Origin of the sequence: Streptomyces sp. VNUA24 (assembly GCF_029167005.1) — a bacterium.
Taxonomy (GTDB): domain Bacteria; phylum Actinomycetota; class Actinomycetes; order Streptomycetales; family Streptomycetaceae; genus Streptomyces; species Streptomyces scabiei.
Genome location: NZ_CP119143.1, coordinates 5,166,685 through 5,223,203, shown reverse-complemented (window position 1 = coordinate 5,223,203; position 56,519 = coordinate 5,166,685). Strand labels below are relative to the sequence as shown.

Genomic DNA, 56,519 nt, shown 5'->3' with positions numbered 1-56,519 from the left:
AGGCGGTCAGGGCGCCGAGGGAGTCGTCGAAGACGGGTCCGACCAAGGCGCGCAGGGACGCGTTGGTGGTCATCTGGCGCATGAGGTCGGCGCGTTCGGCGGCGGTGCCGTACAGGCCGCGCAGGCTGTTCGGCATGGACAGGACCATCAGTCCGGTCACCGCGACCCAGACCGGAACCATCACGCGGTCCCGGCGCAGGGCGAACCGCAACAGGGTCCCCGTGCCGGCCAGTTGGCGGGCACCGCCGGACCGGACGGCGAACGGACCGGCCGATCCGGTGGCGGAGACGACGGTCATCGGGTGACCGCCTCTTCCCGGGAGTCCCGGGCGTCCCGGGCGTCTCGCACGACGTCGTCCTGGTAATGCCGCAGGAACAGCTCCTCCAGGGTCGGGGGAGTGGACGTCAGGGACCGTACGCCGGAGTCGGTGAGGGAGCGGAGTACGGCGTTGAGCTTGTCGGTGTCGACCTGGAGGTGGACGCGGTTTCCCCGGACGTCGAGGTCGTGGACGCCGGGGAGGCCGCTCAGGCCGTCGGGCGGGCCGGCGAGTTCGGCGGTGACGGTGGTACGGGTGAGGTGGCGCAGTTCGGCGAGGGAGCCGCTCTCGACGGTCACGCCCTTGCGGATGATGCTCACCCGGTCACACAACTCCTCGACCTCGCTGAGGATGTGGGACGACAGCAGGACCGTGCGGCCCCGGTCGCGCTCCTCCCGTACGCACCGCTGGAAGACCTCCTCCATCAGCGGGTCCAGACCCGAGGTCGGCTCGTCCAGGATGAGGAGGTCCACGTCGGAGGCGAAGGCGGCGACAAGGGCGACCTTCTGGCGGTTGCCCTTGGAGTAGGTGCGGCCCTTCTTGGTCGGGTCCAGTTCGAACCGCTCGACCAGCTCCGCGCGGCGCCCCGCGTCCAGCCCGCCCCGGAGCCGTCCGTAGAGGTCGATGACCTCGCCGCCGGAGAGGTTCCGCCACAGGGTCACGTCGCCGGGGACGTACGCGATGCGGCGGTGCACCTCGACCGCGTCCGTCCACGGGTCGTGGCCCAGGACCTGCGCGGCGCCCGAGTCGGCGCGCAGCAGGCCGAGCAGGACACGGATCGCGGTGGACTTTCCGGCACCGTTGGGGCCGAGGAAGCCGTGGACCTCGCCGGAGGCGACCGTCAGGTCGAGGCCGTCCAGCGCGTGGGTGCGTCCGAAGGACTTGTGGAGCCCGGAGACGGTGATGGCCTGCGTCATGTTCAGAACGTACGCTTAATTCAGAAATTTGTGAAGTTAAGGAAGGGTGTGAACTGCCGGTAGGGTGGCCATGGAGCCTGACCAGGGGGTATGCGGACCGGCAGACGGGCCTCACGACGACGGCGGGCGAGGGAGTGATCAGGGATGACGGATCCGGAGACCGGGGCCGGGGCGGAGACCGACGCCGGGGCGGAGACCGACGCCGGGGCGGAGACCGGGGGGCGTGACGCCGAGTCGGTCTCCCGTTTCGTCGAGAACTTCGCGGCCCAGCTCGTCGAGGCCGGGGTCCCGCGCATGCCGGCCCGGGTCTTCGCCGCGCTCCTCGCCTCCGACACCGGCGCGCTGACCTCCGTCGAGCTGGGCGAACAGCTGCGGATCAGCCCGGCGGCCGTCTCCGGCGCCGTCCGCTATCTCGCCCAGGTGCACCTGGTGTCACGGGAGCGCGAGCCCGGTTCGCGCCGCGAGCGCTACCGCGTCCACAGCGACCAGTGGTACGAGGCCCTCACCAACCGCGAGGCCATCATCAAGCGCTGGGAGGAGTCCCTGCGCGAGGGGGTGGCCGGCCTGGGCGCCGACACCCCGGCGGGGCGCCGGCTGGCCGAGACCCTCGCGTTCTTCGAGTTCGTCGAGGTCGAGGTCGAGGCCGTGATGCGACGCTGGCGCACCCGCCGCGACGAGCTGTTCCCCCGGGGCTGACCGCCGGGATCGGGGACGGGGGCGGGCGGGCCGGCCTCGGAAGCCGCTAACCGTCCGTCCTCTCCGCCTTCTCGGTGCCCGTCTCCGTGCGGCTCGCCAGGCGTTCGTGGCGCTGCCGTGCCGCCTGGGGGCTTCCCAGGCCGAGGCCGAAGGCGATCTCCGGCCAGGTCATGCCGCGGCCCCGGGCCATGTCGAGGAGGCCGAGCTCCAGTTCGTCCATCTCGCCGCGCGCGAGGGGGATCAGGGTCAGGGCGGCGGTGATGTCGGCGCGGTCGACCTCGGCCTCGCCGTCGTCCAACAGGGCGGCACCGCTGAGCAGGTACGAGACCAGCCTGATCGCCTCGTGCGGGTTGAGCACATGGGGGTGGACCTGGCGACGGCGCTGCTCGTCCGTGGCCGCGTGCCGCTCGGCGATACGGAACAGGGACGTGTAGACGCGTTGGGCCCGGGCCTCGTCGGCGTTCGGGGGCGAGAAGGGATCCGTGGGTGAGGTCATGCGTCGATCGTGGGATGCAAACGCTTTGTTGTCAACGAAGTATTGCTAGCCCTTCCCCCGGCTCAGCCGGAGGGGTTCCGCCGCGCTGTGCTCGCAGCCTTCCGGGCCGCGCGGTGCCGTCTGGCCAGCCGCATCGAGTGGAGGCACGAGACACCGTCCCTGCGGCAGGCGTCCTTGCAGGCCACGGCATGGTCGAGCCATGCGCTGAACGTGGCCATGACCTCGTCCGGCGGTGCGGTGCCGCCCGGCCGCCCCGGTTCGTCGCTCATGCCGTACGCCTCTCACCCAGGTACGCCGTGACGTACGCCCGCACGAGGTCTCGCTCGGCCGCCTCGTCGTCCACGTGGCCCGGTTGCGGCGGCGGCTCCCCCCAGCAGGGCTCGCGGCGCGGGAACGGCAACCATCTGCCGTACGTGGCCCGGTACCGTTCCGCCCGCGCGGCCCAGCGCCGCCAGCGCCCCCGGTACGGGCTCAGTGCGGCCGCGTTCACCGTGGCCCTCCCGGGAGCACGAAGTACGCCCACACGCACTTGGTGAACGGCCGGGTCTCGTGCCCCCACCGCTCGGCGAGGGCGGCGACGAGCACGAGGCCGCGCCCGCCGGCCTGTTCGGGATCCGGCTCCGCCCGCAGGGCGGGACCCTTCTCCTTGTCCGGGTCCGACACCTCCACCAGTACGCCGCATCCCCGGACCGAGACGACGACCTCGACCTCGGCGAGGGTCACCCGACAGTGCCGGACGGCATTGGTGACCAGTTCCGTCGCCACGGTGGCGATGTCGTGGGCGAGTTCACCGTCCAGGGCCCAGTCCTTGAGCAACCGCTGCACGTGGGCGCGGGCTTCGGGGACGTGTCTGGTGCGCTTGGGGATACGGAAGGAGTCGCGGCGTGGGGTGAGTGCGGGCATGGCGAAGAGACCCCCTGACGTGCAGTCAAGTTCACGCCCTGTAGTGGTGCGTGCACAGTGAGGCTAGATCTCAATCGTCATGTTCTGCAACTGCATCAGCCTCATGCATGTAGTTTCACCACCTTGAGGAGGTCGCCTGGCCCCTAGAGTTGGGGTGGTTCAGACCGAGAGGGGATGCGATGCCCGCAGGGGGACGGCCGACGGTGCGCAGTAGGCGACTCGGCGCTGCGCTCAAGCGGTACCGACAGGCCGCCAAGCTCGACCAGTTGGCGGCGGCTGAGGTGCTCGGCGTGGATCCGGCCCGCGTCAGCCGCATAGAAAGCGGGCTCGTGACCGCGCGAATCCTTGAGATTCGGGTACTTCTGGGGGCCTACGGTGTGGATGATCCGGAAGTTCGCAACAAGCTGGAGGACTTGGCCAAGCGGTCGAAGCACCGTGGCTGGTGGCTTGAACACGCGGCGCACCTGAGGCCGGACTACCTCGACCACATCTCGCTGGAGGATGACGCGACATACATCCGGGCGTGGGCGCAGGCGCTGGTGCCAGGGCTGCTGCAGACGCCGGCCTATGCCGAGGCCGTCATCGCGTCGGGTCCCAACTACGTTGCCCCGGAACGCGTGGCGCAGCTGGTCAAGGTGCGCGAGGCTCGACAGGCGAAAATCGAGGAGGGCGGGGCGGCGTATACGGCCATCATCTGGGAGCCCGTGATCATTCACCCGCTGGTGGGTGTCGGTATTCACCGGGAGCAGCTGGCGAACATTCTTGAGGTCGGGGAGAGGAGGAACGTAACCGTTCAAGTCCTGCCCCTGAGCGCCGGAACGCTCGCGGGAGAGATCTCCGCCTTCTCGTCCTTCAGCTTCGACGTGGAGCCGATCGTGGAAGCTGTGACGCTGGAGAACCTGCGGGGCACGTCGATCCTTGAAGCGCCCGAGGATCTCGCCTCTTACACGCTTGCCTTCGACCAACTACGATCGGCAGCACTGGCACCGGATGCAAGCGAGCAGCTCATTCGGCGCGCGCGAGAGAGAATCAAGGACGAAGCGTCGTGACCCCTGAGTTCATAGGCCCCTTCCGGAAGTCCTCGTACTCCGGGCAGCAGGGTGACTGCGTCGAGGTCGCCGTCACCACCGGCGGTCGCGCCATCCGCGACAGCAAGAACCCCCACGGCCCCCTCCTGCACCTCTCGCCCACCGTCTGGCAGACCTTTCTCGACGCCACCAAGGACAGCGCTCGGGTGGAGTAATCGCCAGCCCGTGGCCATGCCGCACGGATTAGCATGGAGGGGTCGCCTCAAAGGGATACCCCCGTGCCGGAACCCCGGCTCGATTACGGCGAGCCGGGGTTTCCGATGGTGCGACGAGGCCGTCAGGCCGCCGTTACCGGAATCAGTGGTGCCCGTTGATCACGCGGAAACTGCCCACGACGGCCACACGCTGCAGCTGCTGCTGACCGGCGACCGAGTGGCTGGAGCTGCGCGGGCCGACCGTGGCGACGGGAGCGCCGTTGTCGCAGGTGACCCCGTTGTAGAACTCGACGGTCCGGTCACTTTCGTTCCGGATGTTGAAGCTGGTGGTGTTGATCGGGGGAACCAGACCGTTCACGTTGACCACGACGATGCAGGAACCCGGGTCGGCGGAGTACGAACGCTCGTTGATGTAGATCCGGCCTTCGTTCCAGTTGCCGCCGCGGCCTTCACCCCGGCCCTCGCCCCGCTTGCCGCCCCAGCTCTCCTTGCCCCCGGGGTCGGAAGAGGCGTTCGAGCCGGCCTCGGTGCCGGTGCCGTTGCCGCCGCGCGGGGCGACGGGGGCCGCGTCCTGGACGAGCGAGGTGGTCTTCGGGGCGGACTCCAGAGCGGAGCTGGCGTACGTGACACCTGTGGCGGCCGCGACTGCCACGCCGACGGAAGCGGCGATCACCGTGACTTTACGAGTGCGCAATGCACTTCCCCTTCTCTTCGTTCTCGTCGACAGGACCTGCCGACGAGAACGAACGTAATGACGGCCATTTCCGCTGTCATGTCGAGGGGATCCGGCGCAGTGTGAAAATTGGGCTGGACGGCCGCATGAATTGTCGCCCCGGAGGGTGACGGTCGGCGCGCCTGACGCCACATCAAAATATGGCAATGAGCTGGTCTTTTGATCCGGGCGGAGCGTCTTCCCGCAGCGCGCTGACGCATCGTCACTCTGTTGGGGGTGCGGTGAGGGGGGTGCCCCCTGAGTGCTCGTCAGGATTTCCTCGGACGGCATGACTGACGCCCTCTCAGAAACCTTCGGGGTGCGGGGAAATGACCTTTTCGGCCCCTCGCGTGAATTCTTCGCCGATTCATCATCGCAACGGCGTGTCGCGTCCTCGCGGGGGCATTTCTGTGCCTATCGTGACCGTCCCTGTGCCGAGGGTCGGGGCGCCGGTGACGCACGCCCCCGCGCGCTCGCCCGAAGGGGTGGATGCGGGCATATCGCCGTGGGCGCTGGGCAGGTCGCCGTGTCAGCTGTGGCTGGCCCCTGCCGTCCGACCACCGTTCCCGGGAATCCGCCCATGCGCCAACTCGCCGTCCTGTCCGCGGCCTTCGCCGTCCTCTTCCCCGCCGCCTCCCCGGCGGTCCCGGCCACCGCGCCGACCGCCCCCGCCGCCGTACCGCCGGGGCATGTGTACTTCTGGCCCGAGCGCGGGCAGATGGGTCCGGGCGGTGCCTGGGACTACGCGCCGCCCGGCTACCGCGAGGCCGACGCCCGCGTGAAGCGCCACGCGTACTCCTTCGACTCGCACGCCCCGGTCAGCGTCTTCGCCATCCACTACCGGTCCGGCGGCGGCTGCCTCTACCGCGAGATCCGCCCCGACGACTACGACGACGACTGGAGCGAGTGGGCGACGAGGTTCGACGGCGTCAGCGACACGCGGATGGGCTGCGAGGCGGGCTGACCGATGGGAACCGTCGAGCGGGCGGAGCCCGCGACGCACCGTCGCCGCCGTACGGCCCCCGCCGCGCTCCTCGTCTGCGGCCTGCTCCTCACCGCCGGTACCGCGTGTGCGGCGCCCCCGGCCCCGCCCCGGCTCTCCCCGGACGACGTCATCAAGGCCGCGACACAGCGGCTGACCGACGCCTGTCTGACCGGCCGGGGGCTCACTCCGCCGCGCCCGGGACAGAGCGCGGCCCCGGACGCCGAGCGGGCGCGGGTCGCCGAGGCGCTGTTCGGGGCCGGGCGCAGGGAGCTGTCGTTGAGGCTGCCGACCGGATACGTCGTCCGCGCCCACACCGACGGCTGTCTGGCCGCGGCCCAGCGCAGGCTCTACGGCGACCAGGGCCGCTGGTTCCGTGCCTCCACGATCGTCAACAACCTCCGACCCGAGGCCGTCCACACCGACCGCACCCTCGCCGAGGTCCGCGCGGCACACCGTACGGAACTCGCCGAGTGGAAGCGGCTGCGGGCCCGCGCCCTCACCGAAGCCACCTCTCTGATCGGCCCTGACAACCCCCCACCCCCGAAGGGAAAAACAGCACAGTGAAGCGCTTCACCGCCCTGTTCTCCGCGGTACTCCTCTCCGCCGGAGCGGTCCTCGCGTCGTCGGGCTCGGCGCAGGCCGCGGCCTGCGGCAGCGGCAACTTCTGCGTCTGGACGGACGCCAATTTCTCCGGCATGAAGATCGAGTGGCCGGGCGACGACCACTGGTGGGAGAGCAACATCGCCGACGCGGACTCCTCCTGGGCCAACCACGGCATCTCCGGCGCCGGCGTCAAGGACCACGTCAAGGTGTACTCCAGCGGCAACCTCGGCGGCCACATGACCATCTGCCTCACCCCCGGCCAGGAGGTCGGCTACAACGGAGCCGCCAACGACGACGGCGACTCCCACACCTGGGCCGCGAGCTGCTGACCGGGTCGGCCAGGGGGCGCCCGGCACTCACCGGGCGCCCCCGCACCCGAGCCGCCCGCGTCCGCGCCCGCGCCCGCGTCCGCCCGTTCACCCCGGCAGCGTCAGCCCCCAGGCGCCCTCCCGTACCGTCCACGTCCGCGTGCGCACCGGCCCCGCCACCAGGGAGTCCGCCCGGTAGCGGAAGTCCGGGCCCGACACGGTCACCCGGTGGCCGACCGCGTGCAGCGGGGACGCCTCGGCGCCCACCGACACCGGCCGGATCTCGACGTCGGCGCCGCCGTCGGTGCCCGGCGTGATCGACACCGCCTCCACGGGCTGGTCGAGGTCGACGAGCAGGACACCGTCCACCTCCACCCGCAGCCGCGAGGGCCCGGCACCGCTGCCGGGGGCCACCCGTATGCGGGCCGGCCGCAGCGGACGGGACAGCCGGGGAGGCCGTGCCGGCCGCGTCGACAACGTACGGGCGAGGGACTGGGGCCAGGCGCGCAGCCAGTGGTGCGGGCCGGGCGGGGAACCGTCGCCTGCCGGACCGCCTTCCGCCGGACCGCCCTCCACCCCCGGCCCCCGGTCGGCTCCCGTGCCCGCGCCGGCGGCCGTCCTCGGGCCCGCACCTCCGCCGGGCCGCCCCGGCCGCCCCGAACGACCCTTGCCCGTGCCCGTGCCCGTGCCCGTCCCGGCACCCGGTCCCGTGTCCCCGGCCGGGGTGCCCTCCCTCCCCTCCGCGCTCTCCGCGCGCCGGAGAGAGGACGCGCCCGGGAGGACCGGTATGCGGAGCGTGCCCAGGACCACCCCGTCGCTGTCGTCGACGAGCAGATCCAGCCGCCGCTCGACGCCGTCCAGGGCGGCGCGGGCCGCCGCGACCGCGCCGGTGGGCACGCCGAGGGAATGGGCCAGACCCAGCGCGGAGCCGACCGGGACCAGGGAGAGGGCGCACGCCGCCAGCTCCCGCCGGCGGTGCAGCAGCGCCACCGCCCGCAGCAGCGCGCGGTCGTCGCCGACCACCACCGGCCGCCGCGAACCACGTCGTGCGAGCGCCCGCGCGAATTCCTCGGGCCCCTCCGGAAGACACACTTTCGTACTCGCCGCACCCGCGCTGAGCACGTCTTTCGCGATCCGTACGGCCTCGCCGTCCGTGCGACGGGCGAGGGGGTCGATGACCACGAGGAGCTGGTCGGGAGTCGCCACCTCGGTCCTGCCTCGCTTCCTCGGGTAGCATCTTTGTGCAAGAGCCCCTTGCGCTATTGCGCCAGGGGCTTCGTCTATTCCGGGGCATCCGGGTCCGACAGGTGCGACCAACGGCGGTCGCGGCGCACGCGATGCATATGAGCCAGCGCGTACGCCCCCGACCTTGGACATGCCCCGCCCGGAAGGGGTGTACGCGCGTGCCCGCACTTGTGCTGCTCGGTGCTCAGTGGGGTGACGAAGGCAAGGGAAAGGCGACGGACCTGCTAGGTGGGTCCGTCGACTATGTGGTGCGCTACCAGGGCGGCAACAACGCCGGCCACACGGTAGTCGTGGGTGACCAGAAGTACGCCCTCCACCTCCTCCCTTCCGGGATCCTCACTCCGGAGTGCACTCCGGTCATCGGTAACGGTGTCGTCGTCGACCCGTCGGTCCTGCTCTCCGAGCTGAGCGGTCTGAACGAGCGCGGCGTCGACACGTCCAAGCTCCTGCTCAGCGGCAACGCCCACATCATCACGCCGTACAACGTGACCCTCGACAAGGTCACGGAGCGCTTCCTCGGCAAGCGCAAGATCGGCACGACGGGGCGGGGCATCGGCCCGACCTACGCGGACAAGATCAACCGCGTCGGTATCCGCGTCCAGGACCTCTACGACGAGTCGATCCTGACGCAGAAGGTCGAGGCGGCCCTCGACGTCAAGAACCAGGTCCTCACCAAGCTCTTCAACCGCCGGGCCATCTCCACCGACCAGGTCGTCGAGGAACTGCTCGTCTACGCGGACAAGCTCGCCCCGTACGTCACCGACACGGTCCTGGTCCTCAACCAGGCCCTGGAGGAGAACAAGGTCGTCCTCTTCGAGGGCGGGCAGGGCACCCTCCTCGACATCGACCACGGGACGTATCCCTTCGTCACCTCGTCCAACCCCACCGCGGGCGGCGCCTGCACGGGTACGGGTGTCGGGCCGACGAAGATCAGCCGGGTCATCGGCATCCTCAAGGCGTACACGACCCGGGTCGGCGCGGGTCCGTTCCCGACCGAGCTGTTCGACGCGGACGGCGAGGCGCTGCGCCGCATCGGCGGCGAGCGGGGCGTGACCACGGGCCGCGACCGCCGCTGCGGCTGGTTCGACGCGGTGATCGCCCGCTACGCGACCCGGGTGAACGGTCTGACGGACTTCTTCCTCACCAAGCTCGACGTCCTCACCGGCTGGGAGCAGATCCCGGTCTGTGTCGCGTACGAGATCGACGGCAAGCGCGTCGAGGAACTTCCCTACTCGCAGTCCGACTTCCACCACGCGAAGCCGATCTACGAGAACCTGCCGGGCTGGTCCGAGGACATCTCCTCGGCCAAGTCCTTCTCCGACCTGCCGAAGAACGCCCAGGCGTACGTGAAGGCGCTGGAGGAGATGTCCGGCGCGCCGATCTCCGCGATCGGTGTCGGACCGGGCCGCGACGAGACGATCGAGATCAACTCGTTCATCTAGGGGCGCGCACGGGACGGTGACGCACTTCGGGCCGGGCACGCGCACGCGTGCCCGGCCCGCCGCGTTCCCCGACAGGGCCGTACGCGCGTACCGGGCATATCCTGAAATGGCGCGCGATCCGCGCACGTCACACGGCCGTAGGGAAGGTGAGTGCGATGCGCATGCTCTTCAAGGCACGCCTCGACACCGAGAGGTCGAACGAGGCCATTCGCAACGGCACCCTGGGGAAGCTGATGCAGGCATCCATGGAGCAGGTCAAGCCCGAGGCGGCCTACTTCACCACCGACAACGGGCACCGCACCTGCTACATGGTCTTCGACATGCAGGACAGCTCCCAGATGCCGGCGATCGCCGAGCCGTTCTTCCTCGACATGGGCGCCGAGGTCACGTACACCCCTGTCATGAACGCCGATGACATGCAGAAGGGCCTCGCGGCACTGGGACGCTGATCCTCAGCTGAACACGATCATCGATCCCTGCGCCAGACTTCGCGTCGCCGCCGCGTGCAGCCCCAGCCAGACGTGCCGTTCGCGGGCGAACGGGCTGGGATCGTAGGGCGCCGGAACGGCCGGCTCCTCCAACTCCGTGGGCGCGAGCGGCGCCTCGGGTCGGGCCGGAGGGTTCGCCGGGTCGATGCCGATGGCCGCGGCCACGAACTCCAGTTCCCGCAGCAGACCCTGGGACGAGCCCAGGGGGCCACCCCCGGCGAGGAGTTCGTCGCTGGACAGGGGCTGCGGGAAGTCGACCGGGACATAGGCGCCGGCGTGGTCGTAGTGCCAGACCAGGTGGGACTGCTGGGCCGTGGTCTCGAACATCTCCAGCAACTGCTCGTAGTCACCGCCCAGCGCGTCCACCGGAGTCACCTCCAGGCCGCAGACCTGGAGCAGATAGGCCCGGCGCAGGAAGTGCAGCGCGTCGTAGTCGAAGCCCGCGACCGGGGCGACCTCCCCGGTCAGCCCGGGCATGTACTGGTACACCGGGACCGGCGGCAGCCCGGACTCGCCCAGCAGCCTGTTGTAGAGCGCGAGTTCCTCGGCGAAGGGGTTGTCGGGCGTGTGGCACAGCACGTCGACGAGCGGGACCAGCCAGAGGTCACAGGCCAAAAGAGAACTCCTCGGTCATCCGGCACGCACACGGACGGTGAAGACGTGTTCGCGTACGGCGCACAGTGGTCAGGGAAGCGTAGTCGCTGAAGGCGGCTTCAGTCCCCTGCGTGCAGGTCCCATACCCACACTCCGCCCGCCCACTTACCCGGCCGCCCGACGAGCTTGTCCACGGCCTCGCGCAACTGTCCGTCGTACGGCTGCGGACGCAGCACCAGGGCCCCGGCGTGCCAGTACGCGAAGTCCTTCTGCGCCTGCGCCCGCCAGTTCTCGCCGATCACCGGGACCTTGCCGGTGTAGCGGACGTCACGCAGCAGGTTGGAGGTGTGGCGGGGCGCCGCGCCGTAGATGCCGACGCGGTCCTCGCCGAAGGGGCCGTTGAAGTAGCCGCCGGGCATCCGGAAGCCGAAGCGGGCCGTGCTCTGCCAGCGCAGGGCCTCCGCGTTGCCCGGGTCCGGCAGCGGTACGGGCACCAGGGTCTCGCCGGCCCCGGTGTCCACGTACGACGCCCAGGTGCCGTCGGCGATGAACGCCGGGACCTCGGTGCGGGGCTCGGACCGCAGCGGGGCCGGGACGATCGGGAGCAGGGCGAGGGTGATCGCCATGAACCCCGCGTACCGGGTGCCGAGGCCCGGGGCGGCGGCGAGCCGCGCCCAGGCCAGGGCCAGCAGCATGCCGAGGACCGGGGCGCAGATCATCGCCACCCGGCCCTCGATGACCGACTCGAACAGCGGCTTCTCGGCGAGCAGCGCCCACGGGCCGGGCAGGACGAGGTCCGTGCGCGGGAGGCGGATCTCGGGGCCGAGGGAGAGCACGGCGGCGGCGACCGCCGTGCAGGCCAGCGCCTTCACCAGGGCGCGTTCCCACAGGCGTACGACGATGCCGAGGGCCAGCAGGGCCAGCGGCCAGCCGTAGAAGGCGTTCTGCTCGGTGGGGTTGAGGGAGAGCGCCTCGGCCCGTTCCCGGTCGCCCGCCAGGGAGCGCTCGGCGAAGGAGAGCAGGGCGAGCGGGCTGTTGCCGGAGTTGCTGCCGTGCGCGATGTTCCCGTAGCTCTGCGGGCCGAAGAACTGCCAGCTGAGCGGGAGGGTGACGAGGGGGAGCACGACCAGGACCGCGATGCCCAGGCCCTTCAGCAGCGGACGCCAGGCGTCGCGGGCGACGTCCCGCCGCACGAGCCCGTACGCGACGGCGAACAGCAGCATGCCCATCGCGGCGAGGAGGAGGGCCTCCTCGCCTAGGAAGATCTGGTAGGCCGCCATCAGACCGAGGACGATCCCGTCCCGCCGGGTCCGGGCGCCCGTGCACAGGCGCAGCGCCCGGTCGACGATCAGCGGGATCATGAACAGGACGACGAAGTTCGGGTGCGCGTTGGCGTGGCTGACCATCGGCGGCGCGAAGGCGGCCAGGGCCGCTCCGGCGAAGGCCGCGCCCCGGTGCCGTTCGACGCGTCGGACGATCAGCCAGTACCAGGAGGCGGCCGTGGCGGCCAGGCCCAGGGTCATCACCAGGGCCAGCGTGACCGCGGGCCCCAGGGCGAGGGTGACGGGGGCGAGGGGGACCGACAGGCCCAGCATGACCGTGTTGGCCATCAGGTTCACGCCGTCGGGGAAGCCCTGGAAGGTGGTGAACAGGGGGTTGCGCAGATGGACGAGGTTGTCGGCCGTGACCGCGAAGAACCACTCCCACTGGTTCTGGTCCTGGAGGGAGTCGGGCAGATAGCGGCTGTCCGGGCCGAGCCAGCGGCCTATGTGGAGGGCGACGGCCATCACCAGGAAGAGGGTGACGGCGAGGAGGTCGGCCCGACGGACGGAACGGGCCCGCAGGACGGCCAGTTCACCGAGGACCCGGGCGTAGTCGCCGGGCTTGATCTTCGAACCGGGCTGGTGGGACCAGCGGACGGGGACCTCGGCGACGGGCCAGCCGCTGCGGCGGAAGTACCGCAGGATCTCCACGTCGATGCCGAACCCGTCGAGCCGGGACGCGCCGAACGCCTCGCGGGCGCGGTCGCCGTCGAACAGCTTGAAACCGCACTGGGTGTCGCGGATGCCGGGCACCGCCACCCCGCGTATGAGCAGGTTGCCGGCGCGCCCCAGCGTCTCGCGCAGCCGGTGCTGATGGCGTTCGATGGTCGCGCCGGGCGCCTCGCGCGAGCCGATCGCGGCCGCGCACCCGTCGGAGAGCGCCTTGTCGAGCCGCTCCAGTTCCTCGATGGGCGCGGCGAGGTCGGCGTCCGTGAGCAGGACCCGGCGGCCGTGCGAGGCGAGGACACCCAGCCGCAGGGCGTGTCCCTTGCCCCGGTTGCGGGGGCCGCCGGAGACGAGCTGGACCCGGGCGTCGCGGGCGGTGACGGCGGCCACGACCTCGGCCGTGCCGTCCGTCGACCCGTCGTCGACGACGATGATCTCCCAGCGGGCCGCGGCCTCGGTGGCCGCGAGGTGGGCGATGATCGCGTCGAGGGTGGGGGCGAGACGGCCCTCCTCGTTGTAGGCGGGGACGACGACGGAGAGGTCGACGCTCGACTGTCCGCCGCCCGCCTTCGGGGTCGTGCCCGTCGTCGTGCCGCGTGCCTGCGGGACCCTGCGCGTCCGTCCGCCGCGCGCCTGCGGGGTCGTGGTCATCCGTTCGCCGCCCGCCTCGGGGACCGTGCTCATCCGCCCGCCAGGCGTTCCACCAGCGTCAGGGACCGCTCGTCGTACCCGGCGATGATCTCCTGCGCGGACTGCGCGTCGCGGCGGGTGAGGGCGTCGACGAGGTCGGGGTGGTCCGCCCACAGCCGGCCCTTGAGATCGTCCGTCCAGTCGCTTCCCTGGCGCAGGTGCTGGACCGCGCACACCCACGCCTGGACGCGCAGCCGGTGCAGGAAGTCGGTGAGGTACGGGTTGCCGAACAGGGCGCTCAGCTCACGCCAGAACCGCAGGTCGTAGCCGATCAGGATGTCCAGGTCCCCGGCGGTCGCGGCCCGCCGCGCCTCCTCGCCGCGCCGCCGGACGCCGGCGAGCGCGGCGGCCGTACGGGCGTCGACCTCGCGGTTGCCGAGCCGCCGGAACATGCCCTCGGTGACCAGGATGCGGGCCTCGACCATGTTCCGGTAGTCGCTCACGGAGTACGCGTGGACCTCGAAGCCCCGGTGCTGCACGGCGTCCAGCAGCCCCTGCGCGGACAGGTCCACCAGCGCCTCGCGCACGGGCGTCGCCGACACCCCGTACTGCTCGGCGATCTCCTTGACCGTGAACTCCTGCCCCGGCTTCAGCCGTCCGGCCAGCACCTCGTCACGGAGCGCGTCCGCGAGCTGCTGCCGCAGGGTGCTACGGGTCACGGCGCCATTGCCGCCGGTGCCGGTGCCGGGCATCGTGGTCTGGATCCCCCATCCGCGTACGCGTACGCATGCTGTGCGTGCTCTCTGAGTCTCTTACGAGCACGTCACCTTACGCGTTCGGGTTCTGGGGAGGAGTTTTCGCCCTTCCTCTCACACGCCGCCCGGCACCGGGGAGGCCGTCGGCCTCACACCGTGTGCTCGTCCGCCACGGACAGGGCCGCGTCGAGGGCGGCGAGGCCCTCCTTGAACTCGGTCTCCGTGATGTTGCACGGGGGGACGACATGGGTGCGGTTCATGTTGATGAACGGCCACAGACCGTTCGCCTTGGCGGCGGCGCCGAAGGCGAGCATGGGGGCGTTCGCCTCACCGGCCGCGTTGTAGGGGACGAGGGGTTCGCGGGTCTCCTTGTTCCGCACCAGTTCCAGCGCCCAGAACATGCCGGTGCCGCGCACCTCGCCGACCGAGGGGTGGCGCTCGGCGAGTTCGCGCAGGGCGGGCTCCACGACCGAGGCGCCGAGGCGGGCCGCGTGGGTGACCACGCCCTCCTCCTCCATGACGTTGATCGTCGCGACGGCGGCGGCGCAGGCCAGCGGGTGCCCCGAGTAGGTGAGACCGCCGGGGTAGGGGCGCCGGGCGAACGTCTCGGCGATCGCGGGGGAGATGGCGACGCCGCCGAGGGGGACGTAACCCGAGTTCACGCCCTTGGCGAAGGTCATCAGGTCGGGGACGACGTCGAAGAGGTCGGCGGCGAACCAGGTGCCCGTGCGACCGAAGCCCGCCATGACCTCGTCCAGGACGAACACGATCCCGTACTTGTCGCACAGCTCCCGGACCCCGGCCAGATAGCCCGGCGGCGGGACCATGATCCCGGCCGTGCCCGGGATCGTCTCCAGGATGATCGCGGCGATGGTCGACGGTCCCTCGAAGGTGATCGTCGTCTCCAGGTGCTCAAGCGCCCGCGCGCACTCCTGCTCCTGCGTCTCCGCGTGGAAACGGGTGCGGTAGAGGAACGGCGCCCAGAAGTGCACGACCCCGGCCGTGCCGGTGTCGGAGGCCCAGCGGCGCGGGTCGCCGGTGAGGTTCACGGCCTGCTGGGTGCCGCCGTGGTACGAGCGGTAGGCGGCCAGCACCTTGGGGCGGCCGGTGTGCAGCCGGGCCATGCGGACGGCGTGCTCGACGGCGTCGGCGCCGCCGTTGGTGAAGAAGATCTTGTCCAGGTCGCCGGGGGTGCGCTCGGCGATCAGCCGGGCCGCCTCCGAACGGGCCTCGACGGCGAACGCCGGGGCGAAGGTCGTCATCGTCGCGGCCTGCTCCTGGATCGCGGCGACGACCCTCGGGTGCTGGTAGCCGATGTTCGTGTAGACGAGGCCGCTGGTGAAGTCGAGGTAGCGCCTGCCGTCGTAGTCCCAGAAGTACGAGCCTTCCGCTCCGGCGACGGCGAGCGGGTCGATGAGTTCCTGCGCGGACCAGGAGTGGAAGACGTGCGCACGGTCCGCGGCCTTCACCGCGGCGCCGGCCTGGGGGTTCGGCTGAGGGGTCATGAGGGCGAGGGTAGGCGGCGGGGACGGGGAGCGGACATCGGCGACGTGTATGGGGCGGGGCGTCGACGCACGACACAGTGTCGCCCTCTTCGCCGGCCTTCGTGCGCGGGTGCGTGGGGCTTCTCGCGCAGTTCCCCGCGCCCCTGAAAACCGGGGGCTGCGACCCACGCTTTTCCCCACACGCATGCGCGGCCCGGATCTCAAGTCCGGCGCAGCCTTGGTTCTCGGGTTCTCGGGTTCTCGGGGGCCAGGGCTTTCAGGCCCGGAGGGGCCTGGGCTTTTAGGGGCGCGGGGAACTGCGCGAGAAGCCCCACCGGGCCCGCGGATGTCATCCCACCCCGGTTCACTCCTCCCACTCATTGACAACGCACTGTCGAATTGACAGCATGTTGTCATCGAAGTCGGGGAACCGCAGGAGGAGCCATGGCCGACCACAAGCCCGTTCACCTCGCCGTGTACGACACCTACGCCGACTGGGAGACCGGCCACACGACCGCCTTTCTCGCCCGGGCCGGCCGCCGGATCCGGACGGTCGGACCCGGCCCCGAACCCGTACGGACGATCGCCGGCGTACGCATCCAGCCCGACGAAGTCCTTGACGAACTGCGCCCGGAGGACAGCTCCTTGCTGATCCTCACCGGCGCGGACCTGTGGGACGCCGGCGACGACCTGGCGCCGTTCGCCCGCAAGGCACGGGAGTTCCTGGCGGCCGGCGTGCCGGTCGCGGCCATCTGCGGGGCCACCGCCGGCCTCGCGCGGGAGGGGCTGCTGGACGACCGGGACCACACCGGCGCGGCCCCGTTCTACCTGGCCGCCACCGGATACGCGGGCGGCGGCCGGTACGTCGAGGCGGACGCCGTCACCGACGGGCTCCTCGTCACCGCGGGCCCCACCGAACCCGTCGCCCTCGCCCGTGAGGTCTTCCGCCTCCTCGGCGTCTACGAGGGCGAGGTCCTCGACGCCTGGTACCGCCTGTTCCACGACTCGGACGCGCAGGCGTACGCCGTCCTGGAGGCGGCGGGACGATGAGCCGCGACCAGCAGGACCTGCTCAGCCGCACCGCGGTCGGGATCTTCCGGCTGAACGGCCAGTTCCTCTCCGTGGCCGACGAGTTGACGCGCCCGGCCGGGCTGACGGCCGCCTGGTGGCAGGTGCTGGGCGCGGTGCTGCCCGAGCCGCTGCCCGTCGCCGGGGTCGCCAGGACCATGGGTGTCACCCGGCAGGGCGTCCAGCGGGTCGCCGACCTCCTCGTCGGCCAAGGGCTCGCCGAGTACGTGCCGAACCCGGCCCACCGCCGCGCCAAACTCCTCGCCCCGACCCCGGCCGGCCGTGCCGCGATCGACCAGGTCGAACCGGGCCACGCGGCCCTGGCCGCCCGCCTCGCGAGCGAACTGGGGGAGGAGGAGTTCGCGGAGACCGTACGGGTGATCGAACAACTGTCGGGTGTCCTCGACCGTCTCGCCACGTCACCGGGGGCCGACGCGACCCCGGCCGCTGTTACGGAACCGTAGACACCGCTCCCTCCGCCTCCCCGTGCGGCCCCACTACGATCGGTCCGTTGCGCACGTACGCGACGTACCCGTACGTACGCGTACACATCTGCAGGGGGAGACGGGGGACGGTGGCCATGGAGAAGCTCGGGCCAGGGGATCCGATGGGGGTCCCCCCGGGCGTTCAGCTCCGGGGGAGCATCGGGGCGTACCGGCTGCTGGCGCGGCTCGGGTCGGGCGGCATGGGCAACGTCTACCTGGCCCGGTCCGAGCGCGGCCGTACCGTCGCCGTGAAGCTGGTCCGGCAGGAACTGGCGGAACAGGAGGAGTTCCGGGCCCGGTTCCGGCAGGAGGTGCGGGCCGCACGGCAGGTGGGCGGGTACTGGACCGCGCCGGTCCTGGACGCGGACACCGAGGCGGGCATCCCGTGGGTCGCCACCGGATACGTCGCCGGGCCGTCCCTGCAGTCCGTGGTCGGCCGGGACCACGGGGCGCTGCCCGAGCGGTCCGTACGGATCCTCGCGGCGGGCCTCGCGCACGCGCTGGAGGACATCCACGCGGCGGGTCTCATCCACCGCGACCTCAAGCCGTCCAACGTGCTGGTGACCATCGACGGGCCGCGCGTCATCGACTTCGGCATCGCGCGGGCGCTGGAGACCGTCACGGACGGCGGGCTCACGCGCACCGGCGCGCTCGTCGGCTCGCCCGGCTTCATGGCCCCCGAACAGGTGCGCGGCGACCGCATCACCCCCGCCTGCGACGTCTTCTGCCTCGGCTCCGTCCTTGCCTACGCCGCCACCGGCAACCTCCCCTTCGGTGCCGCCAACTCCGGCGTCCACGCCCTGATGTTCCGCATCGCCGAGGAGGAACCGGATCTGGAGGGGCTGCCGGAGGGCCTGTACGACATCGTCCGGGAGTGTCTGCGCAAGGACCCCGCCGCCCGTCCGACCCTGGCCCAGATCCTCCAGCGCACGGGCGCCGAGGACACGGTCTTCGCGGGCCGGTCGCGGGACCCCTGGCTGCCGAGTGCCCTGGTGGCGCAACTGGGGCGGCACGCGGTCCAGTTGCTGGACGCGGAGGATCCCGAGGAGCCGGCGGCCGGTACGGACGGTACGGGAGGCACGGGGGCGCCGGGGGACACGGCGGCCGAGGGCGAGCCGGGAGGGCCGGCGGACGGCGGTGCTCCGGGGGCGTCCGTGCCCGCCGGGCGGCCGTCCGGGACGCCCGCCCCGGAACCGGCCGCACCCGCGCTCCCGCCGACGGCCCCGCCCGTGTATCCGCTGGGCGCCCCCGACGCTCCCTACGGCGGGTCCGGTGCCGCTGCGTCCTCCGGTGCCGGTGGGGCGGCGACCCCGGCCGGACACCCGGCCGCCGTGCCCGGGGCGGACGCGTCGCCCTCGCCGGGGGCCGCGCCCCTGGACCGCATGCCGACGCAGATCGCGGGGACGGGCGCCGGCGCGCAGCCGCCCCCGCCCAGCGCCCCGCCGGGCCCCGCGCCCGCTGGGTACGGCTTCCCGCAGCACTACACGCAGCAGCCCGCCGGCGGGTACGGGCAGCAGCCCGCCGCCCCCGGGTACGGCTACCCGCAGAGCGCGCCGTACGGGGCGTACGGGCAGGGCGGGGTCGGGCAGGGCGGGGTCGGGCCGGGCGCGTACGGGCAGGGCGCGTACGGCGGTGGGCCGGGGGCCGGTGCCGCTCCCGGGGCGGGGCTCGGTCCGACCCCGCCCTACGGGCCGCACCCCGTGCCCGGGCTCGGTCCCGGGGCGGCTCCCGGCGGGCAGCCCGAGCCGCCGCGCGGCAACCGGCGTTCCTCCGTGTTCCTCGTCGCCGTCGCGCTGGTCGTCGCGCTCGGCGCGGGCGGCTCGGTGTACGCGGTGATGAACAAGGGCGGGGGCGGGGGCGAGGAGGACGACGCGAAGGGCGGGGCGACCACGAGCGCGCCGGAGACACCGGGGCCGACGTCGCCCGAGCCGACGGATCCGGAGACCTCCCCGCAGGAGACCACCGAGTCGCCCGACGCCGGCACGGTCCCGGAGGGCTTCCTCGGCACCTGGACCGCCACGCTGCCCGGCTCCGACACCCGTGAACTGGTCCTCCGGCAGGGCGAGGTCGGTGACACCGTGCTCTCGCTGACGGCGGACGGCCCGCTCGACGGCGGCGGCACGTACCACTGCGTGTTCGAGGCGGCGCTGACGGACGAGCCGGCCGACGACGGCCCGCTCAGCATCGGCCCCTCGACCGTCAGCACCGGTGAACCGGCCACGTCCTGCTCCCCGGGCGCCGCCACCACGGTCACCCTGCTGCCGGACGGGCGGCTCCGCCGGGTCGACACGGCGGGCAAGTCGGTGACGTACACGAAGTCGGACTGATCGAGGGCCGCTGCCTCCGGCTTGGTGCGGGTGGGGTGCGTGGGGGGTGCGGTGCGTGGGAGGGTGCGGGTGCGTGGGGGCTGGTCGCGCAGTTCCCCGCGCCCCTAAACGCTCAGGCCCTGCGGGCCTGAAAAGCAGTGGGCGGAGCCCCTGCTTTTCAGGGGCGCGGGGAACTGCGCGAGAAGCCCCAGCGGACCCGCACCCGGAAACGCACCGACCCCGTTATGTTTTCCGCGGTCCTGCAAGAGGGCCGCTGGCCTCCGGGCCCGGCATGACTGTGTCCCCCTGTCGAACGGATGACCTGGGGGGTGATGTCACCGGGCCCGGAAGGTGCCGTCGGAGACGCTGATGAGAGGTCCGGCCACCGTCCGGTCCGGCGCAATGCCGGACAGCTCGCGGGCGGCAGGTCTGCATAACGTGGATGCGCGCGTACGACACCACTGCCGAGGCCGGCACACTCAACTCCCCTGGAAGGGCACGATGGTCGACACCGAAGACGTGGGCGTGTTCCTCGGCCTGGACGTCGGCAAGACGGCCCACCACGGCCACGGGCTCACCCCGGCCGGGAAGAAGGTCTTCGACAAGCAGCTGCCCAACAGCGAGCCGAAACTGCGGGCCGTCTTCGACAAACTGACCGAGAAGTTCGGCACCGTCCTGGTGATCGTGGACCAGCCCGCCTCGATCGGAGCCCTGCCCCTGACCGTCGCCCGGGATGCGGGCTGCCAGGTCGCCTATCTGCCCGGACTGGCCATGCGCCGGATCGCCGACCTCTACCCGGGCGAGGCGAAGACCGACGCCAAGGACGCCGCGGTGATCGCGGACGCCGCCCGCACCATGCCCCACACCCTGCGCACCCTGGAGCTGGCCGACGAGATCACCGCCGAGCTGACCGTGCTGACCGGCTTCGACCAGGACCTCGCGGCCGAGGCCACCCGCACCTCCAACCGGATACGCGGCCTGCTCACCCAGTTCCACCCGTCACTGGAACGCGTCCTCGGCCCCCGCCTCGACCACCTCGCCGTCACCTGGCTGCTGGAGCGTTACGGCTCTCCGGCCGCACTGCGAAAGGCCGGCCGCCGTCGGCTGGTCGAGGTGATCCGTCCGAAGGCACCGCGCATGGCCGCACGACTGATCGACGATGTCTTCGATGCCCTCGACGAGCAGACCGTCGTCGTCCCCGGCACCGGCACCCTCGACATCGTGATCCCCTCCCTGGCCGCCTCGCTCGCCACCGTCCACACCCAGCGCAGGGCCCTGGAAGCCCAGATCAACGCCCTGCTGGAGGCCCACCCTCTTTCCCCGGTCCTGACGTCGATGCCCGGCGTCGGCGTCAGGACCGCCGCAGTCCTGCTGGTCACCGTCGGCGACGGCACCGGCTTCCCCACCGCCGCCCACCTCGCCTCCTACGCCGGCCTCGCCCCGACCACGAAGTCGTCCGGGACCTCGATCCACGGCGAACACGCACCCCGAGGCGGAAACCGGCAGCTCAAACGCGCCATGTTCCTCTCCGCCTTCGCCTGCATGAACGCCGACCCGGCCTCCCGCACCTACTACGACCGCCAGCGAGCCCGCGGCAAAACCCACACCCAGGCCCTCCTCCGCCTCGCCCGTCAACGCATCAGCGTCCTGTTCGCCATGCTCCGCGACGGCACCTTCTACGAACCCCGCATCCCCAAGGACGTCGAACTCGCCGCATGACCCCAGCCAGCCAATCCACCCCAACCTGGGCGCCTTGACGAAAGACATAGAGGCACCCCCCCACGCACCCCACCCGCTAACGAGCCTCCGGCGGCCGCTGCCGAGGCATGTTCGGCCGTGCCCCCGGCGGCATCGGCACCCGCCCGTTGCCGTTCACCTCGGGCCGTGCCGCCGGGCCTCCGACCTGCACACCGAGCGGAGCGGGACCCGTCCGGAACTCCACCATCCAGTCCGCCGTCTCCGCCCGCACCAGCTCCGTCACGTCCTCGGAGAACCGCCGGAGCACCCCGAGACACCGCTCCGCGGCCTCCCCGGCCGTCCCCTCCGCGGGTCCCAGCACCTCCCGCGCGCTCTCGGACGCCCAGTCGAACCGCAACATCTGGAGCCGCCGCTGCACCGCCTGCGCCGTGGCGACGTCCCGCATCCACCCGGAGGTGACGCCGAAGAACCGGTCCACCCCGACACACGCCACGCAGGTCAGCAGCGCGAGATACCCCCAGGGGGCCGCCCCGCCCACCGCCCCCGTGAGGTCGAGCAGCGGCAGCGCCGCCCCGGTGAGCGCCCCCGCCGCCGCCCCGATCCGCAGCACCCGCGCCGTCACCCGTTTCCACACCCGGTCCGCGAGATACCACGCGGCCGTCTCCAGCGCCGCCCGCTCGACCCAGTGGTACAGCTCCTCCAGCCGCTCCGCCGGCGCCCCCCAGTCCCCCTGCGGAAACGGCCGCCCGGCCAGATCCCCCACCCACGGCCCGGCCGCCGACGGCCACGGCTCCGCCCACAGCCCGGACCCCTCACCCCGCCCGTCCTGGGGTCCCCCCTCGGGCTGCATCTCCGGCTGGCTCACCCGGCACTCCCTACGTACGTACGGCGCTCACGCACCACCCTGACGCGGCCGGACCCCTTCCTACCTCCCAATGGGTGGCGAAGATGGTGTTTTCACCGCTTTTCCCCTGGAAGATGCCCTTGATCAGATATACGAATCCCCGCTGACTCACTCGAAAGAGTGGCGCGGCACGGGCCGGGCCGACCACGTAGGCTCGTGGCGACCGTAAGAACGTGAACGGTGACGCCCGTCGGTGGACGGTGCCGCCCGTGAGTACTCGTGCGAGGGAGCTGAACGTGATCCCCGGTGGTGGCCAGCCCAACATGCAGCAGCTGCTCCAGCAGGCCCAGAAGATGCAGCAGGACCTGGCGAGGGCACAGGAGGAGCTCGCGCGGACGGAGGTCGACGGTCAGGCGGGCGGCGGCCTGGTGCGCGCCACCGTCACCGGCTCCGGCGAACTGCGCGCGCTGAAGATCGACCCCAAGGCGGTGGACCCGGAGGACACCGAGACCCTCGCCGACCTGGTCGTCGCGGCCGTCCAGGCGGCCAACGAGAACGCCCAGACCCTCCAGCAGCAGAAACTGGGCCCCCTCGCCCAGGGCCTCGGCGGCGGTGGCGCGGGTATTCCCGGCCTGCCCTTCTGAGCGCCTCCGCGACCCCTGTCCGACCCCATCCGTGCCCCGTACCGCCTTCCTCGGAGCGGCGGGGGCCGACTACGGTACGTACTGAATGACACCAGGAAGGACGGCAGTCCGTGTACGAAGGCGTGGTCCAGGACCTCATCGACGAGCTGGGGCGGCTGCCCGGCGTCGGTCCCAAGAGCGCGCAGCGGATCGCCTTCCACATCCTGCAGGCGGAGCCGACGGACGTCCGGCGCCTCGCGCACGCGCTCCTCGAAGTGAAGGCGAAGGTCCGCTTCTGCGCGACCTGCGGCAACGTCGCGCAGGAGGAGCTGTGCGGGATCTGCCGCGACTCCCGCCGTGACGCCACGGTCATCTGTGTCGTGGAGGAGCCGAAGGACGTCGTGGCGATCGAACGCACCCGCGAGTTCCGGGGCACGTACCACGTCCTCGGCGGCGCGATCAGCCCGATCGAGGGCGTCGGCCCGGACGACCTGCGCATACGGGAGCTGCTGGCCCGCCTGGCCGACGGCAGGGTCACCGAGCTGATCCTGGCCACGGACCCGAATCTCGAAGGCGAGGCCACGGCCACGTACCTCGCCCGCATGATCAAACCCATGGGCCTCAAGGTCACCCGCCTGGCCAGCGGCCTCCCGGTGGGTGGCGACCTGGAATACGCGGACGAGGTGACCCTCGGCCGCGCCTTCGAGGGGAGACGATTGCTGGATGTCTGACGCCACGCTGCACGCGACGGACCTGAACCCGGACGACTTCGCGGTCCAGATCGCGGACCAGATCGAGAGCTTCCTGGTCGCCGTCACCGAGGTGGCCAAGGGTGACGAGCCGGACTCGGCCGTCCCCTTCCTCCTCCTGGAGGTGTCCCAGCTGCTCCTGGCCGGCGGCCGTCTCGGCGCGCACGAGGACATCGTCCCGGACGAGCGCTACGAGCCGGACCCGGGCCCCGAGACGGACGTCGACGAACTGCGCGAACGCCTCGCCCTGATGCTGGAGCCGGTCGACGTCTACTCCGAGGTCTTCGACCCCTACGAGCCCCGCAAGGCGCCGGTCCCCGCCCGGATCTCCGACGACCTCGCCGACGTCGTCGCCGACCTCCGCCACGGCATGGCCCACTACCGGGCCGGCCGCACCACCGAGGCCCTGTGGTGGTGGCAGTTCTCCTACTTCTCCAACTGGGGCTCCACGGCCTCGGCGACGCTGCGCGCCCTCCAGTCCCTGGTGGCCCACGTCCGCCTCAACCAGCCCCTCGCCGAACTGGACGGCCTCGACACCGACCAGGAACTGATGGGCGACGAGACGTTGGAGTTCGAGGCGGGCCAGGTCATGGCCCAGGAGATCGCGGGGCCGCTGGGGCTGGGCAGGAAGGTGCAGTAGCCCCGCGGAGGGTCCTGCGGGTGGGGCGGCGGCGGTAGCGTAGGAACCGTCGTCGTACGACGCTCCGTAGCTCCTCGCGCAGTCCCCTCGCCCCCCGACCAGGAACCGGACCCAGTGACGTGACCGTTGTCCTGCTCCTTCTCGCCGCCGTGGCCGTGACCGCCGCGGTGCTGGGCCCTCGCACCCTGCTCAGGGCGAGGTGGCCCGAGCGGGAGCCCGTGGTCGCGCTCTGGGCGTGGCAGTGCCTGGTGGCCGCGGCCCTGCTGAGCTGCCTCGCGGCGCTGGTGCTGGGCGCGGCGGCGGTGTTCGGGACCGTGCGGACGCACGCCTTCGCGCCCGCGCCCCCGGAGGTGACCGCCGCGTACGACCTCACGGCCGCGCCGCCCTGGACGGCCGTCCTGACGCTGGCGCTGGCCCTGGGCGCGGCCTGGAGCGGGGCGATGCTGGCCCGGGAGCTGGTCGAGGCCAGGCGCCGCCGGCAGCTGCGCCGGGCGCACCTGCGCGAGCGCGCCCCCGACCTCCCGGCCGGGCTGCCGCAGACGAAGGGGCCGCTGCTGGTCCTGGAGGACGAGTATCCGGACGCCTGGCTGATGCCGGGTGCCCCGCCCCAACTGGTCGTCACGACGGGTGCGTTGGGCAAGCTGAGTGACCGTCAGCTGGACGCCGTGCTCGCCCATGAACTCGGGCACGCCCGTGCCCGCCACGACTGGCTGCTCCACCTCTCCACCGCCCTCGCCACGGGCTTCCCGCGCGTCCCCCTCTTCGCCCACTTCGCCGACCAGACCCACCGCCTCGTCGAACTGGCCGCCGACGACACGGCGTCCCGCCGCTGCGGTCACCTGACCACGGCGCTGGCCCTCATCGAACTCAACCAGCACCGGGGCGTGTTGAGCTGCTCCAACACCCGCCGCCTGCTGGGCGACCGGGTCGAGCGGCTGCTGGAGCCGCCGCCCCGCCTGGACCGCACCCGCCGCGCCGCCACCACCACGGCCGCCGCGCTCCTCGCCCTCCTCCCGCTCCTGATCGCGTTCGCCCCGGCGCTCGGGACGCTCTAGTCGGTTCGCTGGTCCGTCTGCTGCTCCTGGAGGAAGTCCAGCAGCACGGCGGTGAGTTCGGCGGGGGCATCCTCCTGGACGAGGTGCCCCGCACCCGCGATCGGCTCGAAGCGTGCGCCCGGCACCAGACCGGCCAGCTCCCGTCCCTTCGCCAGCGGGATCCATCCGTCCTCCTCGCCCCAGCACACCAGGGCCGGGATGCCGATCTCCCCGTACCGGCCCTGGATCTCGTCGGTGTGGGCCTGGTCCGCCTGGGCGATCTGCCGGTAGAAGGCGGGCTGTCCGTGCTCGCCGAGCCACGGCCGGACGAGCCGGTCGAGGACGGTGGGATGCAGGCCGGGACCGCCGGTGGAGGCGATGTACTCGCGCACCAAGGCCCGGTGCAGTGCGGGCGGCAGCTGTTCGAAGACCGCCGCGTGACGGCCCAGCAGCCGGAAGGAGGGCGTGCCCCACGGGGCGAGTGCGACGGGGTCGACGAGGGCGAGCGCGCGGTAGCGGGAACCGTGCAGCAGGTGGGCCCGCAGGGCGACGGCGCCGCCGAAGTCGTGTGCGACCACGACGGGTTCGTCCAGGTCCCAGTGCGCCAGCAGCTCGGCGAAGACCCGCCCCTGCGCGGCCAGGGACACGTCCTGGCCGGTGTGCATGTCCGACTCCCCGTACCCGGGCATGTCCCACACGAACACCTGGTGGCGGTCGGTGTCGGCCAGCGCCTGGGCGATGCCGCGCCAGACGTAGGAGGAGAAGGGGGTGCCGTGACAGAGCACGACCGGTTCCCGTCCGGCCTCCCCGATCGTGCCCCACCGCACGGCCCCCGACGCACTACGGAACGTCTCAGTCAGCAGCACTTCGCTCATGGCGGTCTGTTACCCCGGGGAACGGTCGAGTCACAGCGGCTCGGAGAGCGGGCACTGCCTCGAATCCGCATCGCCGCAGGTCAACCCGGTGCTTGAGCCCCGGGATCCGAGCTCTTCCCATGGGTCTCCAAGCGCTACCGGCACGCGGAGACGTTCGCCTTCGGGGCCACGGTCGAGCTGCCCGACCCGGTGAACGTCACCCTGGACACCGAGCACCTCAAGGAGTACGTCGACCGACTCTTCGACCCGCACGGCCCTCGTCCGCCACCTCCCGCACCGTACAGGCCGGTTGTCGGACGTCAGCGTGAACTCGCCCACCGACACCGAGCGATGGATCCGTCACCCTCCGTGCTTTGGCTGACCCCTGGCCGCCCCCTGTACGTCTCCTGCACGGCCCCTAACCGGCGTCACGCGAATCTGGAGTCACTTCCACCGCACACGAAGCGGAGGCAGTAACACCCCAACCTCGCACAGGAGTTCGCGATGACCCGCAAGAACCGCATACGCGCCGCCATCGTCACCGCCACCGCACTCGTCACCGCCGGCACCGTCACCGCCGGGGTCAGCATGGCCGGGGCCGAGGCCGCGCCGAAGAAGCCCTCCAAGAAGGAGATCGCGGCGCTCTTCGACGGCTGGAACAAGACGCTGAGGACCGGCGACTCCAAGAAGGTGGCGGACCGCTACGCGAAGGACGCGGTGCTCCTGCCGACGGTCTCCAACAAGATCCGCACCGACCGCGCCGGCATCGTCGACTACTTCAACCACTTCCTGGAGAACAAGCCGGTCGGCAAGAAGACCAAGACGATCATCAACGTCCTGGACGCCAACTCGGCCATCGACACCGGCTCGTACTACTTCATCCTCACCGACCCCAAGACCGGCGAGAAGCGGCGCGTCGACGCCCGTTACACCTACGAGTACGAGAAGCGCAACGGCGTGTGGAAGATCGTGAACCACCACTCGTCGATGATGCCCGAGGGCTGATCGGCCGACCGAACCCAAAGTCGTGGCTGGGCTCGACCCCCCGGCCCAGCCACCCCGGACCGGCTGAGCCACCTCTCCCGGCTCAGCCGCCCCCGTGCCGCGCCGCACGCAACGTGAGCGCGACGCACAACCCGCCCCCGGGGGCGTCCTTGAGGGCCACGGTCCCGTTGTCGTCGGTGACGAGCTGCTTGACGACGGCGAGACCGAGGCCCGAACCGGACTTCCCGGTGAGGCCCTGACCGCGCCAGAAGCGGTCGAAGGCGCGGGACTTCTCGGCGTCCGACATACCGGGCCCCTCGTCCAGCACCGACAGCACCACCTCGTCGCCCCGGGTCTCGACCGAGACCGTGATGGTCGCACCGTCCGGCGAGACCTCCAGGGCGTTCGACAGCACGTTGTCCAGGACCTGGTCCAGATGACCGGGACTGGCCAGCACAAGCGGCCGGCCGTCGGCACTCCCCCTGAGCGTGATGGTGACTCCGCGCTCGTCGGCGGCCGGTCTCCACACGTCGAGACGTTCCTGGATGATGTCCCGGAGGGACAGCGGTTCCGCCGCCGTCACCTTCGCCTCCGCCCGCGCCAGCACCAGCAGCCCGTTGACCAGGCGGCTCATCCGGACCACCTCGGCGGTGGCCTGCTCCACGTCCTCCCGGACGAACTCGTCGTCCGTGCCGTCCGCGATGTTGTCCAGCGACAGCCGCAACGCCGTGAGCGGGGTGCGCAGTTGATGGGAGGCGTCGGCGACGAAGATGCGCTGCGAGGCGATCAGCGTGTCGAGGCGCTCGCCCGCCTGGTTCAGCGTCCGTGCCAGGGTCTGTGTCTCCTGGGGGCCCGTCACGGGGGAGCGGGCCGTCAGGTCCCCGTCGCTCATCTTGCTCGCCATCTCGTTGAGCTGGCGCAGCGGCGCGGTCAGGCGCCGGGCGGCGTAGACGCCGATGATCGCGGCGGCCAGCAGCACCAGCACCGCCAGCGTCGCCCGAAAACCCCAGATCTGCCAGAGCCGGGCCGTGAGGTCGTCGGTGGAGAACTTGATACGGACCGCGCCGACCACCTTCTCCTCGTCGGTCCTGCCGTCCGGCGTACGCTCGAAGGCGGGAGCCGTGACCACCAGGTTGTCACCCCAGATGAAGTCCGAGCCCCAGTCGACCGTGCTCCGGCCGTGTTCCAGAGCCCGGCCCAGCGCCGCGTCCGCCTTCGGCTCCCCCAGCCTCTCCGGCGCACACCTGTCGGTCGCGGTGACCTCGACCTTCTCCTCCTCGTGCGGGTACGCCCCCGCCAGCTGTGCCAGGGCCTCGCAGGAGGCGGTGTCGCCCACGCCCAGCAGCCGGGCCATCGTCTTGGCCTCGCGCAGGACGGCACCGCTGGTGTCGTCCCGCAGCTGATCCGTGAGCGTGAACGCCACCGGCACGGTGAACAGGGCGATCGCCACCGCCACGAGGAGGACGTAGCTGCGGATGAGCTGACGGATCATGACGCGCCGGAGCCCTCACTGCCGTCGGCGCCCGTGCCCTCGTTCACGATGAGCCGGAACCCCACGCCCCGCACCGCCTCGATGGTGATGGCCCCGGTGAGCTTGCGCCTCAGCGCGGCCACATGGACGTCGAGCGTCTTCGTCGGGCCGAACCAGTTCGCGTCCCAGACCGCTTCCATGATCTGCTCGCGCGACATCAGGGCGCCCGGCTCCTCGGTGAGGAAGGCCAGGAGGTCGTACTCCTTGGGGGCCAGCGCCACCTCCGTACCGTCGAGATGGACGCGGGCGGCCTTGCGGTCGACGGTGAGGCGGGGCCCGTAGCGGTCGGGCCCGGCGGGGGGCGCGTCGGCGGCGCGCGGCTGCGCCCGGCGCATCACCGCCCTTATGCGGGCGATCACCTCGCGGACGCCGAACGGCTTGGAGACGTAGTCGTCGGCCCCCAGTTCCAGCCCGACCACGCGGTCCGTCTCGTCGCTGCGGGCGCTGATCACGATGATCGGCACCTGGCTGCGGTCCCGCAGGGCCTTGCAGACATCGAGTCCGTCGGTGTCGGGCAGACCGAGATCCAGGAGGACGACGTCGTACGGTCCGCCGTACGACAGCGCCGCCCCGCCCGTGTTGACCCACTCCACCTCGAAGCCGTATCGCAGGAGTCCACGTCGCAGGGACTCGGCGACCGGCTCGTCGTCTTCCACCAGAAGTACGCGCACGGCCACGACCTTAGTGCTTGAAAGTTTGCGTTCCCTCGTCGCGGGGCCCCTCGGTGTGACTCCAGGCACTTTTCCCCGTCCGTGCCGACTGTTCGGCGCCGGCCTGGGCAGGGACGTTCCCGGAGCGGCCGAAGGTCCGGGCGAGAAGCCGGGGTGAAACCGGTGGACGGCCCGGAGAAAACCCAGGTGATCAAAGGGTGAGCGGGACATCTCACCATGCGGTACCAGGGAAGGGATATTCGGCCGCTCGTTAGACTGAGCCGACCGCCGCAGCACGCTCGAAGACGTATGAACGACGACTGAGCGCGTGCGCATGTGCGGAAATCAGAGACTGAAACGGAGCGAGGAGCGCACGTGGGCCTTGTCGTGCAGAAGTACGGAGGCTCCTCCGTAGCCGATGCCGAGGGCATCAAGCGCGTCGCCAAGCGGATCGTGGAAGCGAAGAAGAACGGCCACCAGGTGGTCGTCGTCGTTTCCGCGATGGGCGACACGACGGACGAGCTGATCGATCTCGCCGAGCAGGTGTCGCCGATGCCCGCCGGGCGTGAGTTCGACATGCTGCTGACCGCCGGAGAGCGTATCTCCATGGCGCTGCTGGCCATGGCGATCAAGAACCTGGGCCACGAGGCCCAGTCGTTCACCGGCAGCCAGGCAGGCGTCATCACCGACTCCGTCCACAACAAAGCCCGGATCATCGACGTCACGCCGGGGCGCATCCGGACCGCGCTGGACGAGGGCAACATCGCCATCGTCGCCGGTTTCCAGGGCGTCAGCGCCGACAAGAAGGACATCACCACCCTCGGCCGCGGCGGGTCGGACACGACCGCCGTCGCGCTGGCCGCCGCGCTGGAGGCCGAGGTCTGTGAGATCTACACCGACGTCGACGGCGTCTTCACCGCCGACCCGCGGGTCGTGAAGAAGGCGAAGAAGATCGACTGGATCTCCTCCGAGGACATGCTCGAACTGGCGGCCTCCGGTTCGAAGGTGCTGCTCCACCGCTGTGTCGAGTACGCCCGCCGCTACAACATCCCGATCCACGTCCGCTCGTCCTTCTCCGGACTGCCGGGCACCTGGGTCAGCAACGAGAAGCCAGAGTCGCAAGGGGACCACAAGGTGGAGCACGCCATCATCTCCGGAGTCGCCCACGACGTCTCCGAGGCCAAGGTCACGGTCGTCGGCGTCCCGGACAAGCCGGGCGAGGCCGCCGCGATCTTCCGCGCCATCGCGGACGCCGAGGTCAACATCGACATGGTCGTGCAGAACGTGTCCGCCGTGACGACCGGTCTGACCGACATCTCCTTCACCCTTCCCAAGACCGAGGGCCGCAAGGCCATCGACGCCCTGGAGAAGAACAAGGCGGGCATCGGCTTCGACTCGCTGCGCTACGACGACCAGATCGGCAAGATCTCCCTGGTCGGCGCGGGCATGAAGACCAACCCGGGCGTCACCGCCTCCTTCTTCGAGGCGCTCAGCGACGCCGGGGTGAACATCGAGCTGATCTCGACATCCGAGATCCGTATCTCGGTCGTCACCCGCGCCGACGACGTGCCGGAGGCCGTGCGCGCCGTGCACACCGCCTTCGGACTCGACTCCGACAGCGACGAGGCCGTCGTCTACGGGGGTACGGGTCGCTGATGGCCCTCATCCACGGAGGCGGCGGTCGTTGATGGCTGTCGACGCCGGGCGCACCGGCAGGCCGACGCTCGCGGTCGTGGGCGCGACCGGTGCCGTCGGCACCGTCATGCTCCAGATCCTGTCCCACCGGGCCGACATCTGGGGCGAGATCCGTCTGATCGCCTCCCCGCGCTCGGCCGGCCGCAAGCTGGCCGTGCGCGGGGAGCAGGTCGAGGTGGCGGCCCTGTCGGAGGAGGTCCTCGACGGGGTCGACGTCGCCCTGTTCGACGTACCGGACGAGGTGGCGGCGCACTGGGCGCCGATCGCCGCAGCCAAGGGCGCGGTCGTGGTGGACAACTCGGGCGCCTTCCGGATGGACCCGGAGGTGCCCCTCGTCGTCCCCGAGGTCAACGCGCACGCCGCCCGCGTCCGGCCGCGCGGCATCATCGCCAACCCCAACTGCACCACCCTCTCCATGATCGTGGCACTCGGCGCCCTGCACGCCGAGTTCGGGCTGCGCGAGCTGGTGGCCTCCTCGTACCAGGCCGTCAGCGGAGCGGGCCGGGCCGGTGTGCGGACCCTGCGGCAGCAGATCGCCCTGGTCGCCGGTACGGAACTGGGGACCACCCCCGGTGACGTACGGCGGGCGGTCGGCGACGACACCGGGCCCTTCCCCGAGCCCGTCGCGCTGAACGTGGTGCCCTGGGCCGGGTCGCTGCGCGCGGACGGCTGGTCCTCGGAGGAGATGAAGGTCCGCGACGAGTCCCGCAAGATCCTCGGCCTGCCGAAGCTGCCGGTCGCCGTGACCTGCGTACGGGTGCCGGTCCTCACCGTGCACTCGCTCACCCTGCACGCCCGCTTCGAGAGCGAGGTCACCGTCGCCAAGGCCCGTGAGATCCTCGCCACGGCCCCCGGGGTCGTCCTCTACGACGATCCGGCCGCGGGGGAGTTCCCCACCCCCGCCGACGTGGTCGGTACGGACCCGACCTGGGTCGGGCGCGTACGCCGGGCCCTGGACGACCCGACGGCCCTGGAACTGTTCGTCTGCGGCGACAACCTGCGCAAGGGTTCCGCCCTGAACGCCGCGCAGATCGCCGAGCTGGTGGCGAAGGGCGCATAGGGGGCCGGACCCGCTTCGCCCCGGACCCGCTTCGCCCCGAACACATGAGCCCTTGTCGGCGGCGGCGTGTAAGTTCTTCGAGTCGGCGGTTCGCCGGGCGGAGGATTTCCGGCCGCGCCGTCGTCGGGTTTCCGGGTTGATTCAGGCCTCCCGGTGACCGAGGATTTTTCCTCCCCGTCCGCCGCAACCGCGCGGCGGGCGGGGAGCGTCTTTCACGGGCGCCCTTCGGCGGGGCTGGGCGCCAACACTCGGGGCTTAGGGGAAGAGCTGGTACGCATGAGGGCGTTCGACGTGCTGTCCGGTGTTCGGCGGGCCGTACCGACAGCTGAGCGCGGCGTGCCGTCGGGCGCGTCCGCCGCACCGGCCCGCTCAGGTGTCCTGCGGGCACGTGTGCGATCTGACGTAAAAGCCATGGCTGCCACGTACAACCCCGACGGGGGGTCGCGGGTCCAACAGGCGTGGCAGAGGTACTCGAATTCACCGCGGTACAGACGAGGGGCGCCGCCCTTCGTCCACCCCGCCGTCCCCGCTTGCCCGGTTCGGCCGGCGGCATGCCGGTGATCGCGCCGATGCCCGCGGCGCGGCCGACCCGCATACCGAACCAGCGCGACGGCGCGGAGGACACCTCGACGCTGCCGGCCTCCGGCACGACGGTCGACCATCTCACCGAGACCTACCGCGCCCACTACCGCTCGCTGCTCGGGCTCGCGGCGCTCCTCCTCGACGACACCGCCTCCTGCGAGGACGTCGTCCAGGAGGCGTTCATCCGCGTGCACTCGGCGCGCAAGCGGGTCCGTGAGCCGGAGAAGACGCTCGCCTATCTGCGCCAGACGGTCGTGAACCTCTCACGCTCCGCCCTGCGCCGCCGCATCCTCGGCCTGAAGCTGCTCTCGAAGCCGATGCCCGACATGGCCAGCGCGGAGGAGGGCGCGTACGACCTGCTGGAGCGCGACTCCCTCATCAAGGCGATGAAGGGACTGCAGCGCCGCCAGCGCGAGGTCCTCGTGCTGCGCTACTTCGCCGACATGACCGAGGCCCAGGTCGCCGAGACCCTCGGCATCTCGCTCGGCTCGGTCAAGGCGTACGGCTCCCGGGGCATCGCGGCACTGCGCGTCGCCATGGAGGCGCCGGCATGAGTACGCACGGCAAGGGCGCCGGGCCCGACCGCGGCGACGGGCAGGACCGTCGCGACGGACGGGACGAACGCGGAGCCCACAGGCGCGCCTCCTGGGGCCGCCGGGACGACGACGAACGCGCTGTGGAGCGCGGGGAAGCACGCGCGGACGAGCGCGGGCCGGACGGGCGCGTCGGGGGGCGCGCGCTCGGAGAGCACGAAGAAACGCCATCGCACGCTGGGAACGGAACTGTGAATCACGGCCCCGAAGAACAAGGCCCCCGCCCCACGGGCCAGCCTCTCGAAGGCCGCACTCCGGACGAGGCGCCGTCGGAGGGCGCCGCGTCGGAGGGAGACCTGTCGGAGCGAGCCCCGTCGGATCGAGCGCCGTCGGATCGAGCCCCGTCGGAGGGCGCGCGATCGACCGGCGCGTCGTCGAAGGAGCCGCTGCCGGAGGGGGGCGAGCTGTCGAAGGGTGGCGAGCTGTCGAAGGGCTCGCCGTCCGAGAGTTCGTCCTCCGGGGGTTCGTCCTCCGAGGGTTCGTCCTCCGAGGACTCGCCGTCGGAGGGCACGCGGCCGGGGGACTCGCCGTCGGGGGACTTGCCGTCGGGCGAGCCGGCGTCGGACGAGGTGCCCGCGGACGAGGTGCCTGCGGGTGACCGGCCTCTGGATGACCGGACTGCGGGTGACCGGCCTGTGGGTGGCCGGACTGCGGGTGACCTGCCTTCGGAGGGTGGGCGCGCGGCCGACGATGCCGACGAGGCGTTCCTGAACGCGCTGCGGTCCGGCGGTCTCGGTTCCGGCATGCCGGGGCTGAACGGCTCGGGACCCAAGGAGACCGGCGGGTTCGAGCCGGACGACGAGCTGGTGCTGCGCAACCTGCTGCACCGGGCGGTGTCGGAGATCGAGCCCAGGGACGGCACGCTGGAGCATCTGCGGCGGGCGGTACCGGCGAGGCGGGCGCGCAAGCGTCAGGCCGTCGTCGGCATGGCGGCCGCCGTGCTCTTCATCGGCACGGCGATCCCCGCACTCGTCCACGTCTCCAACTCCACCGGCTCCGACCTCCACACCTCCATCACGGGCAACGGCTCGCAGACGCAGGGCAGCGGCGGCGGGTCCAAGGGGCAGGCCGGCGGTCACGACGCCTCGGGCGGTGGCTCCGGCGGTTCGAAGGACTCCGGCAAGGGCGCAGACAAGGGCAAGGGCGACAAGGGCAAGGGCGGGAGCAGCGGCGCCGCGGGCGGCACGCAGCCGACGCCCACGACCGCTGCCTCGGGCCTGTGCACGGCGGCCCAGCTCGGCGGCGGTGGCAGCGTGGGCGCACCGGACTCCAGCGGGGCCGTCTACGGCTCGTTCCGTGTCTCCAACATCTCCGGCACCAGCTGTACGGTCAGCGGCCCGGGCGGTGTGAGCGTCTCGCCGCAGGGCGCGGCGGACGGGGCCAAGCTCTCCGTGTTGAACCATGTCACGGGGGACGCGGCCGCCGGACTGCCCGACCCCTCACTGTCCGTCACGCAGCTGGTGCTGGCGCCGGGAGCGGCGTACGAGGTGCGCTTCGCCTGGGTGCCTTCGGAACCCTGTCCCACCACCAGCGGCGGCACGACCGACGGCGGCGGCACCGGCGGCACGGATCCGTCACCCGACCCGACGCCCACGGGGGAGGAGACCCCGGGCACGACCACCGACGGCTCCAACTCCGTCTCCACCCAGCTGTTCACCGAGGACGGCACCGTGGACGGCAGTGTCCTCGTCTCGCACACCGCCGAGGGCGGCGTCGCCACCTTCAGCACGGGCGTCGGCAACGCCTGCGCGGGCGTGGTCTACCGCACGGGCCTGATGGCTGGAGCCTGACCGAGCGGCCATGGCTGCGGCCACGGCTACGGCTGCGGCCGCGACCACAACTGCGGTTGCGGCTGCGGGCGGGTGTGCGGGTGACGGGCGGGCGCCGGGCCTACGTGGCCGGCTCGGCTTCCCGGGCGACGGCTTCGTCCGTCCCGCTCCCGCCCGCCCGGTCGGTGTCCGGGACCAGGCCCAGCTCCGCGTCCCGGATGAACTCGACCTCGCGGCGCACCAGCCGGAACCACATGAAGACGACGAAGCCGGCGAAGACGAACCACTCGCCGGTGTAGCCGAGGTTCTGGAAGGCCTTGAGGTCGAGGCCGGTGTTCTGCGGGGCGGTCGCGGGCACGGCCTTCATCCCCGAGTCGGCCTTGTCCAGCGTGATCCAGGCGTCGAACAGCTTGTCCGGCACGAGGTTCACCAGCGTCGCCGCGCTGATCGCCGACGTCTGCCCGGACGGGAGCCCGCCCTGGACGGGCACGCCGTTCGACCCCGGGGTCTCGGACGCCTGCAGCGAACCGGTGACGGTGACCTCGCCGGAGGGCGCCGCCGGGGCGCGGTCGGCCCGCGCGGTGCCGGGCAGCCAGCCCCGTACGACGGGCAGCGCCCTGCCGTCGTCGGTGCGCAGCAGCGTCAGCACGTAGAAGCCGTTCCGGCCGTCCAGCTCGCGGTTCGGCACGAGGAGCTGCTCGCCGTACCGCCCGGTGACGGTGGCCAGTTCGCCCGAGGTCTCCTGGTCCACCGGCAACAGCTCGTCAAGCGGGCGCGCGGGGTCCCGGTCCGCCGGGTCGATCCGCTCGGTCGCCGCACGATGGTCCTGCATCCGGTCCTCGAAGCGGCTCAGCTGCCACGACCCCATGAACACGCAGAAGGGGATGGCGAGCAGCACGAAGACGTTGATCCCCCACCATCGGGGCGTCAGCAGAAACCGGTACACGCCTTCCACCGTACGGTGCGCGCGCCGGTCGCCCGGCTGCGGGGTCGGCGCCCGCGAGCCCTCCGCGCCCCGCCTCGGGACCGTCCGCGACTCACCACCGTGCCTGCTTCACCACCGCTCCAGCCTCACCACCGCCCCGGCCTCGGGACCGCCCCGGGCTGAGTACCGCCCCTGCCTCAGTACCGCTCGACGAGGTGCTCGCGTCCGGCCGGCGGCTCGTACGGCTCGGGCCAGAAGTCGGTGACGGCCGCTATCCGCCCGTCGCCGTCGCCGGTGAAGAAGGAGACCGCGTACATCTCCTCCGGCCCGACCGTGACCTGCACCCAGCTCACGACCTGCCCCGGCTCCGCGACGATCCGCTCGATCCTCGCGTGCCAGTCGCCCGGATACTCCCGGTTGAATTCCACGTAGCGCTCCCTGCCGCGTATCCGCTCCCGTGTCTGCGGCAGCTCGTACACGACGTCCTCGGCCAGCGTCCCGGCGAACGCGGCCCAGTCCCGGCCCTCGGCCGCGGCCCAGAAACGCTCCACGGTCCGGCGCAGATCGGCACTGTCTGTCGTCGAGGTCATGGGGCGAGTCTGCACCCGGCCACTGACAGCCGGCCCGGACGAGCCCCGCCGCGCGGGGTCGCGGAGCGAAGTTATCCACAGGCTGGGGACCTCGGCCGCACATTGTCGTGCGGGCGGGGCAATATGGGGCCATGACTGAGAGCAACGGGGCCACCCCGCAGCAGCAGAGCGGATCCATGCCCGACTGGGAGAAGAGGTTCCGGGCGCCGAGGGTGTCCCTTCCGGACTGGGCGGAGGACGCACCGCACCGCTCGCTGTTCGTCTCCAACGCCACGGGCACGTACGAGTTGTACGCGTGGGACCGCGCCACCGGCGAGCAGCGCCAGGCCACGAACCGGGCCAACGGCACGACGGACGGCGTGCTCTCGCCCGACGGCGCATGGATCTGGTGGTTCGACGACAAGGACGGCGACGAGTTCGGCGTCTGGCGCCGTCAGCCGTTCCACGGCGGCCCGGACGAGGAGGGCGCCCCGGGTCTCGACCCGTCCTATCCGGCGGGCCTGGCCCTCGGCCGCGACGGCCGCACGGCGGTCGTCGGCCGCTCCACCGACGAGGACGGCTCCACGATCCATCTCTCCCGGCAGGGAGAGGCTCCGGTCGAGATCTACCGCCACCGCGAGTCGGCCGGTGTCGGCGACCTCTCGCACGACGGCTCGCTGATCGCGATCGAGCACACCGAGCACGGCGACGCGATGCACTCGGCGCTGCGCGTGGTCCGGCCGGACGGCACGCCGGTCGCCGAGCTGGACGACACCAAGGGCGGCACGGTCGAGCTGGGCCTGGAGGTGCTGGGCTTCGCGCCCGTGGTCGGCGACACCCGGCTGCTCATCGGCCACCAGCGGGGCGGCCGCTGGGAGCCCCTGGTCTGGGACGTGGCCTCCGGTGAGGAGACCGACCTCGGACTCTCCGGCCGGCTGGAGGGCGACCTGAGCGCCGAGTGGTATCCGGACGGCTCCGCCCTGCTCGTCGCCCACAGCTTCGAGGCCCGCAGCGAGCTGTTCCGCTACGACCTGGCGACCCGCGCCCTGGAGCGGGTGGACACACCGCGCGGCACCGTCTCCGGGGCCACGGCCCGCCCCGACGGCAGCGTCGAGTACCTGTGGTCCTCCGCGGCCGAGCCGCCGGTCGTCCGCTCCACCACGGGCGAGGTCGTCCTCGACCCGCCGGGGCTGAAGTCCCCCGGCTCGGTGCCGGTGGAGGACGTCTGGGTGGACACCCCCGGAGGCCGCGTCCACGCCCTGGTCCAGCGCCCGGCCGGGACCGGCCCGTACCCGACCGTGTTCGACATCCACGGCGGCCCGACCTGGCACGACAGCGACGCCTTCGCGGCGGGCCCGGCCGCCTGGCTGGACCACGGGTACGCGGTGATCCGCATCAACTACCGGGGCTCCACCGGCTACGGCCGCGCCTGGACCGACGCCCTCAAGCACCGGGTCGGCCTGATCGAGCTGGAGGACATCGCGGCCGTCCGGGAGTGGGCGGTGACCTCCGGCTTCGCCGACCCGGAGCGGCTCGTCCTCACCGGCGGCTCCTGGGGCGGGTACCTCACCCTCCTCGGCCTGGGCACCGAGCCGGACGCCTGGACCCTCGGCATCGCCGCCGTCCCCGTCGCGGACTACGTCACCGCGTACCACGACGAGATGGAGGCGCTCAAGGCCATGGACCGCACCCTCCTGGGCGGTACGCCCGAGGAGGTCCCCGAGCGCTTCGAGGCGTCGTCGCCCCTGACGTACGTCGACGCGGTCAAGGCCCCCGTCTACATCTCCGCCGGGGTCAACGACCCCCGCTGCCCCATCCGCCAGATCGACAACTACGTCGACCGGCTGGCCGGCCGGGGCGCCGTCCACGAGGTCTACCGCTACGACGCCGGCCACGGCTCCCTGGTCGTCGACGAACGCATCAAGCAGCTCCGCCTGGAGCTGGACTTCGCCGAGCGCCACCTGGGAGGACGCCCCTGAGAGAGCCGGGCACCCCGCGCCCGGAAAAGGGGCGCGGGGAACCGCCCGGGAAGCCAACTCCCGCCGAACTCCCGCCGAACCCCCGCCGAACCCCCGCCGAACCCCCGCCGAACCCGCGGCGAGCCCCACGCCGAACCCGCGGCGGCCGACGACGCGGAACCCCTCAGGCCGCCACCAGCACGCGCTCGCCCTCCCGCCCCTTCTCCTCCCGCCCCTTCTCCTCCCGGCATGCCTCCGCCGCCGCCAGCAACCGCACGAGCGTGCTCCGCGCCCGCGCCACCCGTGACCGCACCGTCCCGACGGGGCACCCGGCAAGCTCCGCCGCGTCCTCGTAGGACAGCCCGAGCATCTGCGTGAGGACGAACGCCTCACGCCGTTCCTCGGGCAGCGCGCCCAGCAGATCGGTCAGCGCCACACCGTCGTCGAAGCCGGGCAGCCCGCGCGGCTGGGCGTGCTCGACGGCCAGCCGCCAGTCCGGCACGTCGGACAGCCGGGGCCGGGCCGCCGCGTACCGGAAGCTGTCGGTCACCGCCCGCCGGGCGATGGACAGCAGCCACGTACGGGCGGAGCAGCGGCCCTCGAAGCGGTGCAGGCTGCCGAGGGCCCGCAGGAACGTGTCCTGGGCGAGGTCGTCCACCGCCTGGGGGTCGGCGCAGAGATGGGCGACGAACCGCCGCACGTCTCGCTGCAGCGCGCCGACGAACCGTTCGACGGCCTCCGGGTCCCCGCCACGGGCGGCCAGCGCCCAGGCGGTTATGGACTCGTCGGTCGTGGACCGGGCCGACGGGCTCGACGCGGGCAGGGGGGCAGAAGTGATCACCTGGTGTCCTTCGTGGGCATCCGGGATCCGGACCGCCGGCACGGGCACGGGGGCGCACACGGTCACACGGCACAGCCGTAAGGACGGAAAACGGAAGACGTCCCGGTGAACGTGTGCGCGTCCGAGAACGCGCCGGGGGTCCGGTGAGCGAGGGAGGGCGGCCGTACGGCACGCGCGGAGGCGGCGTACGGCCGAAGCCCGAGGCGTGAGCCGGGTCGGCTGCCTCGGGTCACCGGCTGTCGTCAGATGACAGCTGTCCCTGCGGGCGGACCCCGAGAGGTGATCGCGTGGACGAGAAGGAGCCGGCGCGGCGAACGGTCCGCGCGACCGCGGCGCACCCGCGGACGCGGCCGCTCGGCGACGACGTGCAGCGCGAGCGCCAGCCGCAGCGGCGCGGCCAGCCGGCCGGCCACGGCCCGCAGCAGCGCGAAGGCCGCGCGCTCGCCGTAGGCCAGCCACAGACCGCACAGCACCGCGGCCAGCAGATGCGCGGCGAGCATGCCCGACGAGGACGCGTACAGGGACGCGAGCGAGGACATGAGCGACGAGGAGGGCTCGGCCGAGCCGTCCAGGAGGTGGCCGGTGTGGTCCGCATGCCCCAGGTGACCGGCCGCACCCGCGGAACCCATCGCTTCCATGGACCGCATGGGGTCCATGGATCGTGTCGGGTCCATGGAAGCCATCCGGTCCATCGAACCCATCGCGCCCGCACGGCCGGCGGCTGCCGACTGGACGGGTGGCTGCGACAGTTCGAAGCCCCAGTGGAGGGCCGTCTGGGCCGCGACCACGACGGAGGTGATCAGGGGCAGTCCGCGCTCACGTCCGGCCAGGCACCAGCCGACGGCAGCGGTGACGACCGCCCCGACGGCCATCGCCCGCCAGGGGACGTGGCTGCCCGACATCATCACGTGGCCCAGGGCGGCGAGCAGCACGCAGACGGCCGCGAACATCGCGGCGCGTGTCGTGCGCGAACCCCACCCTGCGGTCATGGCGCCCCATCCTCGCATCCGGACAACGCCGTCACCCCGTCCCTCTTGAGTACGGATGTCCACCTGTCGTCGCACTCACACCGCCAACTGTGATCCGGATCACTGAGAAACCGGTCGGGTGTATGGGGCAGTCTTCTGACTCGTGGGGACCCCTTCGCAGCACAACAGCCGTAACGGCCCGAACGGACAGGCGAGTTCGGACGGACGACCGGACCGGACCGATCCGCCCGACCCGGCGGTGACGACCGATCCGGCGCCGGACCCTGCACCGACAACCGGCCCGTCCACGACGGCGACCGGCCCGCGTACGCCGTCCGGTCCGCGTACGCCGTCCGGTCCGGGTGTCCCGCCCGGTCGGCGCGCGCCGTCGGCCCCGCTCGCCGCGGGCAGGCAGCCCGCCCCGGCCCGGCGCGGCCGAACGGCCGCCGACTCCGGCGCCCACATGGTCGTCTGCGGTGACGACGGGCTGGCGCACCGGCTTGCCGCGGAACTGCGGACCGTGTACCGGGAGCAGGTGACGCTGGTCGTGCCGCCCACCGCACGGGTTGCCCCGCGGCCGGTCGTCGGGCGCGCCCGGACCGCCGCCGCGTTCCTCGACCGGATGACGGCCGCGGTCAACCGGGCCACGGGCGCCCCCGGCCCGGCGTCCGGCGACCGCACCGGAGGGGCCCGTACCGGAGAGGCCCGTACCGGCGAGGCCCGCACCCGGGACGGCGGCGCACGCGTCCTGGAGGCGGGGGAGGCCACCGAGGCGGTGCTCGCCGAGGCCGGGGTGGAGCGGGCCGCCGCGCTGGCCCTCGTCTACGACGACGACGAGACCAACATCCGCGCGGCGCTGACCGCCCGGCGCCTCAACCCCCGTCTGCGGCTGGTCCTGCGGCTCTACAACCGCCGCCTGGGGCAGTACATCGAGGAACTGCTCGACCAGGCGTCGGCGTTGGCGGCCGGCGACGGCGAGACCGACGGGGTCGACGGGTTCGGCGCCTCGACGACCGTCCTCTCCGACGCCGACACCGCCGCGCCCGCGCTGGCCGCGACCGCCGTCGCCGGGACAAGCAAGGTCGTACAGACGGAGGGGCTGATGCTGCGCGCGGTGGAACGCCCGCCGGGCCGCGGAGGTCAGAGCCCGGGCGGCCTCTGCACGCTCGCCCTCCTGTCCGCGACCACCAACGACCCCGCCGGAACGGAGGGTTCCGAGGGCAGCGGCTCCCGCGGCCCCCAACTCCTGCCCGACGAACGGGCGGTGGCGGACGCCGGCGGACGCGGAACCGTCGTCCTCGACACCGTGCGCTACGCGGGACCCGCGCTGCCGCCGAACCGGGCGGGCGGCGGTCCGCTCGGCGCCGTCGGCTCGCTGCTCTCGCGGCGGCTCCGCTGGTCGCTCGCGGGAATGATCGGGTGCGTGTTCGCGCTGGCCGTCGCGCAGATGGTGATCACCGGCGAGCATCCGCTGCAGGCGACGTACGCGACCCTCCTCGACCTCTTCGGGATCGCCGACCCGGCGACCGACCAGAGCGACTCCCGCCAGGTTCTGCAACTCCTGTCCGGGCTGATGGGCTTACTCCTGCTGCCCGTGCTGCTGGCCGCCGTGCTGGAAGCCCTCGGCACCTTCCGCAGCGGCACGGCCCTGCGCAAACCGCCCCGGGGTCTCTCCGGGCACGTCGTCCTCCTCGGCCTCGGCAAGATCGGCACCCGGGTGCTCGCCCGCCTGCGCGAACTCCACATCCCCGTGGTGTGCGTGGAGGACGACCCGGAGGCGCGCGGTCTCGCGGAGGCCCGGCGTCTCAGGGTGCCGGTGATCCTCGGCGACGTGACCCAGGAGGGCGTCCTGGAGGCCGCCAAGATCCACCGCGCGCACGCCCTCCTCGCCGTGACCAGCTCCGACACGACGAACCTCGAAGCCGGCCTGTACGCCCGTTCCGTACGCCCCGACCTGCGGGTCGTCCTGCGCCTGTACGACGACGACTTCGCCACCGCCGTCTACCGCACCCTGCGCGCCGCCCACCCCGGCGCCCTCACCCGCAGCCGCAGCGTCAGCCACCTCGCCGCACCCGCCTTCGCGGGCGCCATGATGGGCCGCCAGATCCTGGGCGCGATCCCGGTCGAACGCCGCGTCCTGCTCTTCGCCGCCGTCGAGGTCCGCGGTCACCCCCGCCTGGAGGGCCGGACCGTGGCGGAGACCTTCCGGCCGGGCGCGTGGCGCGTCCTGGCCCTCGACACGGCCGCCCCCGCGGAGCCGGACGCCGAGCGGACACCGGGCGCGGTGGGGTCGGGCCTGGTCTGGGAGCTGCCGCCCACCTACGTCCTGCGCGCCGAGGACCGCGTGGTACTGGCGGCCACCAGGCGCGGCCTGGCGGAACTGCTGGGGAGGCGTGCGGTGGCGGACGCGTAGCGCGGCGGGGCGCGGGGAACTGCCCGACAAGCCCCCACGCACCCGCGGCCGACCACGTACCGCAGGCACCCCACGTACCGCAGGCACCCCACTACTCACCCGCAGACGACCCCGTGCGTCTCCCACGCGGGAAACGGATCCTCGAACCCCGCCGCGGAAGGCACTTCCCCCTCCCTCACCAGACAACCCGCCAGGGCCGAACGCAGCGCCTCCGCCCGCAGCCCCGTCCCGATGAACACCAACTCCTGTGCGTACGCAGCCTCCTGTGCGTACGCAGCCTCCTGTGCGTACGGAGTCTCCGGCGCGAACGCCGCTTCCTCCGCACCCGGCGCAGCCTCCTCCCGCGCCGCCGACGGCTCGAAGCGGGCGACGGAACCGGCCTGCGACCACAGCCCCACCACACGCGGCCGGCTGGCGAGCGTGAAGAACCCCTTGGAGCGCAGGACGTGCCCGAAGTCCCCGCTGTCGAGCGCCTCGGTCACGAAGGTCCACAACCGCGCCGGATGGAAGGGCAGTGCGGACCGGAAGACGGTCGAGGAGATGCCGTACTCCTCGGTCTCCGGCACATGGTCCCCGTTCAGCTCCCGCACCCACCCCGGCGCCTGCTGCGCACGTTCGAGGTCGAACACCCCCGTGCCGAGCACCTCGGCGACCCGCACCCGGCCATGGCTGACCGGCACGATCCGCGCCGCCGGATTGAGCCGGGCCAGGGCCGCCGCGAGCCGCTCGGCGGCCGCCGCGTCGACGAGGTCGAGCTTGTTCAGGACGATCACGTCGGCGAACTCCACCTGGTCCATCAGCAGATCGCTCACGGTGCGTTCGTCGTCCTCGTACTGGTCGAGCCCTCGGGCCACCAGCTCGTCCCCACCCGCCAGCTCCGGCAGGAAGTTCACCGCGTCGACCACGGTGACCATGGTGTCGAGCCGGGCGAGGTCCCCGAGCGTGGCCCCGTCGTCGCGTGCGAAGGCGAAGGTCGCGGCGACGGGCATCGGTTCGGAGATCCCCGAACTCTCGATGAGGAGATAGTCGAAACGCCCCTCGCGCGCCAGCCGGTCCACCTCCTCCAGCAGATCGTCGCGCAGGGTGCAGCAGATGCACCCGTTGGTCATCTCGACCAGCCGTTCCTCCGTGCGCGACAGCGCCGCCTCGCCGCCGCGCACGAGGGCGGCGTCGATGTTGACCTCGCTCATGTCGTTGACGATGACGGCCACGCGGAGCCCCTCGCGGTTGGCGAGGACATGGTTGAGCAGGGTGGTCTTGCCCGCCCCGAGGAACCCGGAGAGGACGGTGACGGGCAGCCGTTCGTACGCCATGGCCGTCGCCCCTAGCCCTCGGGGTGGAGCAGCCCGCGCTCGTACGCCCTCAGCAGCCGCTGCGGTACGAGATGGGTGGTGCCGTCGACCGTGAACGGCACGAGCTGCGGCGTGCTCGCCTTCCACTGGGAGCGACGGTGACGGGTGTTGCTGCGGGACATCTTCCGCTTGGGTACGGCCATGGGGTCCTCCTCCACGGGCTTCACAGGTGACGGACCGGACGCTACATGAAAATGGATCCCATTACTAAAAGGGGCCTCCGGTGCGGTACGCCACCCCGGCGACCGTGAGCAATGCCGTCATGCGCGCCGTATGGGGAGAAGGGGTCGAACCGGCCCCCGCCCGGCCCAGCCGTTCCCTACGGAGGTACCGTCCCCCGTGGCCACCACCAAGGAAGAAGCCCCCCAGCGCGGGCGGCACCTCGACCCACCGCTCGTCCTCACCATGCTGCTGGTCCTGGCGGTCGTGGCGCAGGGCCCGCTCCGCGGTCTGCTGTCCGCGCCCGTGACGCAGAGCTGGATGACGGTCTTCGTGGCGGTGGTCGTCCAGGCCCTGCCGTTCCTGGTCGTCGGCGTGCTGCTGTCGGCGGCCATCGCGGTGTTCGTGCCCGCCTCCTTCTTCGCCCGCGCGCTGCCCAAGCGCCCCGCGCTGGCGGTACCGGCCGCGGGCATGGCCGGTGTCGTCCTGCCGGGATGCGAATGCGCCTCGGTGCCGGTGGCGGGCGCCCTCGTACGCCGGGGCGTGACGCCCGCGGCGGCGCTCGCCTTCCTCCTCTCCGCCCCCGCGATCAACCCGATCGTCCTGACCGCGACCGCCGTGGCCTTCCCCGGCGACCCCGAGATGGTGCTGGCCAGGTTCGTGGCGAGCCTGCTGGTGGCCTGCACGATGGGCTGGCTGTGGCAGCGGCTGGGCCGCGGCGAGTGGATGCGCCCGCCCGAGCGGCCGTCCTACGAGGGACAGAGCAAGGGCGCCGCCTTCTGGGGCTCGGTCCGGCACGACGTCATGCACGCCGGCGGGTTCCTGGTCGTCGGCGCGATCGCGGCGGCCACCCTCAAGGCGGTCGTCCCGGCGAGCTGGCTCAACGCCGCCGCCGGCAACCCGGTGATCGCGATCCTCGCCCTGGCGGTACTGGCCGTCCTGCTCTCCATCTGCTCCGAGGCGGACGCGTTCGTGGCGGCCTCCCTGACCCAGTTCTCCCTGACCTCCCGGCTCGCCTTCCTGGTCGTCGGCCCGATGATCGACCTGAAACTCTTCGCCATGCAGACCGCCACCTTCGGCCGCGCCTTCGCGCTCCGCTTCGCGCCCGCCACCTTCGCCCTCGCGATCCTGGTGTCGGCCCTGGTCGGGGCGGTGTTCCTGTGAACCGTCAGGCCCAGACCGTCATCCTGTTCCTCACCGGCGGCGCCCTGCTGCACGCGGGCTTCACCGACCTCTACCTCCGCTACGTCAAGGCCGGCCTGCGCCCCCTCCTCATCGGGGCGGGCGTCGTCCTCATAGCCGCCGCCGTCGCCACGGTCCTGTACGAACGCCGGGCGCGGCGCCGGGGCGACGAGGAGCACGGCCACCACGAACCCCGGGTCTCCTGGCTGCTCGTCCTGCCCCTGCTGGCCCTCGTCCTGGTCGCCCCGCCCGCCGCCGGGTCCTACACCGCGATGCGCACCGGCAGCGCCCTCCAGGAGCAGCCCTGGGGCTACCCCGCCCTCCCCGCCGAGGGCCCGCTCCGGCTGAGCGTCGCCGACTACGCCGGCCGCGCGGTGTACGACAAGGGCCGCGCCCTCTCCGGCCGCCCGCTCAAGATCGCCGGGTTCCTCGCCCTCGACCGCTCGGGCCACCCGTACCTCGTCCGCATGGCCCTCAACTGCTGCGCCGCCGACGCCCAGCCCGTCAAGATCGCCCTCACCGGCGAACTGCCGGCCGTGCTGCGGCCCGACACCTGGATCGAGGTCACCGGCACCTACACCCCGAAGCGGACCAAGGACCCCCTGAACGGCACCGCCGTCCCGTACCTCACGGTCACCGCCACCAAGCCGGTCAAGGCACCCGAGGACCCGTACGACGAGGCGTGGAACGGCTGAGAGCGGGGGCGTCCGGGAGCGTCCGGGGGCTGTCGGAGCGAACGCGGACATGAAAGAACCCGGTCGCTGGCGACGGGGGATGCACCAGCGACCGGGCTATGGCCAAGGCTAACAAGGCTGGTCGTCGGACGGGAGCCGACTGCTCGACTGGGTTGTGCTGTTGTGATCGGTATCACGTGGGCGAGCAGGCCCGCCCGGCCCGCGCCGGCGCCGGGGTGTGTCCGAGCAGCGAGGCGCCCGGCAGGACCGGGCCCCGTGCCGCGCCACCGCGCACACGGCCCCCGGCACCGCGTCCGCATCTCAGGACGCCGTCCCAGGCAGTGCGTGTCCGCGCAGCTCAGGGTGGGTGGGACGGTTGCGTCGTCGCGGGTTGGGCGGTGGTGCTTGCGGTGGTTCCGCGGTGTCTTCGAAGCTGTGGGTGTCGCACCGGCCGGGATGGATCGAGACCCCGGTACAGCCTGGTGACGACTCCTCCTGTGCCCGCCTACCGGGCATCCGTGTGCCCGTGTGCCCGTGTGCCCGTGTGTCGGGGTGCCGGGGTGCCGGGGTGCCGGGTGTGCGACGTCCGGCGCCCCGCGACCTCGGGGCGGGACATCCGGCCGGGAGCGACCCTGACGACCACTCACCATGAAGGAAGACACCACATGATCAGGAACACCCGCACACGTCGTCGCCCGGGCCGCCGCGCGGCCTTCGCCGCCGGCCTCGTCCTGGCCCTCGGACTCGGTGTCCCGACCCAGGCGGCGGCCCAGACCGCCTCCTCCTCCACGGCACCGGCGAAGCCGGCCGCCACGCCGCGGTCGATCACCGGATTCAACGGTGACGGGATGACCCGGGTCGCCGACTTCTTCGGTGCGTACGTGGACGCGAAGGACGACGCCCCGGGCCCGGACACCGCGCTGGCCAGGGCGCTGCGCAAGCACTACCTGACGCCCGCCTTCGCCAAGCGGCTGAAGGCATGGGAGAAGAAGAACAACGCGGACGGAGTCCTGCGCGCCCAGAACGTCCCGGTGGAATGGACGGTGAGCGAGAGCCGCAACGGCCGTGACATCGTCGTCACCCTTACCTTCGGCGGCGGGGAGTCGCCGACGAAGACGACCAGGTTCGTCGTGAAGCAGAGCCTGCTGGGCGACATCAGCGACATCCGGGCCATCAGCAAAGCCACCGCGAAGGAGTCCGCCGCGGTGCGGTCGGTCAAGGGCAGGACCGGTGAGTCGGTGACCCGGGTCGCCGACTTCTTCGGTGCGTACGTGGACGCGAAGGACGACGCCCCGGGCCCGGACACGGCGCTGGCCAGGGCGCTGCGCAAGCACTACCTGACGCCCGCCTTCGCCAAGCGACTGCAGGCATGGGAGAACAAGAACAACGCGGACGGCGTCCTGCGGGCCCAGAACGTTCCCGTGGACTGGACGGTGACCGAGGGCCGCAACAGCCGCGAGGTCGCCGTCACCCACGCCTTCGGCGGAGGCGAGACACCGTCGGTGTGGACCCACCTCGTCGTGAAGCTGGAGCCGGTGCACGGCGACATCACTGACATCCGCACCAGGCCCACCCACTGAGGACGCGGTCGCTCCGCCGTCGGCGGCCGTGGTGGGCAGGAGCTGCGATACGTACCGGTGGCCCGACGGGTATCGGCATGGTCGTTATCGTTGCCGCGTGCCGTAGGCAGCCTGTCGGTACGGAATCGGACACACACCCGCGCACGTGGCGGCATCGGGGAGTCGTCTCCTCGCTGCCGTCAGGGCGTGTGGACTGCTGACGGCCCTCGCGCGCTACCGTGAGGTGTTCCGTTCGCTGTCGTACGGGAAGTTCTCATGGCTCGCCGTTCCCCGGGCGAGATCAGGGCCGAACGGTCTCGGCGCCTGCCGGCCGGCAGGCGCCTGGTCATTGACGGGCTGTGTGCCGCGACGACTCACGAGATCGTCCGGTTCGAGGTTCGTCATCAACTGCCGGCAGGACAGGTTGCCCGGGCCTTCGGGGCCTGGGCTCTGGCCCTGCACGAGTGGCCGGGCCAGGCGGCGAACCACGGCTACGGGACAACCAGCTGGAAGGACCTGCACGCCCGAACGCTGTTGGCGGATGTGGCGGCATCGATGCGGCGCAGGAGCAGACGTGACTTTCTGGCGGCGCTTGATCCCTTGGACGACGGCTACGTCTCACGAACGCTCCCCGATCCCTACGCTGCGAGCTGGGAACCGTGGTGGAAGCGTCGTCTCACAGACTGATCGGCGCTGCGCGACAGCGGCACTCGTCTGTCAGCGCCGGTCGTCGTCGAGTGCCCTCGGGGGACGTCGGACCACCCGGATACGGCCCAGAGGCGACCGTCGCGAACCGGCCGCTTGACCGCTGCGGCCACTTTTTGCGTTCCGCGAGATCTGGCATGCATCCGGCGCACGTCCGGCCGGTGCCTCGCCAGCACCCGGCCTGCTGCGCGAGTCCCCCTCGCACGCCCCTACGATGCGAATCATGGGGACGTCCGATTCCACACCTTGCCGTGGAACTCATCGACGAGGTGGCACACGACGAGGAGGAGCCGTTCTCCACAGTCGTCGTCACCCCGCCCTTGCAGGGGTGGACCCTGGTCGTCGGACCGTTCTTCGGCCTGCCCTTTCCGCAGCGGACGGCGCACGTCACTGATCTGTGCCGAAAGCTGAGCGCGCACTTCGGCAAAGCCCAACTCTTCTTCCACAGCGAGCAGAACGACGGGGAGGCGTGGCTGATCGCCGAATCCGGACGGATCGTCAGACGCTGGATCAGCGAGTACCCGGAGCTTGCCCTGGGCGAGCCGTTCGGCGTCGAGCGACGACTCCTCGACGTCTACGGCATCACGGGCAAGCTCGAGGATCTCGCCCCGGACAGCGACCTGGCCGGCGACTGGGCCGCGACGTGGGGGGACTGCTGGGCCACGACGGTCGCAGAGGAAAGCAGCATCGACCCCACGACAGCCGCTGCCGACACGGCCTCGATCAGCAGCATGCTGGTGGCCGCTGCTCCACCCTTCGAGTGAGCGCACCGCTTGCCCACGGAAGACCACCGTCCCGCATACGGCCCCACGCCGTTGCCCGCAGCGCAGCCAACACGCGATGCTTGAGGGGACGTTGAAGATCCTCGAATGCATCTCAGTGAGTCGGAGGGGGCTGCTCATGAGCGATGGATCACGGGCGCGGCACGACACGACAGAGCCGGGGCCGCCGCCCAAGCGTGGCTCCGACCGCTTCAGCGATGGTCCCCCTGATCCTCTCGCCTCGCTGCTGGCCAAGGTCGACAAGGGGGAACACATTTCGACTCCCGGAGACAATGCGGGCGCCGAAAACCGTGACCCTCATGACGAGGAATGGCGGGAACATGATCGCCACGGCCCCTATGCGCAGGGCCGTCGCCGAAAGAACTGATACTCAGAGCGGAGTACCCAGCCCTCAGCTTGGGAAGCGGCGATCACCGGGCGCGGGTTGTGGCGCTGACCGGGATTCCCCGCTGTTCCCCGCTCGATCCGGTGCGCTTGTGGGGCAGTCTCGTGCGTCTGCAAGAGCCTCAGAGGTGTTCCTTGGCTGTTCGGAAGCCTCCCAGCCGTGAGTGAATTCGGCGTCACGCAGATACTCACCCAGACGCATCAGGGGCCCGACCCGCGATGCGGATCAGGCCCCTGACCTGGTACTTCACTGTCGGGGTGGCGGGATTTGAACCCACGACCTCTTCGTCCCGAATGAGGTTCGGGCGTGATCATCACCGGCCTGTTTGCTGTCTTGCCTGGTCAGGGCGTTGGAATGCGGTGGTGTCGGGTGGTCTGGAAGGGGCTTGGGGCGTGGGTCGGCTCCCAGATGGCTCCCAGCGAGAATGAGTCAGGGCGTGTCCTCGCGTACTTCCCCTGATGCCCGCTGACCGACGGATGCCGGGCCTTCCATGCCGTGATCACGGGTTAGACGAGCTCCCACTGCTCATCGGTGAGATCCTCGGGTACGGATTGCGCATGCTCATGCCATAACCAAAGCGAACCTTGAACTTCTGACCGGCAGCGATGCCCCAACGTCACACCATCGAGAGACGACAAGACCGGCAGAACGTCACATCCTGCACTCAGTGCGTTGTGGCAAACCCATCATGGACGCTAATGAGGTTGGAACCGAGATTCTGGGCGCCGGTGTTGAGGGCCTGGAGCGGCCAGGCGCTGTTGCCTGGAGAAATCCGAGAAAACCCGGGCCAAGGCCCGGTGCTGCGGACAGGCTCGCGTGGATCGCGTGGACTGTCAGTAGATACGGAGACGGTCGGTGATCGGGCTGTACGCAACCACCAGCGGGGCCCTGGGAGCGGAACCCTTCCTCTCTCGTGAGGTTCGGTTGGCGAGCTTGCCAGTGCAGACGGCGTTCTCCTGCTCAGGAGTGCGCTCTGATGATCTCGGAGGGAGTTGAAAGGGATTGGCGAGCAGATGGGCTTCCCGGAAAGGTGACTCGGGGGAGGCCCCGTCGCACGCTGCTCGCTCCCGCGCCCATTTCGCGCGAGGGCCTTCGGTTCCGGATAGCGGTGAGTGGGGTGGAAATCGAGCAGGCCCGTCCCTGGGATTCCTCCCGGGGGCGGGCCTGCTCAGAGTGCGAAGGTGTCCTCGTGCGCCGGTCCCGACGCGGTCACCAGATCACTTGCTGCCGGTGATCCGCACGGCGGCTCCTGCGGCCATGAGTGCCAGCCCCAGAATGAGGACGGGGAAGCCAGGGCCGGGCAGGACGTACATGAGAGCGCCGGTCACGGTGGCCACAGCGCCGACCGACATGAGTACGACGCCGGTGATGGACTTGGGCACACGAGTCTCCTAACTGGTACGGCTTGAACGGGGTACTCCCGGTGGCCCGGCCCGAAGTGCGGGCCACCGGGAACTATCAGAAGCCCCAGTAGTTCTTCGACGAGTAGACGTAGATCCTGCGGTGGGACGTCGTCCACCAGGAGGTCTCGGACCACCTGAAGTTGGTGTACGTCTTCCGGTAGGTGATTCTGTCCTGATATTGGGTCGTGTAGACCGAGACCCATTCGGCCAGGACCTTCTCGCGGCTCCAGGACAGCAGGGTGCAGCGGACGCCGCGCTGGGTGCGCCAGCGCCACCGCTCCTTCCATCCGACGATGGCGAGCGCGGTGAAGTCGGCGAGCGCGTCCCATGCCCAGGAGTACTTCTTGGTGCGCCACTTGGTGTAGGACCACTTGCCGGACCAGGTGACCTTGACGTCGCTGCGCCAGCCGGTCCACGCGTACCACGGGATCTTGCAGGGCAGGCACCCGGTGACGTCTTCGGCGTTGACCGGGTCGCCGCAGACGTAGTCGTAGGTGCTGCAACTGCCGCCCGAGACAGGGTCGGTCTGCAGGAACCGGCCGGAGGCCGGGTCGTACAGCCGGACGCCCATCATGACGAGGCTGCCGAGGGTGTCGGAGGAGCGCTGTTCGCCGCCGAAGAATCCGTAGCGGGCCTCGCCGGTGGCGGGTTTGCCGAACTCGTCGGTGGTCAGTGCCGTCGGGGCCTTGGACGTGTCCAGCGGCAGCGCCAGGGCGATGTCGCTGTGCAGGTCGACGAACTGCAGGACCACGTCACCGGTCTTGCTGGTGGTGGCTCCCAGGCTGCGGCCGGCGGATTCGACATTACGTGTGAGGGCGCCGGTGGCCGTGTTCTCGACGATCCAGCTCGGCTTGTCGCCGTCACCGCTGTAGTGGTTGAGCTTGGTGGCGGTGGTCTGCCAGGTGCCCGAGGCGTTGGACTCGACGGTCCAGGAGCGGAAGCGCCTGGTGACGTCGAGGGCCCAGGTCTGGCGCTGGTTGCCCAGGATCTGCTGGCGCGCGAGGTCGTTGGCGTAGTAGCTGAGCGTGCCCTCGTTCGGGACCGTGGAGGCCCGGCCGAACGCGTCGTAGCTGTAGCCGCTGTCGGTACGACGGTCCGCCGTGTCGTACGTGCTGGTCACGGTTGTCCCGCCGGTCGTCGGGCAGTCGACGCCGGGGGCGCCGACCGCGGTCGTGACCGAGGTGCGGTTGGAGTGCTTGTCCCAGCCGTAGGTACGGCGGCTGCAGACGCTTTCCGCGGTTTCGAGGACGTTCGTCAGCCGGCCCGCCGCGTCGTAGCGGTAGTCGCGGTGGATGTTCTGGCCCGCGCCGCCCGCACGCGTTGCCCACTGGTCGTGGGCGGTGACGGTGACCGCGTCGCTGAGTAGCAGGGCGGCGTCGGAGTCGCGGGTGTAGGTGCGTTCAGTCGGGACGCCCGTGGGGTCGTTGGACTGGGTCATGGTGTAGCCGCCGGGCAACTGCTCGGTGGCGACGTTGCCGTCCGCGTCGTAGGAGGTGCGGAAGGTGCCTGCGACGGAGTCGGTGAGGGAGACGAGCAGTCCTCGCGGCTCGGCCGAATTGTCGTAGGTGTAGGTGACGGTCGAGGGTGCGTTGTCCGTGCTCTTGACGGGCCGGTTCAGCTGGTCGTACTGCACCGAGGTGATGCCGCCGTCGGCGTCGGTGTAGCTCATCTGGCGTCCGAGGACGTCGAAGGTACGGGTGATGCTGCCGGCGTTCGGCGAAGAGGTCTGGGTGAGGTGTCCTGCTTCCGGGTCGTAGGTGAAGGTCTGGTCCGGGATCGCGGTGCCGGCGGTACCGCTGGTGGTGATGGACTTCTGACGTCCTGCGGTGTCGTAGGTGGTGACCTGTGTGCGGGAGGCACCGTTGGCGGTCTCCACGACCTTCGCCGGTTGACCGTAGGCGTCGTATTCGTTGTAGATCGTCGGTAGCTGGCCGTTGGTCCCGCCGGCCGCTCCCGCGTGGCTGACCTCGCACACCAGGTCCGCCCATTCGGGGCGGCCCGCGCAGGTGCCCGTGCCCGTCGCCGACCAGTACTTCATCAGCTGTGTGCCCGGGTCGGTGCCGTTGGACTTGGGCATCAGTGACTTGACCGCGCGGCCCTTGGCGTCGAACTCGGTGATCCGGGTGATGGCCAGGCCGCCGACGTCCTGCACGTTCTTCGTGGCAAGACCCTTGGCCCAGTCGTACTCGGTGGTGGTGACGCGTGTGTCACCCATGTGACCGGGGTTGGTGAGCAGTTCGGCGCCGACGGTTTCCTTGGTCGGCTGGTTCACGACGGTGGCGGTGCCGTCCGTGGGACGGCCGCTGTCGTACGCGGTGGCGGTCCAGGTACGTCCGGGGGCCGTGGTGCCTGCCGCGATCAGGACCGTGCCGTCGTCGGCCTTGAGGTCCTTCTCGAGTGTGAGCATCCGCAGCGGACCGCGGGTATCGGTCGAACGGGAGCCGTCGGCGGTGAAGGTGGACTCCGTGGACAGCAGGCGGGCACGCTCCGCGGAGCCTGCCGCATCCGTTCCCAGGCCGAGTTCGGCCAGCTTGGTGCGGTCCTTCGCCGTCCCTCCCAGAGCGGTGGCACGGTTGCCTGAGGACAGCTCCATGACGGTGTTGCCGTAGCGGTCGTACTGGGTGGTGGTGATGTGGTCACCGGGGCTGCGCTGGTTCACCTGGCGGCCGGAGGCGTTGAGGTAGAACACGGTCGCCCGCGCGTAGTCGGCCTTGGCCAGCTGCGTGCCGTCGGACGACGAGGGAACCTTGTCGGCGGGGAAGACCGCGCCGGCGTCGGACGGAGTGTCCGTCTGGCCCCACTTGGCAACGTCGGACCCGCCCATGGCTACCGGGGCCGTCGTACCGGTCAACGGCACGTTGTAGACGACGGTCATGGTTGCCGTGCCGGACGCCTGGTCCTTGCTGCCGGCCGCGAGCGTGGCGCGCTGGGTCGACAGGAGCATGCCGTCGGAGGCTCCGGTCACCGAGGCGACCTTGCCGTAGGTGAACTTCCACGGCAGCTGGCCCGGCGGCGTCAGAGAGATGACGCGTCCGGCCGAGTCATAGGTGTACTCGGTCTTCAGCGCCGGGCTGATCCGCGGGTCCCAGGTCTGCCGCAGCCGGCCCTGGTCGTCGTAGGCGTAGCGGGCGACCGTACGGGCGGTGGCGCTGGTGGCGCCGGGTTCGGTGGCCCACAGCTTCAGCTCGGACACCTGCCCGGTGATGTCGCCGACGGCGGTGCCGGTGGCGGTCGTCGAGGTCGCGTAGACGAAGTCGAGGACCTTGCAGCCGCGGGTGGACGGGGTGGCCTCGCACGCTGTTGCGGTGGCCGCGCTGGTGGCCCCGATGATCCTCTTGGGACGGCTCAGCTTCGTGCCGTCGACCGTTTCGGAGACGACCAGGCTCTCACCGCCCTCGATGCCGGACTGCACCGAGCTGGACAGCTGCCAGGTCGTCGCGTTGGTGGCGGCCTTCTTGAACGTGGTGACGGCGCCGTCGTCCTCCGTCAGTGTGAAGGAACCGGAGAACGTACCGGTGAGCGTGAGCTCTTCGAAACCCGGCTCGGAGATCCAGCCGGACTTGGCCTTGTTGGCGGTGAAGTAGATGGCCGAGCCGTCGGCGGAGAGCAGGTCGACCGAGGTGTCGGAGGTCTTCTCGATGTGGGAGTAACCCGAGTCCACCTGAGGGGCGACGGTTCCCGACACCCACTCCTTGCCGAAGATCGGCGCCTGCCCCTCCTGCTTGGCTCCCTTGTCGGGCACGAGCGAGGACGCCGTGCGGTTGACGGCCAGCCCCAGGACGTCCGTGTCCGACGCGCCGATCGAGTAGTCGCCGTTCAGCAGGTTCACCGAGCCGGGGCCCATCTGGGAGCCGCCCGCGCCGTCGGCGTGGCGGTCGACCACCACAGCCAGCGGCTGGGTGCTGCCCGCCGCTGAACTGGGGCCGGTGAAATCGGCCTTGATCTCGATGGCGCCGTCGGGGTCGACGGTGGCGGTGGCGTTCCAGGTGAGGACCGCGTTCTTGCCGTTCGTCAGCGGCACCGGCCATGCGGTGAGCGGCTGGCCGTCCTTGAGGACATCGCCCGCCGGGATCCTGACCCAGTCGTCGGCTTCGGAACGACGCCAGGAGAACGACACCGAGTCGTACTTCCCGGCCTCCGCCTCGGCGACCAACGGGAGCCGACGCGCGGTGCTCTGGCCCTCACTGGGCTGGATGAAACCGCCCGGCCCGGCGTGGAAGGTGTACTCGGCGGCCTCGGACTTGTTGTCCGCCTTGTCCACGGCCCGCACCTGCAGGGTGTGGGTGCCGTCCTTCGGCGGTGTGATCGAAAGAGCCTTGGTGGCGGTCGATCCCCCGGTGGCGACCTTGGTCCATGTCACACCGTCCAGCGACCACTCCAGCCAGTTGTGGTCGGAAGCGGGCGGCGTGACGGTGAAGGCGCCTGCCTGGCCCGCGCCCTTGACCCAGGCGGCCGACGGATAGTCCGTGGAGACGATCTTGGTGGGGGCGGAGGGGGAGCCGGTGTCGACGGTGAAGGTCTTCCACGCCGACCAGCCGTTGTTGTAGTGCGCCCCGTCGTACGGCGACGTGCGGAACTTGTACGTCTTGCCGTTGGACAGCACCCCGGACGGGACAGTGACCGAGGCGACCTGCCCGGAGGGGACGTACTTCGAGACGATGACGTCGCCGACCTGGGTGTTGGTGGCGTTGTCGTAGATCTGGAAGGTGCCGTTGACCTTGTCACCGTCAGCGTCGACGAAGGTGTCCCGCAAAGTGGGCGTGATGGTATTCACCACGTAGGCGCCGCCATAGGAGAAGTACGGCGGGCCGGCTTCCTGCTTCGTGCCGGTACGCGGCCGGTAGTTGTAGTTCACCACCAGCTTCGGCGGGTTGGAGGCGGCGTTCGCCGAGTTGACCCGCTTCCACTGCGCCAGCACCGACTCGGACGAAGCGCGGATGCCCATGTGGCCGCGGGTGGCCTTGGCCGACGCCCACTCCTGAACCAGGGTCGTCACATCGGCGTTGACCCAGCCGTCCGGCTGCGCGGCGCAGTCGGGATTTCCGCGGGTCTCGGTCGAGGTCGCCTTCTTCGCCGTCATCGTCGGACGGTTCGTCCAGCGGCTGGAGGTGGACGCCGCGCCAGAAGACCACACCTCCCACGGGTAGAGCTTGCAGTCGGTGTTGGCCGAGTGGAAGTTCCACAGCGACAGCTTCGCGTCCAGAACCAGAGCGTCCTGGACCGGAGTCGTGTTCCACGAGATGAACGACTCCGCCGTCCGCGGTGTGCCGTCCGCGTTCTTCGTGCCGGGGTTTCCGAAATCGAGTTCGGTGTCGGCGGACCAGTCGACCGTCTCGCCCTGCTGCACGTAGGTGTCGAAGACGTTGGACAGCGAGGACGTGGACGGGTCGACGGTCACCGGGTACCGGGTGTCCGGGTCGGAGAGGAACTCCGCATCCGGGGTGATCTCCAAGTCTACAGAGGAACCCCTCTGAACCACCTTCAGGCCGACCTCGGCCTTGCGGGTGTGCTCCCCGGACCGCTCGTCGACGGTGGCGTCCCACATCACCGGGGCCGGCATCACCGCCTGCTTCTTGTTCTTCTTGTCCGTGAACTGCACGCTGCCGTCCGGCAGTTGTTTCACCTTCAGGCCCTTGGCCTTCAGCGGCAGCGTGTACGCATAGGTTCCCGACTC

At 71.4% G+C, this 56,519-nt stretch carries 53 protein-coding genes (2 of these 53 only partly in view); 29 read left to right on the top strand and 24 right to left on the bottom strand.

The genetic code is table 11. The features are described from left to right. Positions 1–298, bottom strand: partial view of an ABC transporter permease gene (locus tag PYR72_RS22215; RefSeq protein WP_275456930.1) — the 5' portion only. Its footprint begins 1,331 nt before the window's first position; 298 of the gene's 1,629 nt are visible here — the first part of the coding sequence; the start codon lies at positions 296–298; its stop codon lies off the left edge, out of view. Beyond that, entirely contained in the window at positions 295–1,233 is a 939-nt protein-coding gene (locus PYR72_RS22210) for an ABC transporter ATP-binding protein (RefSeq protein WP_275456929.1), read from the bottom strand. The genes PYR72_RS22215 and PYR72_RS22210 overlap by 4 nt, the downstream gene beginning before the upstream one ends. A 144-nt stretch (positions 1,234–1,377) precedes the next feature. Between PYR72_RS22210 and PYR72_RS22205 the strand changes: the two genes are divergently transcribed. Continuing rightward, positions 1,378–1,929 carry a MarR family transcriptional regulator gene (locus PYR72_RS22205; RefSeq protein WP_275456928.1) on the top strand — a complete coding sequence of 184 codons (552 nt, stop codon included), beginning with the start codon at positions 1,378–1,380 and terminating at the stop codon, positions 1,927–1,929. Positions 1,930–1,975: 46 nt separating this feature from the next. On the opposite strand, the gene PYR72_RS22200 is transcribed toward PYR72_RS22205, so the two are convergent. The 4 genes from PYR72_RS22200 to PYR72_RS22185 form a co-directional block, all read right to left on the bottom strand. Continuing rightward, positions 1,976–2,425, bottom strand: a complete 450-nt coding sequence (locus PYR72_RS22200) for a DNA-binding protein (protein WP_275456927.1) — start codon at positions 2,423–2,425, stop codon at positions 1,976–1,978. Between the two features lie 62 nt (positions 2,426–2,487). Further along, complete coding sequence (locus tag PYR72_RS22195) at positions 2,488–2,694, bottom strand: hypothetical protein (protein ID WP_275456926.1); 207 nt, start codon at positions 2,692–2,694, stop codon at positions 2,488–2,490. Continuing rightward, positions 2,691–2,915: a hypothetical protein gene (locus PYR72_RS22190; protein ID WP_275456925.1), complete on the bottom strand. Its 225-nt coding sequence runs from the start codon at positions 2,913–2,915 to the stop codon at positions 2,691–2,693. Before PYR72_RS22190 ends, PYR72_RS22195 begins: the two co-directional genes overlap by 4 nt. After that, positions 2,912–3,328, bottom strand: coding sequence for an ATP-binding protein (locus tag PYR72_RS22185; protein ID WP_275456924.1), 417 nt, complete (start codon positions 3,326–3,328; stop codon positions 2,912–2,914). The genes PYR72_RS22190 and PYR72_RS22185 overlap by 4 nt, the downstream gene beginning before the upstream one ends. Before the next feature lie 179 nt (positions 3,329–3,507). Between PYR72_RS22185 and PYR72_RS22180 the strand changes: the two genes are divergently transcribed. Beyond that, positions 3,508–4,377 carry a helix-turn-helix transcriptional regulator gene (locus tag PYR72_RS22180; RefSeq protein WP_275456923.1) on the top strand — a complete coding sequence of 290 codons (870 nt, stop codon included), beginning with the start codon at positions 3,508–3,510 and terminating at the stop codon, positions 4,375–4,377. Continuing rightward, complete coding sequence (locus tag PYR72_RS22175; RefSeq protein ID WP_275456922.1) at positions 4,374–4,571, top strand: DUF397 domain-containing protein; 198 nt, start codon at positions 4,374–4,376, stop codon at positions 4,569–4,571. The genes PYR72_RS22180 and PYR72_RS22175 overlap by 4 nt, the downstream gene beginning before the upstream one ends. A gap of 142 nt (positions 4,572–4,713) precedes the next feature. Here PYR72_RS22175 and PYR72_RS22170 read toward each other — a convergent pair whose 3' ends face one another. Continuing rightward, complete coding sequence (locus PYR72_RS22170) at positions 4,714–5,265, bottom strand: hypothetical protein (protein WP_275456921.1); 552 nt, start codon at positions 5,263–5,265, stop codon at positions 4,714–4,716. A 598-nt stretch (positions 5,266–5,863) separates the two neighbouring features. On the opposite strand from PYR72_RS22170, the gene PYR72_RS22165 reads away from it, so the two are divergent. Genes PYR72_RS22165 through PYR72_RS22155 form a run of 3 tightly spaced genes read left to right on the top strand, consistent with a single transcriptional unit; the run spans position 5,864 to position 7,200 of the window. Beyond that, positions 5,864–6,247: a hypothetical protein gene (locus tag PYR72_RS22165; protein WP_275456920.1), complete on the top strand. Its 384-nt coding sequence runs from the start codon at positions 5,864–5,866 to the stop codon at positions 6,245–6,247. A 3-nt stretch (positions 6,248–6,250) separates the two neighbouring features. Continuing rightward, a complete protein-coding gene (locus PYR72_RS22160) occupies positions 6,251–6,832 on the top strand; it encodes a hypothetical protein (RefSeq protein ID WP_275456919.1) in 582 nt (193 codons plus the stop codon). Next, positions 6,829–7,200, top strand: coding sequence for a peptidase inhibitor family I36 protein (locus PYR72_RS22155; RefSeq protein WP_275456918.1), 372 nt, complete (start codon positions 6,829–6,831; stop codon positions 7,198–7,200). Before PYR72_RS22160 ends, PYR72_RS22155 begins: the two co-directional genes overlap by 4 nt. Positions 7,201–7,287: 87 nt before the next feature. Here PYR72_RS22155 and PYR72_RS22150 read toward each other — a convergent pair whose 3' ends face one another. Beyond that, positions 7,288–8,385, bottom strand: coding sequence for a diacylglycerol kinase (locus tag PYR72_RS22150; protein ID WP_275456917.1), 1,098 nt, complete (start codon positions 8,383–8,385; stop codon positions 7,288–7,290). Positions 8,386–8,582: 197 nt separating this feature from the next. On the opposite strand from PYR72_RS22150, the gene PYR72_RS22145 reads away from it, so the two are divergent. Both PYR72_RS22145 and PYR72_RS22140 read left to right on the top strand, forming a co-directional pair. Next, on the top strand, positions 8,583–9,866 hold the full coding sequence (locus PYR72_RS22145; protein WP_037727407.1) for an adenylosuccinate synthase: 1,284 nt from the start codon (positions 8,583–8,585) through the stop codon (positions 9,864–9,866). Between the two features lie 155 nt (positions 9,867–10,021). Next, a complete protein-coding gene (locus PYR72_RS22140) occupies positions 10,022–10,315 on the top strand; it encodes a DUF3303 family protein (protein WP_275456916.1) in 294 nt (97 codons plus the stop codon). A 3-nt stretch (positions 10,316–10,318) separates the two neighbouring features. Here the strand turns inward: PYR72_RS22140 and PYR72_RS22135 are convergent, their stop codons facing one another. The 4 genes from PYR72_RS22135 to PYR72_RS22120 form a co-directional block, all read right to left on the bottom strand. After that, positions 10,319–10,969: a hypothetical protein gene (locus tag PYR72_RS22135; protein WP_013001876.1), complete on the bottom strand. Its 651-nt coding sequence runs from the start codon at positions 10,967–10,969 to the stop codon at positions 10,319–10,321. A gap of 98 nt (positions 10,970–11,067) precedes the next feature. Further along, positions 11,068–13,620 carry a dolichyl-phosphate beta-glucosyltransferase gene (locus tag PYR72_RS22130; RefSeq protein ID WP_275456915.1) on the bottom strand — a complete coding sequence of 851 codons (2,553 nt, stop codon included), beginning with the start codon at positions 13,618–13,620 and terminating at the stop codon, positions 11,068–11,070. Next, the gene (locus PYR72_RS22125; protein ID WP_275456914.1) at positions 13,617–14,318 is read right to left on the bottom strand and encodes a GntR family transcriptional regulator; all 702 of its coding nucleotides are present in this window, start codon (positions 14,316–14,318) and stop codon (positions 13,617–13,619) included. The genes PYR72_RS22130 and PYR72_RS22125 overlap by 4 nt, the downstream gene beginning before the upstream one ends. 152 nt (positions 14,319–14,470) lie before the next feature. Further along, positions 14,471–15,826, bottom strand: a complete 1,356-nt coding sequence (locus PYR72_RS22120) for an aspartate aminotransferase family protein (RefSeq protein ID WP_275456913.1) — start codon at positions 15,824–15,826, stop codon at positions 14,471–14,473. Between the two features lie 423 nt (positions 15,827–16,249). Here PYR72_RS22120 and PYR72_RS22115 point away from each other — a divergent pair, with 423 nt between their 5' ends. From PYR72_RS22115 to PYR72_RS22100, 4 genes are all read left to right on the top strand, one after another. After that, positions 16,250–16,855, top strand: a complete 606-nt coding sequence (locus PYR72_RS22115) for a DJ-1/PfpI family protein (RefSeq protein WP_275456912.1) — start codon at positions 16,250–16,252, stop codon at positions 16,853–16,855. Next, positions 16,852–17,337, top strand: coding sequence for a MarR family winged helix-turn-helix transcriptional regulator (locus PYR72_RS22110; RefSeq protein WP_275456911.1), 486 nt, complete (start codon positions 16,852–16,854; stop codon positions 17,335–17,337). Before PYR72_RS22115 ends, PYR72_RS22110 begins: the two co-directional genes overlap by 4 nt. Before the next feature lie 143 nt (positions 17,338–17,480). Then, positions 17,481–19,685 (top strand): serine/threonine-protein kinase, encoded by a 2,205-nt coding sequence (locus tag PYR72_RS22105; protein ID WP_275456910.1) that lies wholly within the window; start codon positions 17,481–17,483, stop codon positions 19,683–19,685. Between the two features lie 480 nt (positions 19,686–20,165). After that, positions 20,166–21,383 (top strand): IS110 family transposase, encoded by a 1,218-nt coding sequence (locus PYR72_RS22100; RefSeq protein ID WP_275456909.1) that lies wholly within the window; start codon positions 20,166–20,168, stop codon positions 21,381–21,383. A gap of 76 nt (positions 21,384–21,459) precedes the next feature. On the opposite strand, the gene PYR72_RS22095 is transcribed toward PYR72_RS22100, so the two are convergent. Next, a complete protein-coding gene (locus PYR72_RS22095) occupies positions 21,460–22,227 on the bottom strand; it encodes an SLATT domain-containing protein (protein WP_275456908.1) in 768 nt (255 codons plus the stop codon). A gap of 275 nt (positions 22,228–22,502) precedes the next feature. Here PYR72_RS22095 and PYR72_RS22090 point away from each other — a divergent pair, with 275 nt between their 5' ends. The 4 genes from PYR72_RS22090 (at position 22,503) to PYR72_RS22075 (ending at position 25,273) form a co-directional block, all read left to right on the top strand. Further along, positions 22,503–22,850: a YbaB/EbfC family nucleoid-associated protein gene (locus PYR72_RS22090; RefSeq protein WP_079082087.1), complete on the top strand. Its 348-nt coding sequence runs from the start codon at positions 22,503–22,505 to the stop codon at positions 22,848–22,850. 110 nt (positions 22,851–22,960) lie between these two features. Further along, complete coding sequence (recR, locus tag PYR72_RS22085) at positions 22,961–23,560, top strand: recombination mediator RecR (protein ID WP_059084694.1); 600 nt, start codon at positions 22,961–22,963, stop codon at positions 23,558–23,560. Further along, on the top strand, positions 23,553–24,218 hold the full coding sequence (locus PYR72_RS22080; protein ID WP_275456907.1) for a DUF5063 domain-containing protein: 666 nt from the start codon (positions 23,553–23,555) through the stop codon (positions 24,216–24,218). The genes recR and PYR72_RS22080 overlap by 8 nt, the downstream gene beginning before the upstream one ends. A gap of 119 nt (positions 24,219–24,337) precedes the next feature. Next, complete coding sequence (locus PYR72_RS22075) at positions 24,338–25,273, top strand: M56 family metallopeptidase (protein ID WP_210533472.1); 936 nt, start codon at positions 24,338–24,340, stop codon at positions 25,271–25,273. Here PYR72_RS22075 and PYR72_RS22070 read toward each other — a convergent pair. After that, a complete protein-coding gene (locus PYR72_RS22070; RefSeq protein WP_275456906.1) occupies positions 25,270–26,127 on the bottom strand; it encodes an alpha/beta hydrolase in 858 nt (285 codons plus the stop codon). The genes PYR72_RS22075 and PYR72_RS22070 overlap by 4 nt on opposite strands. Positions 26,128–26,610: 483 nt before the next feature. On the opposite strand from PYR72_RS22070, the gene PYR72_RS22065 reads away from it, so the two are divergent. Continuing rightward, the gene (locus tag PYR72_RS22065; RefSeq protein ID WP_275456905.1) at positions 26,611–27,111 is read left to right on the top strand and encodes an SgcJ/EcaC family oxidoreductase; all 501 of its coding nucleotides are present in this window, start codon (positions 26,611–26,613) and stop codon (positions 27,109–27,111) included. Between the two features lie 82 nt (positions 27,112–27,193). Here PYR72_RS22065 and PYR72_RS22060 read toward each other — a convergent pair whose 3' ends face one another. After that, a complete protein-coding gene (locus tag PYR72_RS22060; RefSeq protein ID WP_275456904.1) occupies positions 27,194–28,582 on the bottom strand; it encodes a HAMP domain-containing sensor histidine kinase in 1,389 nt (462 codons plus the stop codon). Further along, the gene (locus PYR72_RS22055) at positions 28,579–29,292 is read right to left on the bottom strand and encodes a response regulator transcription factor (RefSeq protein WP_275456903.1); all 714 of its coding nucleotides are present in this window, start codon (positions 29,290–29,292) and stop codon (positions 28,579–28,581) included. The genes PYR72_RS22060 and PYR72_RS22055 overlap by 4 nt, the downstream gene beginning before the upstream one ends. A gap of 354 nt (positions 29,293–29,646) precedes the next feature. Between PYR72_RS22055 and PYR72_RS22050 the strand changes: the two genes are divergently transcribed. The 4 genes from PYR72_RS22050 to PYR72_RS22035 all read left to right on the top strand — a co-directional run bounded on the left by PYR72_RS22050 (position 29,647) and on the right by PYR72_RS22035 (position 34,991). Then, positions 29,647–30,927, top strand: a complete 1,281-nt coding sequence (locus PYR72_RS22050; RefSeq protein ID WP_005483785.1) for an aspartate kinase — start codon at positions 29,647–29,649, stop codon at positions 30,925–30,927. A 31-nt stretch (positions 30,928–30,958) separates the two neighbouring features. Then, on the top strand, positions 30,959–32,026 hold the full coding sequence (locus tag PYR72_RS22045; RefSeq protein WP_275456902.1) for an aspartate-semialdehyde dehydrogenase: 1,068 nt from the start codon (positions 30,959–30,961) through the stop codon (positions 32,024–32,026). Positions 32,027–32,577: 551 nt separating this feature from the next. Beyond that, the gene (locus tag PYR72_RS22040) at positions 32,578–33,162 is read left to right on the top strand and encodes a SigE family RNA polymerase sigma factor (protein ID WP_059084700.1); all 585 of its coding nucleotides are present in this window, start codon (positions 32,578–32,580) and stop codon (positions 33,160–33,162) included. A 674-nt stretch (positions 33,163–33,836) separates the two neighbouring features. Continuing rightward, positions 33,837–34,991: a hypothetical protein gene (locus PYR72_RS22035; RefSeq protein ID WP_343245534.1), complete on the top strand. Its 1,155-nt coding sequence runs from the start codon at positions 33,837–33,839 to the stop codon at positions 34,989–34,991. Between the two features lie 100 nt (positions 34,992–35,091). On the opposite strand, the gene PYR72_RS22030 is transcribed toward PYR72_RS22035, so the two are convergent. Together PYR72_RS22030 and PYR72_RS22025 are read right to left on the bottom strand one after the other, a co-directional pair. Then, complete coding sequence (locus PYR72_RS22030; RefSeq protein WP_275456901.1) at positions 35,092–35,916, bottom strand: SURF1 family protein; 825 nt, start codon at positions 35,914–35,916, stop codon at positions 35,092–35,094. 176 nt (positions 35,917–36,092) lie between these two features. After that, a complete protein-coding gene (locus PYR72_RS22025) occupies positions 36,093–36,485 on the bottom strand; it encodes a nuclear transport factor 2 family protein (RefSeq protein WP_275456900.1) in 393 nt (130 codons plus the stop codon). Between the two features lie 131 nt (positions 36,486–36,616). Here PYR72_RS22025 and PYR72_RS22020 point away from each other — a divergent pair, with 131 nt between their 5' ends. Further along, positions 36,617–38,443 (top strand): prolyl oligopeptidase family serine peptidase, encoded by a 1,827-nt coding sequence (locus tag PYR72_RS22020; protein WP_275456899.1) that lies wholly within the window; start codon positions 36,617–36,619, stop codon positions 38,441–38,443. Positions 38,444–38,606: 163 nt separating this feature from the next. Here the strand turns inward: PYR72_RS22020 and PYR72_RS22015 are convergent, their stop codons facing one another. Together PYR72_RS22015 and PYR72_RS22010 are read right to left on the bottom strand one after the other, a co-directional pair. Beyond that, a complete protein-coding gene (locus PYR72_RS22015) occupies positions 38,607–39,263 on the bottom strand; it encodes a sigma-70 family RNA polymerase sigma factor (protein WP_275456898.1) in 657 nt (218 codons plus the stop codon). Positions 39,264–39,505: 242 nt separating this feature from the next. Next, positions 39,506–40,252, bottom strand: a complete 747-nt coding sequence (locus PYR72_RS22010) for a hypothetical protein (protein ID WP_275456897.1) — start codon at positions 40,250–40,252, stop codon at positions 39,506–39,508. A gap of 442 nt (positions 40,253–40,694) precedes the next feature. On the opposite strand from PYR72_RS22010, the gene PYR72_RS22005 reads away from it, so the two are divergent. After that, a complete protein-coding gene (locus tag PYR72_RS22005; protein ID WP_275460486.1) occupies positions 40,695–42,644 on the top strand; it encodes an NAD(P)-binding protein in 1,950 nt (649 codons plus the stop codon). Between the two features lie 95 nt (positions 42,645–42,739). On the opposite strand, the gene PYR72_RS22000 is transcribed toward PYR72_RS22005, so the two are convergent. After that, a complete protein-coding gene (locus PYR72_RS22000) occupies positions 42,740–43,957 on the bottom strand; it encodes a GTP-binding protein (RefSeq protein ID WP_275456896.1) in 1,218 nt (405 codons plus the stop codon). A gap of 11 nt (positions 43,958–43,968) precedes the next feature. After that, positions 43,969–44,139 carry a 50S ribosomal protein L32 gene (gene rpmF / locus PYR72_RS21995; RefSeq protein WP_275456895.1) on the bottom strand — a complete coding sequence of 57 codons (171 nt, stop codon included), beginning with the start codon at positions 44,137–44,139 and terminating at the stop codon, positions 43,969–43,971. Between the two features lie 196 nt (positions 44,140–44,335). On the opposite strand from rpmF, the gene PYR72_RS21990 reads away from it, so the two are divergent. The 6 genes from PYR72_RS21990 to PYR72_RS21965 all read left to right on the top strand — a co-directional run bounded on the left by PYR72_RS21990 (position 44,336) and on the right by PYR72_RS21965 (position 49,424). After that, the gene (locus tag PYR72_RS21990) at positions 44,336–45,319 is read left to right on the top strand and encodes a permease (protein ID WP_275456894.1); all 984 of its coding nucleotides are present in this window, start codon (positions 44,336–44,338) and stop codon (positions 45,317–45,319) included. Then, on the top strand, positions 45,316–46,032 hold the full coding sequence (locus PYR72_RS21985; RefSeq protein ID WP_275456893.1) for a TIGR03943 family protein: 717 nt from the start codon (positions 45,316–45,318) through the stop codon (positions 46,030–46,032). Before PYR72_RS21990 ends, PYR72_RS21985 begins: the two co-directional genes overlap by 4 nt. A 644-nt stretch (positions 46,033–46,676) precedes the next feature. After that, on the top strand, positions 46,677–47,591 hold the full coding sequence (locus PYR72_RS21980) for a hypothetical protein (protein WP_275456892.1): 915 nt from the start codon (positions 46,677–46,679) through the stop codon (positions 47,589–47,591). Positions 47,592–47,846: 255 nt separating this feature from the next. Continuing rightward, positions 47,847–48,257 (top strand): hypothetical protein, encoded by a 411-nt coding sequence (locus tag PYR72_RS21975; protein WP_275456891.1) that lies wholly within the window; start codon positions 47,847–47,849, stop codon positions 48,255–48,257. A gap of 269 nt (positions 48,258–48,526) precedes the next feature. Further along, positions 48,527–49,039: a hypothetical protein gene (locus tag PYR72_RS21970; RefSeq protein ID WP_275456890.1), complete on the top strand. Its 513-nt coding sequence runs from the start codon at positions 48,527–48,529 to the stop codon at positions 49,037–49,039. Positions 49,040–49,175: 136 nt separating this feature from the next. Next, on the top strand, positions 49,176–49,424 hold the full coding sequence (locus PYR72_RS21965; RefSeq protein ID WP_275456889.1) for a hypothetical protein: 249 nt from the start codon (positions 49,176–49,178) through the stop codon (positions 49,422–49,424). A gap of 1,235 nt (positions 49,425–50,659) precedes the next feature. On the opposite strand, the gene PYR72_RS21960 is transcribed toward PYR72_RS21965, so the two are convergent. Then, positions 50,660–50,824 (bottom strand): hypothetical protein, encoded by a 165-nt coding sequence (locus PYR72_RS21960; protein ID WP_275456888.1) that lies wholly within the window; start codon positions 50,822–50,824, stop codon positions 50,660–50,662. Between the two features lie 76 nt (positions 50,825–50,900). After that, positions 50,901–56,519, bottom strand: the 3' portion of a protein-coding gene (locus PYR72_RS21955) for an RHS repeat-associated core domain-containing protein (protein WP_275460485.1). It continues 582 nt past the right edge of the window; 5,619 of the gene's 6,201 nt are visible here — the last part of the coding sequence; its start codon lies off the right edge, out of view; the stop codon is at positions 50,901–50,903.

What these genes read in the sequence shown, in the direction of transcription:
- PYR72_RS22210 (WP_275456929.1), bottom strand. Translation starts at nt 1,233, where the DNA reads ATGACGCAGGCCATCACCGTCTCCGGGCTCCACAAGTCCTTCGGACGC.
- PYR72_RS22125 (WP_275456914.1), bottom strand. Translation starts at nt 14,318, where the DNA reads ATGCCCGGCACCGGCACCGGCGGCAATGGCGCCGTGACCCGTAGCACC.
- PYR72_RS22065 (WP_275456905.1), top strand. Translation starts at nt 26,611, where the DNA reads ATGACCCGCAAGAACCGCATACGCGCCGCCATCGTCACCGCCACCGCA.
- PYR72_RS22020 (WP_275456899.1), top strand. Translation starts at nt 36,617, where the DNA reads ATGACTGAGAGCAACGGGGCCACCCCGCAGCAGCAGAGCGGATCCATG.
- PYR72_RS22005 (WP_275460486.1), top strand. Translation starts at nt 40,695, where the DNA reads ATGGTCGTCTGCGGTGACGACGGGCTGGCGCACCGGCTTGCCGCGGAA.
- PYR72_RS22040 (WP_059084700.1), top strand. Translation starts at nt 32,578, where the DNA reads ATGCCGGTGATCGCGCCGATGCCCGCGGCGCGGCCGACCCGCATACCG.
- PYR72_RS22110 (WP_275456911.1), top strand. Translation starts at nt 16,852, where the DNA reads ATGAGCCGCGACCAGCAGGACCTGCTCAGCCGCACCGCGGTCGGGATC.
- PYR72_RS22060 (WP_275456904.1), bottom strand. Translation starts at nt 28,582, where the DNA reads ATGATCCGTCAGCTCATCCGCAGCTACGTCCTCCTCGTGGCGGTGGCG.
- PYR72_RS22140 (WP_275456916.1), top strand. Translation starts at nt 10,022, where the DNA reads ATGCGCATGCTCTTCAAGGCACGCCTCGACACCGAGAGGTCGAACGAG.
- PYR72_RS22045 (WP_275456902.1), top strand. Translation starts at nt 30,959, where the DNA reads ATGGCTGTCGACGCCGGGCGCACCGGCAGGCCGACGCTCGCGGTCGTG.
- PYR72_RS21980 (WP_275456892.1), top strand. Translation starts at nt 46,677, where the DNA reads ATGATCAGGAACACCCGCACACGTCGTCGCCCGGGCCGCCGCGCGGCC.
- PYR72_RS22010 (WP_275456897.1), bottom strand. Translation starts at nt 40,252, where the DNA reads ATGACCGCAGGGTGGGGTTCGCGCACGACACGCGCCGCGATGTTCGCG.
- PYR72_RS22205 (WP_275456928.1), top strand. Translation starts at nt 1,378, where the DNA reads ATGACGGATCCGGAGACCGGGGCCGGGGCGGAGACCGACGCCGGGGCG.
- PYR72_RS22165 (WP_275456920.1), top strand. Translation starts at nt 5,864, where the DNA reads ATGCGCCAACTCGCCGTCCTGTCCGCGGCCTTCGCCGTCCTCTTCCCC.
- PYR72_RS22195 (WP_275456926.1), bottom strand. Translation starts at nt 2,694, where the DNA reads ATGAGCGACGAACCGGGGCGGCCGGGCGGCACCGCACCGCCGGACGAG.
- PYR72_RS21975 (WP_275456891.1), top strand. Translation starts at nt 47,847, where the DNA reads ATGGCTCGCCGTTCCCCGGGCGAGATCAGGGCCGAACGGTCTCGGCGC.
- PYR72_RS22105 (WP_275456910.1), top strand. Translation starts at nt 17,481, where the DNA reads ATGGGGGTCCCCCCGGGCGTTCAGCTCCGGGGGAGCATCGGGGCGTAC.
- PYR72_RS22160 (WP_275456919.1), top strand. Translation starts at nt 6,251, where the DNA reads ATGGGAACCGTCGAGCGGGCGGAGCCCGCGACGCACCGTCGCCGCCGT.
- PYR72_RS22080 (WP_275456907.1), top strand. Translation starts at nt 23,553, where the DNA reads ATGTCTGACGCCACGCTGCACGCGACGGACCTGAACCCGGACGACTTC.
- PYR72_RS22130 (WP_275456915.1), bottom strand. Translation starts at nt 13,620, where the DNA reads ATGAGCACGGTCCCCGAGGCGGGCGGCGAACGGATGACCACGACCCCG.
- PYR72_RS22185 (WP_275456924.1), bottom strand. Translation starts at nt 3,328, where the DNA reads ATGCCCGCACTCACCCCACGCCGCGACTCCTTCCGTATCCCCAAGCGC.
- PYR72_RS22070 (WP_275456906.1), bottom strand. Translation starts at nt 26,127, where the DNA reads ATGAGCGAAGTGCTGCTGACTGAGACGTTCCGTAGTGCGTCGGGGGCC.
- PYR72_RS22100 (WP_275456909.1), top strand. Translation starts at nt 20,166, where the DNA reads ATGGTCGACACCGAAGACGTGGGCGTGTTCCTCGGCCTGGACGTCGGC.
- PYR72_RS22000 (WP_275456896.1), bottom strand. Translation starts at nt 43,957, where the DNA reads ATGGCGTACGAACGGCTGCCCGTCACCGTCCTCTCCGGGTTCCTCGGG.
- PYR72_RS22115 (WP_275456912.1), top strand. Translation starts at nt 16,250, where the DNA reads ATGGCCGACCACAAGCCCGTTCACCTCGCCGTGTACGACACCTACGCC.
- PYR72_RS21965 (WP_275456889.1), top strand. Translation starts at nt 49,176, where the DNA reads ATGAGCGATGGATCACGGGCGCGGCACGACACGACAGAGCCGGGGCCG.
- rpmF (WP_275456895.1), bottom strand. Translation starts at nt 44,139, where the DNA reads ATGGCCGTACCCAAGCGGAAGATGTCCCGCAGCAACACCCGTCACCGT.
- PYR72_RS22200 (WP_275456927.1), bottom strand. Translation starts at nt 2,425, where the DNA reads ATGACCTCACCCACGGATCCCTTCTCGCCCCCGAACGCCGACGAGGCC.
- PYR72_RS22025 (WP_275456900.1), bottom strand. Translation starts at nt 36,485, where the DNA reads ATGACCTCGACGACAGACAGTGCCGATCTGCGCCGGACCGTGGAGCGT.
- PYR72_RS22120 (WP_275456913.1), bottom strand. Translation starts at nt 15,826, where the DNA reads ATGACCCCTCAGCCGAACCCCCAGGCCGGCGCCGCGGTGAAGGCCGCG.
- PYR72_RS22180 (WP_275456923.1), top strand. Translation starts at nt 3,508, where the DNA reads ATGCCCGCAGGGGGACGGCCGACGGTGCGCAGTAGGCGACTCGGCGCT.